At 66.6% G+C, this 57017-nt stretch carries 52 protein-coding genes and 1 tRNA gene (2 of these 53 cut by a window edge); 28 read left to right on the top strand and 25 right to left on the bottom strand.

Going from position 1 to position 57017, the window contains the following annotated elements:
• Positions 1-999, top strand: the 3' portion of a protein-coding gene (locus ABQE93_RS22175; protein ID WP_448410556.1) for an alpha/beta hydrolase. It extends 294 nt beyond the left edge of the window; only the last 999 of its 1293 coding nucleotides appear in the window; the start codon falls outside the window, past its left edge; it ends in the stop codon at positions 997-999.
• Here ABQE93_RS22175 and ABQE93_RS22180 read toward each other — a convergent pair.
• Genes ABQE93_RS22180 through crcB (ABQE93_RS22190) form a run of 3 tightly spaced genes read right to left on the bottom strand, consistent with a single transcriptional unit; the run spans position 979 to position 2797 of the window.
• The gene (locus tag ABQE93_RS22180) at positions 979-2037 is read right to left on the bottom strand and encodes a putative PII-like signaling protein (RefSeq protein ID WP_448410554.1); all 1059 of its coding nucleotides are present in this window, start codon (positions 2035-2037) and stop codon (positions 979-981) included. The genes ABQE93_RS22175 and ABQE93_RS22180 overlap by 21 nt on opposite strands.
• Entirely contained in the window at positions 2034-2402 is a 369-nt protein-coding gene (gene crcB, locus ABQE93_RS22185; RefSeq protein ID WP_448410552.1) for a fluoride efflux transporter CrcB, read from the bottom strand. The genes ABQE93_RS22180 and crcB (ABQE93_RS22185) overlap by 4 nt, the downstream gene beginning before the upstream one ends.
• A complete protein-coding gene (gene crcB / locus ABQE93_RS22190) occupies positions 2399-2797 on the bottom strand; it encodes a fluoride efflux transporter CrcB (protein ID WP_448410551.1) in 399 nt (132 codons plus the stop codon). Before crcB (ABQE93_RS22190) ends, crcB (ABQE93_RS22185) begins: the two co-directional genes overlap by 4 nt.
• Before the next feature lie 60 nt (positions 2798-2857).
• On the opposite strand from crcB (ABQE93_RS22190), the gene pgm reads away from it, so the two are divergent.
• From pgm to ABQE93_RS22205, 3 genes are all read left to right on the top strand, one after another.
• The gene (gene pgm / locus ABQE93_RS22195) at positions 2858-4492 is read left to right on the top strand and encodes a phosphoglucomutase (alpha-D-glucose-1,6-bisphosphate-dependent) (RefSeq protein ID WP_448410549.1); all 1635 of its coding nucleotides are present in this window, start codon (positions 2858-2860) and stop codon (positions 4490-4492) included.
• A 9-nt stretch (positions 4493-4501) separates the two neighbouring features.
• Entirely contained in the window at positions 4502-5755 is a 1254-nt protein-coding gene (locus ABQE93_RS22200) for an MFS transporter (protein WP_448410547.1), read from the top strand.
• 54 nt (positions 5756-5809) lie between these two features.
• Positions 5810-5882 (top strand) — tRNA-Ala (locus ABQE93_RS22205).
• Positions 5883-6010: 128 nt separating this feature from the next.
• Here the strand turns inward: ABQE93_RS22205 and ABQE93_RS22210 are convergent.
• Positions 6011-7537 (bottom strand): HNH endonuclease signature motif containing protein, encoded by a 1527-nt coding sequence (locus tag ABQE93_RS22210; RefSeq protein ID WP_448410546.1) that lies wholly within the window; start codon positions 7535-7537, stop codon positions 6011-6013.
• Positions 7538-7790: 253 nt separating this feature from the next.
• On the opposite strand from ABQE93_RS22210, the gene ABQE93_RS22215 reads away from it, so the two are divergent.
• On the top strand, positions 7791-9413 hold the full coding sequence (locus ABQE93_RS22215; protein WP_448410544.1) for a PE-PPE domain-containing protein: 1623 nt from the start codon (positions 7791-7793) through the stop codon (positions 9411-9413).
• On the opposite strand, the gene ABQE93_RS22220 is transcribed toward ABQE93_RS22215, so the two are convergent.
• From ABQE93_RS22220 to rnhA, 3 genes are all read right to left on the bottom strand, one after another.
• Positions 9410-12628, bottom strand: a complete 3219-nt coding sequence (locus ABQE93_RS22220) for an ATP-binding protein (RefSeq protein ID WP_448410542.1) — start codon at positions 12626-12628, stop codon at positions 9410-9412. The two genes, ABQE93_RS22215 and ABQE93_RS22220, sit on opposite strands and share 4 nt — an antisense overlap.
• Before the next feature lie 120 nt (positions 12629-12748).
• Positions 12749-13747 carry a glycoside hydrolase family 6 protein gene (locus tag ABQE93_RS22225; RefSeq protein ID WP_448410540.1) on the bottom strand — a complete coding sequence of 333 codons (999 nt, stop codon included), beginning with the start codon at positions 13745-13747 and terminating at the stop codon, positions 12749-12751.
• 40 nt (positions 13748-13787) lie between these two features.
• The gene (gene rnhA, locus ABQE93_RS22230; RefSeq protein ID WP_448410538.1) at positions 13788-14261 is read right to left on the bottom strand and encodes a ribonuclease HI; all 474 of its coding nucleotides are present in this window, start codon (positions 14259-14261) and stop codon (positions 13788-13790) included.
• 69 nt (positions 14262-14330) lie between these two features.
• Here rnhA and ABQE93_RS22235 point away from each other — a divergent pair, with 69 nt between their 5' ends.
• Positions 14331-14600, top strand: a complete 270-nt coding sequence (locus ABQE93_RS22235; protein WP_448410537.1) for a YdeI/OmpD-associated family protein — start codon at positions 14331-14333, stop codon at positions 14598-14600.
• Here ABQE93_RS22235 and ABQE93_RS22240 read toward each other — a convergent pair.
• The gene (locus ABQE93_RS22240) at positions 14597-15811 is read right to left on the bottom strand and encodes an NAD(P)/FAD-dependent oxidoreductase (RefSeq protein WP_448410535.1); all 1215 of its coding nucleotides are present in this window, start codon (positions 15809-15811) and stop codon (positions 14597-14599) included. The two genes, ABQE93_RS22235 and ABQE93_RS22240, sit on opposite strands and share 4 nt — an antisense overlap.
• Before the next feature lie 398 nt (positions 15812-16209).
• Here ABQE93_RS22240 and ABQE93_RS22245 point away from each other — a divergent pair, with 398 nt between their 5' ends.
• Entirely contained in the window at positions 16210-17382 is a 1173-nt protein-coding gene (locus tag ABQE93_RS22245; RefSeq protein ID WP_448410534.1) for a hypothetical protein, read from the top strand.
• Positions 17383-17400: 18 nt separating this feature from the next.
• Here the strand turns inward: ABQE93_RS22245 and ABQE93_RS22250 are convergent, their stop codons facing one another.
• Positions 17401-18321 (bottom strand): NAD(P)H-dependent flavin oxidoreductase, encoded by a 921-nt coding sequence (locus ABQE93_RS22250; RefSeq protein WP_448410532.1) that lies wholly within the window; start codon positions 18319-18321, stop codon positions 17401-17403.
• A gap of 107 nt (positions 18322-18428) precedes the next feature.
• On the opposite strand from ABQE93_RS22250, the gene ABQE93_RS22255 reads away from it, so the two are divergent.
• The 3 genes from ABQE93_RS22255 to ABQE93_RS22265 are packed head-to-tail and all read left to right on the top strand — an operon-like array spanning position 18429 to position 21186.
• Complete coding sequence (locus ABQE93_RS22255; RefSeq protein ID WP_448410530.1) at positions 18429-19457, top strand: Rieske 2Fe-2S domain-containing protein; 1029 nt, start codon at positions 18429-18431, stop codon at positions 19455-19457.
• A gap of 5 nt (positions 19458-19462) precedes the next feature.
• Positions 19463-20545, top strand: coding sequence for an NAD(P)H-dependent amine dehydrogenase family protein (locus tag ABQE93_RS22260; protein WP_448410528.1), 1083 nt, complete (start codon positions 19463-19465; stop codon positions 20543-20545).
• A gap of 2 nt (positions 20546-20547) precedes the next feature.
• On the top strand, positions 20548-21186 hold the full coding sequence (locus ABQE93_RS22265; protein ID WP_448410526.1) for a TetR/AcrR family transcriptional regulator: 639 nt from the start codon (positions 20548-20550) through the stop codon (positions 21184-21186).
• A gap of 49 nt (positions 21187-21235) precedes the next feature.
• Here ABQE93_RS22265 and ABQE93_RS22270 read toward each other — a convergent pair whose 3' ends face one another.
• Together ABQE93_RS22270 and ABQE93_RS22275 are read right to left on the bottom strand one after the other, a co-directional pair.
• Positions 21236-22357 carry an acyl-CoA dehydrogenase family protein gene (locus tag ABQE93_RS22270; RefSeq protein WP_448410524.1) on the bottom strand — a complete coding sequence of 374 codons (1122 nt, stop codon included), beginning with the start codon at positions 22355-22357 and terminating at the stop codon, positions 21236-21238.
• A 31-nt stretch (positions 22358-22388) separates the two neighbouring features.
• On the bottom strand, positions 22389-23621 hold the full coding sequence (locus ABQE93_RS22275) for an acyl-CoA dehydrogenase family protein (protein ID WP_448410522.1): 1233 nt from the start codon (positions 23619-23621) through the stop codon (positions 22389-22391).
• Between the two features lie 162 nt (positions 23622-23783).
• Here ABQE93_RS22275 and ABQE93_RS22280 point away from each other — a divergent pair, with 162 nt between their 5' ends.
• Positions 23784-24146, top strand: coding sequence for a PAS domain-containing protein (locus ABQE93_RS22280; RefSeq protein WP_448410667.1), 363 nt, complete (start codon positions 23784-23786; stop codon positions 24144-24146).
• A gap of 7 nt (positions 24147-24153) precedes the next feature.
• On the opposite strand, the gene ABQE93_RS22285 is transcribed toward ABQE93_RS22280, so the two are convergent.
• Both ABQE93_RS22285 and ABQE93_RS22290 read right to left on the bottom strand, forming a co-directional pair.
• Positions 24154-24804 carry a ScbR family autoregulator-binding transcription factor gene (locus tag ABQE93_RS22285; protein ID WP_448410521.1) on the bottom strand — a complete coding sequence of 217 codons (651 nt, stop codon included), beginning with the start codon at positions 24802-24804 and terminating at the stop codon, positions 24154-24156.
• A 62-nt stretch (positions 24805-24866) separates the two neighbouring features.
• Positions 24867-25535 (bottom strand): TetR family transcriptional regulator, encoded by a 669-nt coding sequence (locus ABQE93_RS22290; protein WP_448410519.1) that lies wholly within the window; start codon positions 25533-25535, stop codon positions 24867-24869.
• Between the two features lie 521 nt (positions 25536-26056).
• Between ABQE93_RS22290 and ABQE93_RS22295 the strand changes: the two genes are divergently transcribed.
• Complete coding sequence (locus tag ABQE93_RS22295; protein ID WP_448410518.1) at positions 26057-26989, top strand: FAD-dependent oxidoreductase; 933 nt, start codon at positions 26057-26059, stop codon at positions 26987-26989.
• On the opposite strand, the gene ABQE93_RS22300 is transcribed toward ABQE93_RS22295, so the two are convergent.
• The 3 genes from ABQE93_RS22300 to ABQE93_RS22310 are packed head-to-tail and all read right to left on the bottom strand — an operon-like array spanning position 26936 to position 31655.
• A complete protein-coding gene (locus ABQE93_RS22300) occupies positions 26936-28735 on the bottom strand; it encodes a putative bifunctional diguanylate cyclase/phosphodiesterase (protein WP_448410666.1) in 1800 nt (599 codons plus the stop codon). The genes ABQE93_RS22295 and ABQE93_RS22300 overlap by 54 nt on opposite strands.
• 47 nt (positions 28736-28782) lie before the next feature.
• The gene (locus ABQE93_RS22305) at positions 28783-30909 is read right to left on the bottom strand and encodes an Rv1355c family protein (protein ID WP_448410516.1); all 2127 of its coding nucleotides are present in this window, start codon (positions 30907-30909) and stop codon (positions 28783-28785) included.
• Positions 30906-31655: a hypothetical protein gene (locus ABQE93_RS22310; protein WP_448410514.1), complete on the bottom strand. Its 750-nt coding sequence runs from the start codon at positions 31653-31655 to the stop codon at positions 30906-30908. Before ABQE93_RS22310 ends, ABQE93_RS22305 begins: the two co-directional genes overlap by 4 nt.
• A gap of 537 nt (positions 31656-32192) precedes the next feature.
• Here ABQE93_RS22310 and purU point away from each other — a divergent pair.
• Positions 32193-33089 carry a formyltetrahydrofolate deformylase gene (gene purU, locus ABQE93_RS22315; RefSeq protein WP_448410513.1) on the top strand — a complete coding sequence of 299 codons (897 nt, stop codon included), beginning with the start codon at positions 32193-32195 and terminating at the stop codon, positions 33087-33089.
• A gap of 18 nt (positions 33090-33107) precedes the next feature.
• On the top strand, positions 33108-33560 hold the full coding sequence (locus ABQE93_RS22320; protein WP_448410511.1) for a MaoC family dehydratase: 453 nt from the start codon (positions 33108-33110) through the stop codon (positions 33558-33560).
• Positions 33561-33568: 8 nt separating this feature from the next.
• Here the strand turns inward: ABQE93_RS22320 and ABQE93_RS22325 are convergent, their stop codons facing one another.
• Both ABQE93_RS22325 and ABQE93_RS22330 read right to left on the bottom strand, forming a co-directional pair.
• The gene (locus tag ABQE93_RS22325; RefSeq protein ID WP_448410509.1) at positions 33569-34390 is read right to left on the bottom strand and encodes a mycofactocin-coupled SDR family oxidoreductase; all 822 of its coding nucleotides are present in this window, start codon (positions 34388-34390) and stop codon (positions 33569-33571) included.
• Complete coding sequence (locus ABQE93_RS22330; protein WP_448410665.1) at positions 34387-35553, bottom strand: acyl-CoA dehydrogenase family protein; 1167 nt, start codon at positions 35551-35553, stop codon at positions 34387-34389. Before ABQE93_RS22330 ends, ABQE93_RS22325 begins: the two co-directional genes overlap by 4 nt.
• Positions 35554-35757: 204 nt before the next feature.
• Between ABQE93_RS22330 and fabG the strand changes: the two genes are divergently transcribed.
• The 4 genes from fabG to ABQE93_RS22350 all read left to right on the top strand — a co-directional run bounded on the left by fabG (position 35758) and on the right by ABQE93_RS22350 (position 39727).
• The gene (fabG, locus tag ABQE93_RS22335) at positions 35758-36498 is read left to right on the top strand and encodes a 3-oxoacyl-ACP reductase FabG (protein WP_448410507.1); all 741 of its coding nucleotides are present in this window, start codon (positions 35758-35760) and stop codon (positions 36496-36498) included.
• Positions 36499-36588: 90 nt separating this feature from the next.
• Positions 36589-37803: an acetyl-CoA C-acetyltransferase gene (locus ABQE93_RS22340; protein WP_448410505.1), complete on the top strand. Its 1215-nt coding sequence runs from the start codon at positions 36589-36591 to the stop codon at positions 37801-37803.
• Between the two features lie 60 nt (positions 37804-37863).
• The gene (locus tag ABQE93_RS22345) at positions 37864-39057 is read left to right on the top strand and encodes an acyl-CoA dehydrogenase family protein (protein WP_448410503.1); all 1194 of its coding nucleotides are present in this window, start codon (positions 37864-37866) and stop codon (positions 39055-39057) included.
• A 1-nt stretch (position 39058) separates the two neighbouring features.
• Complete coding sequence (locus tag ABQE93_RS22350) at positions 39059-39727, top strand: GntR family transcriptional regulator (protein WP_448410501.1); 669 nt, start codon at positions 39059-39061, stop codon at positions 39725-39727.
• Positions 39728-39796: 69 nt separating this feature from the next.
• Here ABQE93_RS22350 and ABQE93_RS22355 read toward each other — a convergent pair whose 3' ends face one another.
• From ABQE93_RS22355 to ABQE93_RS22380, 6 genes are read right to left on the bottom strand one after another with little or no spacing between them, the layout of a single operon-like run.
• Positions 39797-41284 (bottom strand): class I adenylate-forming enzyme family protein, encoded by a 1488-nt coding sequence (locus ABQE93_RS22355; RefSeq protein WP_448410499.1) that lies wholly within the window; start codon positions 41282-41284, stop codon positions 39797-39799.
• Entirely contained in the window at positions 41277-42794 is a 1518-nt protein-coding gene (locus tag ABQE93_RS22360; RefSeq protein ID WP_448410497.1) for a class I adenylate-forming enzyme family protein, read from the bottom strand. Before ABQE93_RS22360 ends, ABQE93_RS22355 begins: the two co-directional genes overlap by 8 nt.
• Positions 42787-44253 carry a class I adenylate-forming enzyme family protein gene (locus ABQE93_RS22365; protein ID WP_448410495.1) on the bottom strand — a complete coding sequence of 489 codons (1467 nt, stop codon included), beginning with the start codon at positions 44251-44253 and terminating at the stop codon, positions 42787-42789. Before ABQE93_RS22365 ends, ABQE93_RS22360 begins: the two co-directional genes overlap by 8 nt.
• The gene (locus ABQE93_RS22370) at positions 44250-45044 is read right to left on the bottom strand and encodes an enoyl-CoA hydratase/isomerase family protein (RefSeq protein WP_448410493.1); all 795 of its coding nucleotides are present in this window, start codon (positions 45042-45044) and stop codon (positions 44250-44252) included. Before ABQE93_RS22370 ends, ABQE93_RS22365 begins: the two co-directional genes overlap by 4 nt.
• A complete protein-coding gene (locus ABQE93_RS22375; protein ID WP_448410491.1) occupies positions 45035-45844 on the bottom strand; it encodes an enoyl-CoA hydratase/isomerase family protein in 810 nt (269 codons plus the stop codon). The genes ABQE93_RS22370 and ABQE93_RS22375 overlap by 10 nt, the downstream gene beginning before the upstream one ends.
• A gap of 18 nt (positions 45845-45862) precedes the next feature.
• On the bottom strand, positions 45863-46666 hold the full coding sequence (locus ABQE93_RS22380; RefSeq protein WP_448438076.1) for an enoyl-CoA hydratase/isomerase family protein: 804 nt from the start codon (positions 46664-46666) through the stop codon (positions 45863-45865).
• Positions 46667-46763: 97 nt separating this feature from the next.
• On the opposite strand from ABQE93_RS22380, the gene ABQE93_RS22385 reads away from it, so the two are divergent.
• The 4 genes from ABQE93_RS22385 (at position 46764) to ABQE93_RS22400 (ending at position 50344) form a co-directional block, all read left to right on the top strand.
• Positions 46764-47420, top strand: a complete 657-nt coding sequence (locus ABQE93_RS22385) for a hotdog family protein (RefSeq protein ID WP_448410489.1) — start codon at positions 46764-46766, stop codon at positions 47418-47420.
• Positions 47417-48196: a FadR/GntR family transcriptional regulator gene (locus ABQE93_RS22390; RefSeq protein WP_448410488.1), complete on the top strand. Its 780-nt coding sequence runs from the start codon at positions 47417-47419 to the stop codon at positions 48194-48196. The genes ABQE93_RS22385 and ABQE93_RS22390 overlap by 4 nt, the downstream gene beginning before the upstream one ends.
• A gap of 10 nt (positions 48197-48206) precedes the next feature.
• Complete coding sequence (locus tag ABQE93_RS22395; RefSeq protein WP_448410487.1) at positions 48207-49088, top strand: enoyl-CoA hydratase/isomerase family protein; 882 nt, start codon at positions 48207-48209, stop codon at positions 49086-49088.
• An 80-nt stretch (positions 49089-49168) separates the two neighbouring features.
• A complete protein-coding gene (locus ABQE93_RS22400; protein WP_448410485.1) occupies positions 49169-50344 on the top strand; it encodes a thiolase family protein in 1176 nt (391 codons plus the stop codon).
• A gap of 89 nt (positions 50345-50433) precedes the next feature.
• On the opposite strand, the gene ABQE93_RS22405 is transcribed toward ABQE93_RS22400, so the two are convergent.
• Positions 50434-51159: a TetR/AcrR family transcriptional regulator gene (locus tag ABQE93_RS22405; RefSeq protein ID WP_448410482.1), complete on the bottom strand. Its 726-nt coding sequence runs from the start codon at positions 51157-51159 to the stop codon at positions 50434-50436.
• Between the two features lie 238 nt (positions 51160-51397).
• Between ABQE93_RS22405 and ABQE93_RS22410 the strand changes: the two genes are divergently transcribed.
• The 6 genes from ABQE93_RS22410 to ABQE93_RS22435 all read left to right on the top strand — a co-directional run.
• A complete protein-coding gene (locus tag ABQE93_RS22410; protein ID WP_448410481.1) occupies positions 51398-52159 on the top strand; it encodes a crotonase/enoyl-CoA hydratase family protein in 762 nt (253 codons plus the stop codon).
• A 7-nt stretch (positions 52160-52166) separates the two neighbouring features.
• On the top strand, positions 52167-52964 hold the full coding sequence (locus ABQE93_RS22415) for an SDR family NAD(P)-dependent oxidoreductase (RefSeq protein ID WP_448410479.1): 798 nt from the start codon (positions 52167-52169) through the stop codon (positions 52962-52964).
• A gap of 10 nt (positions 52965-52974) precedes the next feature.
• A complete protein-coding gene (locus ABQE93_RS22420) occupies positions 52975-53982 on the top strand; it encodes a dihydrodipicolinate synthase family protein (protein WP_448410478.1) in 1008 nt (335 codons plus the stop codon).
• A gap of 84 nt (positions 53983-54066) precedes the next feature.
• Complete coding sequence (locus ABQE93_RS22425) at positions 54067-54915, top strand: enoyl-CoA hydratase (protein WP_448410476.1); 849 nt, start codon at positions 54067-54069, stop codon at positions 54913-54915.
• Entirely contained in the window at positions 54912-56120 is a 1209-nt protein-coding gene (locus ABQE93_RS22430) for an amidohydrolase family protein (RefSeq protein ID WP_448410475.1), read from the top strand. The genes ABQE93_RS22425 and ABQE93_RS22430 overlap by 4 nt, the downstream gene beginning before the upstream one ends.
• A gap of 4 nt (positions 56121-56124) precedes the next feature.
• Positions 56125-57017, top strand: partial view of an acyl-CoA synthetase gene (locus tag ABQE93_RS22435; protein ID WP_448410474.1) — the 5' portion only. Its footprint extends 715 nt past the window's final position; 893 of the gene's 1608 nt are visible here — the first part of the coding sequence; the start codon lies at positions 56125-56127; the stop codon falls past the right edge of the window.

The raw sequence follows: 57017 nt of genomic DNA on the forward strand, positions 1-57017 counted from the left end.
GCCCCGGAGGATGTGCGGTATTGGGATCTGCCCACCGGATCACACCTCGCGTACCGGTACCTTCAAGCAACTGGTCCGGCGCGACCCGCGGCCCCGGTGATCTTCGTCGGCGGTGGGCCGGGCGAAGCCGTCGTGAACAACCCGGCGAAGGGCGATCCCTACCGCGAACTGACCCGCCTCGGCTACGACGTCTACCTCTATGACCAGGTCGGCGCCGGCCTGTCGGCGCGGCTCACCGACCCGGCCGACTACACCGTCGGCCGCCATGTCGCGGATCTCGAGGCGGTCCGCGAGCACCTCGACGCGGACCAGTTGATTCTGATCGGTGCATCCTGGGGCGGCAGCTTGGTGGCCAGCTATCTCGCTGCCCACCCGACTCGTGTTGCGCGGGCCGTCCTGACGTCTCCCGCTCCGATGGACTACGCGCGGTGGCCCGACGCCGGTGACATCACAGCTCACTTGCCCGACGGGCCGCGGCAACGGGCGCAAAGCCTGATGCCGGGCCATCCTCGCTTTGTGACCTGGTACGGGTTGGGCGTCGCCAATCCGCTCGCGGCGCACAACTTGGTGTCCGACGACGAGGCCGACGCCTTCTTCGACACCTTTTTGAACATCGTTCGCCCCGCAACCGTTTGCGAGCCGGCCCACCTTCCCGATTCCTACGAAACCGGAAACGGCTTGTACGCCAACGTGTTCACTACCCGCGATGCCGCCTCAGGCGCCCAATCGGACGTGTTTGACCGACTTCGGGTCAACCCCACCCCGGTGCTGATCGTCACCGGTGAATGCAACTACATCCCTTGGGCGCCGACCGCCGAGTATGCGACAACGCTGCCCAACGCGACCCTGTTGTGCCTGCCGAACGCGGGACACGCGGTCGAACTCGATCGACCGGACCTGTACCGGCGCGTGGCCCAGGACTTCCTGCTCGACCAGCCAACAGCCATGCCGGAGACCCCGCCGACCCGGCCGTGTACGTCAGAGGTTGTGCCGGGCTAACCGCGTGCCGCCCAGCCGATCACCGCCGTCGATGGACACCACGGCCGGCACCACCTCGCAGGTGACCAGGCCGTGTTCGGCGGTCAGCTCGTCGACGATGTCGAAGCAGGCCGAGATCCGCTCGGGTGTGTCAACGATCACGGTGCTCACCGGAACCTGTCGGGAAAGCTGAAACGCCTTGTCGCCGTGCGGTTCATGGTCGCCGTGAAAGCCCCACACACCGCGCAGCGCGGTCGCGCCGCTCACCGCGGCGGAGTCGCGCAGGCGCCGCACGAGCGCCCGGTGGATCGGCACACCGTCGTGCAGCGTTGCCTCAGAAGTGCGGACGGTCAGCTTCTGTGACAGCGCTAGGTCGTCGTCGTCGACGGGCGGCAGCTGCGGTGGCCGGTCCACGAGCAGACCATCGCGTTTACACAGGTGCGCTCGTTCGAGTGTCATCAACGGATCGTCCAGTACAGCACGCAATTCGGACGCCGCATCATCGACCTGCTCTGCGCGCCCGATCGCGGTGATCATCACCGGGACGCGGCGGTTGCGGCCGAAGAACCGCGCCTGCCGTCGTTGTCCCCGCCGGGTACCGTCGACACCGAGAAACGCGGTGGCGCAGGCGAATCCGCGGTGATACAGGAGATCGCAGACGGCACGGTAGGCGGGCTGGTTGGCCATCCGGTCATAGCGGCCCACGTACACGGTCAGCATCGCGGCCTCGGCCGTCGCGTCGAACCCGTCGACGGGACGCACGCGCTCCAGGGCAATCAGCCCATCGGTGGTCAACGCGGCCGCCTGCTCGGCGAGACCGAGCATCTTCGGTGCGGCGCCGACCGCGGTGACGACGATCGGCGGATCCTCGGACCAGGTGAGGGTCCGATCGGTGCGCAACCGATGGCGCGGACCGAAGCCGGCGATACCGCGCAACACGACGCTGGCCGCGACGGCGGCGTCGGCGTAGCGCTCGACGAGCGCCTCGGCCAGAAAGCGGTTGCCCGCCCGGTGGCGTTCGCCGAAGTAGCAGGTAAGTTTGAGGTAATCGTCGGTCACAGGCGCGTTCCCAGCCACAGGCCGCATGCTGCCGCGGCAAGTCCGAGCACCAGGCTGACGCCGATGTTGGCGACCGCCATGCCGAGCTGGCGTTCTTCGCCGAGCCGGTGGGTCTCCAGCATCCACGTCGAGAACGTCGTATAGGAGCCGACGAAGGCGGTGCCCGCCAACAACGCCAGGTGCGGGGCGAGAGCCAGGCCCGCCAGAAATCCGAGGAGCAGCGCGCCGCTGATGTTGACCACCAGCGTGCCGTAAGGGAAGGCGCTGTTGATTCGTTTCGACACCGTGCGGTCGACGATGAAACGCAGCACCGCGCCGAGACCTCCGATCAGCGGCACCGCGGTCCAGACCGCGACCGTCGTCATGCGTGCACCCGAACGTGTCGCACCATCGCAGTGGCGACGTAGAGCGCCGCCAAACCGGCGACCACGCTGGTGGCTGTGTAGCCCACGGCCAGCGCGTAGTGGCGGTGCTCGATCATCTTGAGCGTTTCGACCTGCATGGTCGAGAACGTCGTCAAGCCACCGCACAGGCCGGTGCCCAGCAGCGGGCGCCGGTAGCTCGAGACCGGTAACCGTTCCAACAGTCGGGTAGTGAAGTACCCCAACAGAAATGCGCCGACGATGTTGGCGACGAACGTCGGCCACGGCCACCGCCCCGGGTCCGGCGCGGCCAGTGCCTCGAGCGCTGCGCGGGCAAGCGTGCCGAGCGCACCGCCCACAAACACCGCGGCAAGTTCGCGGCCGTCGTAACCGAGCACAACGCAGAGTATGGCGGTACCACCGAGCGTTCCGCGCCGGTGTGGAGCACAATCGAGTCCATGGCGGCCAATCCGCGTGCCGGTCAGCCGGCACAGCCCGAAGACCTCATCGACGTCGCTGCGGTGGTCACCGCGTACCACACGACCAGGCCGGACCCGGCAGATCCGGATCAACAGGTGGTGTTCGGCACGTCGGGACACCGTGGGTCGAGCCTGGACGCGTCGTTCAACGAGGCGCACATCCTGGCCACCACGCAGGCGATCGTGGAGTACCGCGCCGCGCAGGGCACCACCGGTCCACTGTTCCTCGGCCGTGACACCCATGCGCTCTCCGAGCCGGCGTGGGAATCGGCGCTGGAAGTGTTGGCCGCCAACGACGTTGTGACGATGATCGATTCGGCCGACCGCTACACGCCGACGCCGGCGATCAGCCACGCGATCCTCACCTACAACCGCGGCCGCGCCGACGGTCTGGCCGACGGCATCGTCGTCACCCCGTCACACAACCCGCCGCGTGACGGCGGCTTCAAGTACAACCCGCCCAGCGGCGGCCCCGCCGACACCGACGCCACCGGCGCGATCGCCAAACGCGCCAACGAACTGCTGGCCGGTGAGCTCAAGGATGTCCGTCGGGTGTCGCTGGCGCGGGCGATGAGCGATGTGAGACGCCACGACTACCTCAACGCCTACGTCGAGGACTTGTCCACCGTCGTGAACACGCACGCCATCAGCGCGGAAGGTATCCGCATCGGCGCCGACCCGCTCGGCGGCGCCAGCGTCGACTACTGGGGCGCGATCGCCGAGCGGTACAACCTCGACCTCACCGTGGTGCATCCCTACGTGGACCCGACGTGGGCGTTCATGACGCTGGACACCGACGGCAAGATCCGGATGGACTGCAGCTCACCGCACGCGATGGCGCCCCTGGTCGCCAACCGCGACGTGTATCAGATCGCGACCGGCAACGATCCGGACGCCGACCGGCACGGCATCGTCACCCCTGACGCAGGTCTGCTCAACCCGAACCACTACTTGGCGGTGGCGATCGAATACCTCTCCACGCACCGGCCGGACTGGCCGGCCGCAACGGCGGTCGGCAAGACCATCGTCAGCTCGTCGATCATCGACCGGGTGGTCGCCGGGCTGGGACGCAAACTGGTCGAGGTGCCGGTCGGCTTCAAGTGGTTTGTCGACGGGTTACTAAGTGGCACAATCGGTTTCGGTGGTGAGGAAAGTGCCGGCGCGTCGTTCCTGCGGCGCGAAGGTTCGGTGTGGACCACCGACAAGGACGGCATCATCCTGGCGCTGTTGGCCTCCGAGATCCTCGCGGTCACCGGCGCCACGCCCTCGCAGCGCTACCACGCGCTCGCCGAGGAGTACGGCTCGCCGACCTATGCCCGCATCCAGGCGCCCGCCGACCGCGAGCAGAAGGCGCGGCTGGGCAAGCTGTCGCCCGAGCAGGTGACGGCCACCGAGCTGGCGGGTGAACCGATCACCGCCAAGCTGACCGAGGCGCCGGGCAACGGGGCGCCGCTCGGGGGCTTGAAGGTGACGACCGAGAACGCGTGGTTCGCCGCGCGCCCGTCGGGCACCGAGGACGTCTACAAGATCTACGCCGAATCGTTTCGCGGGCCCGAGCACCTGGCACAGGTGCAGGACGCCGCCAAGGAAGTGGTCAACAAAGTCGTCCAATAGGGTCGCCGTGTGAGTTCGTCTGCGGCGGGTGCACGCACCAAGGAGCGATTGCCCCCCGAAGTTTGGGTGCTGATCGCCTCGAACGCCGTGATCGCGCTGGGCTACGGGGTGGTGTCGCCGGTGCTGCCGGAGTATGCCCGCCATTTCGGTGTGGGCATCGGCGCGGCGACGTTCGTCATCACCGCCTTCGCGATGATGCGGCTGCTGTTCGCGCCCGCCGCCGGGCAGCTGGTGCAGCGGCTGGGGGAGCGGCGCATCTACGTCAGCGGGTTGCTGATCGTCGCGGTGTCGACGGGGGCGTGCGCGTTCGCCCAGACGTACTGGCAGCTGCTGTTGTTCCGGTCGGTCGGCGGGGTCGGCTCGACGATGTTCTTCATCTCCGCGCTGGGGTTGATGATTCGGATCAGCCCGCCGGATGCGCGTGGGCGGGTGGCGGGCATGTTCTCTTCGGCGTTCCTGGTCGGCTCGGTGGGCGGCCCGGTGTTGGGCAGCCTGACCGCCGGCTTCGGGTTGTCGGCGCCGTTTCTGATCTACGGCGGTGCGCTTTCGGTCGCGGCGGCGGTGGTGTTCATCAGCTTGCGGCACTCGTCGCTGGCCGCCCCCGCGCCGGACACCCAGATCAAGGTCACCTTCGGGGAGGCGTTCCGCCACGGGGCGTATCGCGCCGCGCTGCTGTCGAACCTGGCCACCGGGTGGTCGGCGTTCGGGTTGCGCATCGCGCTGGTGCCGCTGTTCGTCGTGGAGGTGCTCGGCCGCGGCGTCGGCACTGCGGGGCTGGCGCTGGCGACGTTCGCGATCGGCAACGTGGTCGCCGTCATACCGAGCGGGCATCTGTCGGACCGGGTCGGGCGCCGGATTTTGCTCATCATCGGGCTGACCGCGGCCGGGGTGGCCACGATCGCGGTCGGGTTTAGCGACAACCTGACGGTGTTCCTCGTCACGGCGTTCCTGGCGGGCGCGGCGACGGGGATGTTCAGCTCGCCGCAGCAGGCAGCGGTGGCCGACGTCATCGGCAACAAGGCGCGCGGCGGCACCGCGTTGGCGGGGTTTCAGATGATGGCCGACATGGGCTCCATCGTCGGTTCGCTGCTGGTCGGCCAGATCGCCCAGCACCTGTCGTTCGCGTGGTCGTTCGTGATCAGCGGGGCGATTCTGCTGGCCGCCGCGGTCGGATGGTTTTTCGCGCCCGAAACCCGGAAGCCGTCGGCCGAACACACCCCGGCCCGCCCACTGGGGCCCGACGCCGCCGGGGAGCTGCCGTGACCAGCCATTTTGAACGGTAACCTGGCAGTGGTGTAACTTCGATGGGCACGACACGGGGCTATGGCGCAGTTGGTAGCGCACCACACTGGCAGTGTGGGGGTCAGGGGTTCGAATCCCCTTAGCTCCACTCGTTCGGAAGCCCGCTTCGACCATAGGTCGAGGCGGGCTTTGTCTTCCTCAGCGCCCATCAGTGCGGGCATGCGGATGTCAACGCCGTCGAATCATTCGAGGCGCTGCGATCTCTCGCGCCGGCGGTCAGGCCGCCTGGTCTCCTGGGGGTGCCGGCCCGCCGGGCTCGCTGGGTCCGGGATCCGGTCCCGCGGCACCCGATTCGTCTTCGGCGACCTGGACATCGTCGGTGGGTTCGGTATCCGGCTGCGGGCCCGCGACCGGGGTGTCGGTGAGCTCGTCGTGGGGTCGGAGGAGGCGTTCGGGTCGGTGGTAGTAGTTGATTCGGCCTTGGCCGGTGTCGAGGTCGGGCGGTGGGAGCCATTCGACTTCGCAACGATCGTTCATACGGGTGGTCCAGCCGCCGTCGCCGTCGACGCTTCGGTTGTGCGGTGCACATGCCAGCCCGAGTTCGTCGACATTGGTGTTGCCGCCGTCGGCCCAATCCGCCACCACGTGATGGACTTGCGAGCCGTAGGCGCCGACCGTGCAGCACGGTTTGGTGCATCCGCCGTCGCGAGCAATCAACATGATCCGCTGCGCCGGCGAGGCGATGCGCTTGGCGCGGAACAGATCCAACGCTGATCCGGTCGCTTTGTCGAACACCGCCAGGTGGTGGTTGGCGTGAGCGCCCAGCCGGATCACATCGGCGATCGGCATCACGGTGCCGCCGCCGGTGGTGCCGACCCCGGCGCGAGACTCCAAGTCCTGCAACGTGGTTCGGATGATGACCGACACCGGCAACCCGTTGAGCTGGCCCAGTTCGCCACTCATCAACGCAATGCGCCCGACAGCGACCAGCGCATCGTGCTGACGCTGGGCCAGGCTGCGGTGGTCGTTGTCGATCTGTTCTTGCGTCGGTGTGCCCGACGTGCACGGATCGGGATCGTCGGGGTTACACATGCCAGGCGCGGCGTATTTGGCGAAGATCGCCTCCCACACCGCCCATGCCTCCGGGGTCAGCGTTGCGCGCAGCTCCACCATCCCGTCGGCGCCTTGTGGGGACTTCCTGACCCCACGTTTGCGGGACCGTTCGACGTCGGTGGGCTCCGGTCCGTCCTGATCCAGCAGAAACAGCGTCAGGTCAGCGCTGTCGGTGAGTTCTTTGGGCCCGACTTTGACCGCCGTCCGCACCAGATCGACCTCGAACTGATCGCGGGTGGCCGCATCCACCCATCCCGGCAACTTGTCCACCGATTTGCGGATGACCTCGACATGTTCGGCGTTGATCAGACCGTGCGCTTGAGCGGCGGCGGTGGCGGGCAATGCCGGCGGCAGCGACGGGCCCGTCATTGACTGGCGTGGCGCCAAGAGTTCGGCTTCCTTCAACCGCCGGTTCGCCTCGCCGGTCGAGATCCGATAACGAACCCGCAGGACTTCTTTCCATGAGTGGGCACCCATCTCACCCGCCGTCGTCTCGCGCTGCAGACGGGCTAGCAAGCAATGGCGCATCGCCGGCAGCTGACACGACAAGCTTTCGAGCTCGTCGAGAGCGGCCAGCAGGTCAGGGCGGGTCAACAGGTCCAGTTCGCACGCCGCCACCTCTTCATAGGCGGCACGCAACCCGGCTATCGCCGCCTGCAACCCGTCCCCGGACATGATTCGAACATACATTCGACGTCCGACAAATCCACTGACTCAAACTTCCTGTCAGGCTGGTCCATTACCGCGGTCACCGCTTGGCTCGACCACGATGATCCGGGGGCAGCATCAGCCGCGGCTCCGGGATTAAGTACTCGTCGCGCAAAGATCCACCAGATTGCAGTGGGGTGCTACTGATCGCCTCCGCACCGCAGGCAGCGACGATTTCCCTCGCGTGACTTGAATATCCCGGCGGTTGCCTCGCCATGACTCAAGGGGAGGGCAAATGATGGGTCTCGTCGGCCGAACCGGTCGCAGCACTGGGTTGGCGAACTCCCTCGGATTTCGCAGTGTTCGGCGCACCCCCTGGCGCGTCACGGCGCGGATCGGCGTCGCCGCGTCGGCCGTGGCGGCCACGGTTGCGCTGGCGACGGTTTCGACGGTGTCGCCTGTCGTGCAGCTTTCAGCCGACAAGACGGCGCTGGTCATGGGAGGTGTCACGGTTCCGACACCCGATGAGACCTACATCGACGCCGTCAAAAACCAGTTCATCGTCCCGGCCTATCCCGGCGAGGACATCGACTACGTCGCGGTGACGACGCCGGGGGAGCTATGGCCGGCCACCGGCGTCGCCCGCCTCATCGGGTGGGCGATCGGGGATCCGCGGGTGTGGGGACCCGGCGGCGCGGGCTGGCCGGACGAACCGTGGTGGAAACTGTCGGGTCTGTTCGACCTCACTCCCAACCAATCGGTCCGGGCCGGGGTGGCGAGCCTGGAGGCCGCAATCGCCGCGCACGGCAACGACCAATTGGTGATCTACGGTTACTCGCAAAGCGCGACCATCGCGAACATCGTAAAGCGCAGGCTCACCGCGAAATATCCGGACGAAACTACCGCCCCGGACATCGACTTCGTGTTGGGCGGTGATTCCAACCTGCCCAACGGCGGTCTGCACGCCCGGTTCCCCGGCCTCTACATCCCGATCCTCGACTGGACGTTCGACGGGGCCGAGTTGACCGACACCCCGTTCGAGACCAGCGTCATCACCCGCAAGTACGACGGGTTGGCCGACTTCCCGCTTTATCCGCTCAACATCATTGCCACGTTGAACGCGCTCATGGGGTTCTTGTACCTGCACACCAACCCGTTCGACATCAGCTTGCCCGCAGATCCCACGACTTCATCCGCCTACCAAGGCACTTCGGGCACCACCAGCTACTACTTGTTCGAGACCGAGAACCTGCCGTTGTTCGAACCGTTTCGCGATATGGGGGTACCGGAGGCGTTGATCGACGTGGTGGAGCCGTTTTTCCGGTTCCTCGTCGAGCTGGGCTACGACCGCACCATCCCCCCGTGGGAGCCCACGCCGGCTCGGCTGATTCCGTTGCTCGACTTCGGGAATGTCGCCAAAGGTCTGGCCAACGCGATCGGCGAATGCATCAACAATGCCCTGGGTCTGTTCGGCTTACCGCCGCTGGTGCCTACCTCAGCGCCGGTTACTTCCGAATCGTCGACAGCAGAGGCCGATAACGTCGACGCCTCCCGTCAGACGACCTCGACGCAAGCGGTCGTCGACGACGCTGACCTGGCGACCGACGTCGCGATCTCACCGACGGTGTCCGAAACCGCCACGGCACCAAGCTCGCCCGCTGAATCAGAGACTGCCACCGAACCGCCGACGTCGGCGCAGATTACCACCGACACGGACGAGCCGACGTCGTCACCGGAAGCCGAGACCACCGATGTGACATCGGAGGATTCCAGTACCGAGGAGTCGCTGGACGATTCGGCGCCCGAGGATCCGGCCGCGGAGACCGTCGAAGCGGAGTCGGAAGCGGAGTCGGAGCCGGAGTCCGACCAAGCCGATACATACGAATCGTCCGCGGTGGATCAGGATCCGACGGCCTAGTGGTCCACCGTCGCGGTCATCGCATCAGCCCACGCGATATGTCCTTGGAAGCCATGCGATTCCGCGGCTGCGCGATAGCGGCACACCAAGTCCGAATACGTGACCGTGTCACCGTGCGCGGCGGCAAGCAGCGCGCGCAGCCTCAACAGCATGACCTCGCCTATCGCCGACCCGGCGTCGGACCAGAGGTCGGCCATCCGGTCGATCTCGTCTTCGGCCTCGGCCAGATCGCCACCGCGCCCTCGTCCTAGCAGCAGCGTCTCCACCAAAACGCCTGTGCCCCAGGCACCGTAGAAAACATTCTCGCTTCGACGCAGTGCATCGACGGCTTCGCGCATCGCCTCGGCGGCGGCATCGGTGTCGCCGCACCTTGCGGTTTCGCGCGCCGCCCACACGTCGGTGACCGGGATGAGGAAGTGCGCGCCTTTACGCAACCACAGCGCGCGGGTATGCATCATCAGCGCGAGCCCGCGGTGCCGGTCGGCGGCAGTGTCACGGTTCAACAGCCCGACGGCCAACGTGTACGCGGCCAAGCCCACCGTGCGATCATTGCTGGCCGTTTGCGCGCGTTGCAGCGCATCCTCGCTCGCGCGCACCACGGAGTCATCGGCCCGAAGTACGCCGTACTGCAACGCGAATCCGTAGGTCCAGGCGATGGCACCGGAGAGTGTCTCGGCGTTGCTGCGCCGGGCCATTGCGACGGCGTTGTGCAGGTCCTGATTCCATCCGGGGCAACCCAGCCACCAGCGTGCGGTGCCGCGCCACCCCAGCGCGAGTGCCAACGGTGATGCCACGCCGAATCCGGCGCCCTTGCTCGGGTCGCCAGCCGCCAGGTCGACGATGCGCTGTGACCATCGCAGGATCGCGCTGAAGTCCCCGACGCCGAGCCAATTGACGAACGCTGTGGCCGCCAACCCCATGACCGGGCTCGGATCGCCAATCGAGTCCAGTACGGCCATCTGCTCGGACGACAGCAGCGCCGCCTCACGCGTGCGTCCGGTGTAGCAGAGTTTGGTGGCCGGTCCGCTCATGCCGATGGCCAGCGCCGCCATGTCCCCGGCCGCGTGGCACAACTGCTGCAGCTCGGCGAAACGGCCACGGCTCTGCTCGACGGCGCGGGCTTGAAAGTCAGTGGCGCACAGCATGGTACGCGGAGCGATGCGCATCGACAGCTGCTCGGGGTCGTCGTCAGGTATCCGGTCAGCGATACGACGGGCCCGCTCCCAACTGTTGCGGGCAGCAGCGAGGTCGCGGTTGGTGTACCACGCTCCCGCGCGCATGTGCCAGCCGTGCGCGGCGTGCAGATCACCGGCAGCCTCGCGGTGTTCGGCGATCAATGCCGCGGTTTCGTCTGCCGAGGCAGAGCTGCGGGCCTCTATGACGGCGGCCAGCCGCCGATGCAGTTCGGCGCGGTGGGACTTCAGCTGTGATTCGTACGCCACTGCGCGGATCAGGGGATGGCGGAAGGCATACTCGGCCGGCCGGTCCGCCTGCAACTGGTCGATCAGTTCGACGCCGATCAACTCGTCGACCGCCGCGTCGATGCCCAGTTCCCTCAGCAGCCCGGTGTCGAAGCGGGCGCCGATAACCGACCCGGCGGTCAACGTTTGTTTGGCTTGACGGCTGAGCCGGTCGATGCGCGCCTCGATGGCCGCCTGCACCGTCGCCGGTACAGCGACATCCTCGGTGTGCGCATCGCTCTGATAGGCGCCGCGCTCGCCGTGCAGCACCCCGCGCTGAGCCAACTCCCGGACCATCTCCTCGGCGAAAAACGGATTTCCCGCGGCTCGCTCAGCGATAGCCGTGGACAGCCGCGCGACCGACGAATGCGAGCCCAGCAGCTCACCGAGCAGCGCCGCGGTGTCTGAATCATTCAGTGGGCCAAGGTCTATCCGCTGCGCTCCAGGCACCTGCGCCAGCGCGCCACGGTACTCGGGGCGATAGGTGATCAGCACGGTCGACGAAGTGCGCGGGATGACCGCGAGGAAGTCGGTGATCAGCGATTCGCTGACGGTGTCGATCCAGTGCGCGTCTTCGATGATGAACAGCGCCGGTTCGGCGCGGGCCATCGACGCAGCGTTGATGAGCGCGGTCAACCGGCGTCGGCGCGTGTCCGCGTCGATTGCGGTCGGCACGCTGTCGGGTTCGGCAATACCCAGCAGGTCGTCGAGCAGCAGGAGATCCTGCGGGTCTGCATCGGGAAGTTGCGCCCGCACCCGCACACGGGCGGCCTCGTCGTCGAGTTCGCTCACGCCGATGCCGGCCCGCAGCAGCGCTGTCACCGCGTGGAAGGCGATGTCGCTGGTATGCGATTCGCAGAAGGTCCAGCACACCTCGGCACCGTGACCGGCCGCGGCCGCTGCGGCCTCGCGGGCCAGACGGCTCTTGCCGATACCCGGCGGACCCACGACATTCACCACGCCACCGTGGCCGTCGACCCCGCGCTGCACCGCGGAGTCGACGGTCGCCGTTTCCGGGCGCCGACCGACTAGGGCCGACTCGGTGCGGACGGTCGGGCACCGTCGCGCCCTGATCGCGAGCAACCGGCGCGCCGGCACGGCGTCGTCGAACCCCTTGACCCGCACCCACTGCGGTTCTGACAGCACGACGCGGTCCTCGACCAGTCGGGCCGTCGACTCCGAGAGCATCACCCCGCCAGCGGGTGCCACCGATTCCATCCGCTGGGCAAAGCCGACGTGGTGTCCGGTGGCCGCGTAGCCCAGGGCGCCCGAACCGATGTCACCGGCGATCACCTGACCCGAGTTCAACCCCACCCGCACCCGCAGCGCCACGCCGTCGTGGCGTGCTACCTCGGAGGCCAATTGCTTCACCTCGTCCTGAATGGCCAAGGCGGCCGCGCATGCTCGAAAGGCATGGTCTTCCAATGCTGTTGGGGCACCGAAGATCGCCATCACGCCATCGCCGTTGTAGTCAACGGTGCCGCCGTAGCGGCGCACCAACGCTGCCGAACGCTCCACCAGCTCGGTGATGACCTCGCGCAACCGTTCCATCTCCAGGGTGGCTGCGATGTCCAGTGAGCGCACCACGTCGGCGAACAACACCGTCACCTGTTTGTACTCAGGCGACTGGACGCCCTGGGTGAGTCGCGCACCGCAATCGCTGCAGAACTTGACCGTCGATACGGAACGCGCGCCGCAGGAACCGCAGATCAGATCCGCGGTCGGTCCACTGCCACCACCGCGGCGGGCGTCCACGCCGCTTATCGTTTCACCGGTGGCCGGTGATGTCCGGCATATCGCACCATCACCGATCGGGACTACGGCGCTTCTCGTAAGACAGCCCGGCAAAGCGACGGGATCCGTTGTAAGCGGCCTCTACCACCCGGCGTTGCGGGCCAAGTCGATGGCGTAATCGTTCACGAAACGTCCCGCGGGCGGGTTGCCGCTCCTGCACGCCCCGTCGGATTCACCGGGACGTTTTACCCACAGGTAGGCGTCGACCTGTGGGCTCGCGGTCTGGGTGGTCGGCCGCGCACCGAGCGCCCGCCCCTGCGGATTGCACCAGTACAGCTCCTCGTCGGTCGGGCCGTTGCCGTTGCGCGACGTGTCGATGACGTAGTGGGCGCCGTTGGTGAGCCCGGAGATCGCGTTGCCGTAGCCGATCGACTCCTCGGTGGTGAAGAAGTTCGCGGTGTTGAGGCTGAAGCCACGCGCCTTGGTCACACCCACCTCGTTGAGCCGGGCGGCCATGTCTTCCACGCCCACCCAGCGGGGGTGCCCGGCGTCCACGTACACCGCGGTGCCCGGATTACGAGTCAGCGTGTCGACCGCGTAGCGCATCAGGTCGAAGCGTTCCTGACGCTGCTCTGCCGACAGACAGTCAGCCATGGCCAGCGCATCCGGCTCGAGGATGACCGCCGCCGGGCCCGACCCGATGGCGGCCGCGACGCCGTCGATCCAGCCCCGGTAGGCGCCGGCTGACCCGAACCCGCCGGCGGCGAAGCTGCCGCAGTCGCGATTCGGGATTCCGTACAGCGCCAGGATCGGCATGGCGCCGGCGGCCTGCGCGTCGGCGATGTACTTCGCGTCGACTGCGGGCGTGGACAGATGATCCATCCAGTACGCCGTCGGCGTGTCGGCGATCGCATTGAGCAAGGGGTTCGGCGGATCGACCCCGTCCGCTGCGACGCGCGCCTTCGACTGCGGGTTGACATAGAACGGCATTCCGGCCAACGGGTTCGCCTCGGCGGCGAGGCGAACCTGCGGGATGGGGCCGACCGTCACGGGGTCGGCGACCAGCCCCGTGCCGGCAACCGCGGCGACGGCCAGGAAGGGAACGGTCCAGCGCGCGACTGCGCGTACGGCTGAGGACATCACCCCGAGAAAATAGAGCCTCGGCGCGACAAAGCGCCAATCACCGGGCGCTCAGGGGTTCGGCGAGGGCTTCCTGCAGACCGCGGGTCGCCAGCGCGTCGGCCAGTTCGTTGTCGGCGACACCCGCGTGGCCCTTCACCCAGAACCACTCGACGCGGTGCCGCGCGCACGCCGCTTGCAGTCGCTGCCACAGGTCGACGTTCTTCACGGGCTGCTTGGCCGCCGTCAGCCACCCGTTGCGCTCCCACCCCAGCACCCACTTCGTGATGCCGTTGCGCACATAGGTGCTGTCGGTGTGGATGTGCACCGCCACCGGTCGGGTCAGCGCCTCCAACGCCATGATCGGCGCCATCAGCTCCATGCGGTTGTTGCTGGTCAGCCCGGACTCACCGCCGTACATCTCGCGGACGTGTTGGCGGTGCCGCAGCACCGCGCCCCAGCCGCCCGGACCGGGGTTGGGCCGGCACCCACCGTCGGTGTGGATGAGCACTGGGTCCTCGGTGGACTCGACCATGCCGCCGAGAATAGGCACCGCGGCGCGCAATTGGCGTCGCGACACCCGCAGGCGTTTATCGTGACTGCCGTGAGTAGTCAGCGAGTACCCGGCGGGGTGGTCCACAAGTTGCCTGCCGATCTGCGGACGGCGTTGATCGCCAACGACACGGCGCTAACCGCGTGGAAGGACATCACGCCGCTGGCGCGCAACGAGTTCATCTGCTGGGTCGAGGACGCCAAGCAGGCGGCCACTCGCGAACGCCGCATCCGGCGCACCCAGGAGGAATTGGAGGAGGGGATGCGGCGGCCGTGCTGCTGGCCCGGTTGTAAACACCGCGAGCGCAACGGTAAGCCCTAATGCTCGTATGCCGGCGCGGTCTGCACCTGCGGGGCGGCCGCCGCGAGTAACGCGGTCCGGTCACCGGTGAGCGGGGGATAGATGCGCTCGCGGTTGATCGTGTACTTGGTCGCCTTGGCTTCGGCGCCGGTGGCGACCACCTGCCGGGCCCAGCCTTCGGTGTAGACCGCTCCGGCGGCGCCGAGATCGAGAACCGTGACGTACCACGGGATTCGCAGCGCCAGCAGGGGAGCGTCGAGCAGGTCGCCGATCACGTTGTGGCCGGCGTAGCGGCCCATCGGCCGGCTGTGCTGACACGACATCACCGAAACGTGTTCGTCGTCCATCCGGGCCACCGCCACATCGCCGGCGGCGAATACGCCCGCAACGCCGTGCACGCGCAGGTAGTCGTCGACGGGTAGGCGGCCCAGCCTGTCGCAGGGCACCCCGAGTTGTGCGGTCAACGGGTTCGCGCGCATCCCGGCGCACCACACCACCGTGGCTGCGGGGATGACCTCGCCCGACGACAACGTCACACCGAATTCGTCCACAGCGCTGACGCCGACGCCGGTGACGGCTTCGACGCCGTTGTGCGCCAACGCCTTCTCGATGACCGGGCGAGCCGACTCGCCCATGTCGGAACCGACCCGCGGGTTGCGGTCGACGAGGACCACCCGCGGCGTGGTGGCCGGCCCGAGCGCATCGGACAGCATCGACGGCAACTCGCTGGCGATTTCGATGCCGGTCAGACCCGCGCCGACGACCACCGCCGTGGCGGTCGCCGGATTCGACTCGCACCGGGCCAGCTCCTTCAGGTGCGCATGCAACTTCATCGCACCGTCGTAGGTGTCGACGTCGTGGCCGAACTCGGCCAGCCCGGGCAGATCCGGTTTGACCACCTGGCTGCCCACCGCCAGCACGAGGCGGTCGTAGCCGAGCGTCGTCCCGTCGGCGGTGCTCACCGTGCCTGCCGACGCGTCGATCCCGGTCACCTCGGCCGTAATGTGGCCGACGCCGGCGGGCTCGAGCAACTCCGGCAGCGGGATCCGGCAGGCGCTCAGATCGGCCTCGTAGTTGCGGACCCGGATGTCGTGAAACGGTTGGGCGCTGACGAGGGTGACGTCGACGTCGTCGCGGCGCACCTTGAGCTCGTCGAGTCGCCGCGCAGCGCCCAGCGCCGCCCACAAGCCGGCGAATCCAGACCCCAGGACGAGAACTCTTTTCGCGCTCATCGCGTCGAATTCTGCATCAGGTCCGCGTTCACACCTGCTGAATTCGTCCCCTGATATCGAACCGGCGCGCCGGCCGTACGCCGCGATTCATGGTGGATTGGTGCAGTTGTCGGCCTCTGTGTGCGACAATGGCGACCGACTATTCGCGGGCGGGGGCTTGCTGGACGGAGGCGATCATCCCTACGTCAGTTTTGCGCATCTCAGCGGGCGTGTGCACGCTCACATTAGGCCTGTTCATCGGTAGTGCCGGCGCGGTTGCCGCGGCAGATTCCGACTCGGGCACTTCCTCGACGTCCAGCCAAAGTACGTCATCTGCCAGCCAGGGTTCCGCGTCGGCAGGCGGGACGTCCGACGGCACGGATGGCGGCCCGACGACCACCACGACGACCGCGACGACGGTGCAAGCCGACGGTGACGACGACTCCGCCCTCAGCCGTCCGTTCGGACAGGTCAGGCAGCGGATCACCTCGTTCTTCAATGACCTCGGGATTGGGGACGGCGCCGACGACGACTCGGCCGTCGTTCTCCCGGACCTGGAGGGAACCGAAGAGGAGCCCGTCGAGGAGACGGCCGCCCCCGCAGATGAGCTGGCCGTGACCACGCCGGCGACTACCGCACCGGCGACGACCACGCCGGCTGCCGCATCCACCGAACCCGCGTCGACCACACCCGCACCGTCGTCGACGACGTCGGGTTGGGGTGACGCGGTGCGGACGGCGTTGACGCGCACGCCCGCAGCGCCGCCGGGCACACCGGACAGGTTCTCGCCCTACTACAGCGCACAGTTCCTCAAGGCCATCGAGCCGATCACCAACGCGTTCACCACGGTGGTGCAGGTGATGGAGACGGTGCCGCGCACCCTGGCGGCGCTGCCGACCTCGAAGACGCCCATCACCGACGTCATCACCTCGGTGCAGTACATGCTCACCACGGTCGCCGATGCCATCGTGCCGATCGTGTACGTGCCGTCGAACCTGTATTCGCTGATGGTCACCATGCCGCCGGTTGAACCGCCGACCTTCGTCGGCGGCGTTGCTTCGCAGCGTCCGACGCTGGTGCCCGCCGAGGAGCCCGCGCTGTTCGGGCCGCAGATGTCGCAGGCGCCGTATGTGGCGCCCGCCGGTGCGCCGCTGTTCGGCGCGATGACCCCCCGCGCCGCGCTCGGAACGGTCATCAGCAACGGTCTGAACAAGCCGCTGTCGGTTGCCGGGACGGTGCCGTCGGCGCCCGAGACCGGCGGCCCGCCCGCCGCGAAGTCATTCTTGGATCACGTCGTGAGCGCCGTTCTGGTGCCCGCCTCGTTGACGGCGCTGGCCGCGTTGGCGCTGCCGGGCGTCGCGGGTCTGCTGATCATCGTCGCGGCCGGTGTTCGGCTCGGATACCGTCAGGCCAAGGCGGCGTTCGTGGTGCGGTCGAGCGCAATCGCGCGCTTCGCCGGTCCCGGACCGCTTGGCGTCGTCCGCTCCGGCTCGCTGATCACGTTCCGGCAGCGCGCCAGGGGCCCGCGCACCGCACGCGCGGTCTGCCCGCAGGCCGCACGCACCGTGCGCAAGCTGGAGGAAGTCGCTTAGCGCTTCGACGCGTCAGCGTCAGGTGCCCGCGCGGCTATGCGCCGCGGCCAATGCCGCGTCGATCTCCTTCCACGTCCGCTGCACGATCTCCGACACCGGCAGCAGCTCGGCGATGCGCGACGACACCTGCCCGGTGTTGGCGACACTGGCCTCCATGTCGCCGTCGAAGTAGAGCTGTGTGACGTTGCCGAGCAGCTCGGCCTCCGGGTCGTCGGCGGCTATCCGCGCCGCCAGACCGGTGCGCAGCACCCGCATCGTCGGATTGCCCGGAACGGCGAGAAGCACCGTGCCCGCATCGTTGGCGTCCACGATCGCGTCCTTGAAATTGCTGTGCACCGCAGACTCCAGGCTGGCCAGCATCCGGGTGCCCATCTGAACCCCCTCGGCGCCCAGCACCAGCGCGGCCGCGGCGGACCGGGCGTCGCACATGCCGCCCGCCGCGATGATCGGCAACTCGACGTGCTCGGCGACCAACGGCAACAACACCATCGTCGAGGCGCCCAACAGGGACTTGAACCCGCCGCCCTCCACGCCCTCGACCACCAACGCGTCCACGCCGGCGTCGGCGGCTTTGCGTGCACCCTTCAGCGACCCCACCACGTGGACGACGGTCATGCCGGCGTCGTGCAGCCGGGCGGTGAACAACGCCGGATCGCCCGCGGAGGTGAACACGTGTCGCACACCGGCCGCGGCCAACGTGTCGACGATGGAGGGATCGGCCTTCCAGCCCTGGATCATCAGGTTCGCCGCGACCGGCTTGTCGGTGAGCTCACGCACCCGCAACAGGTCGGCGCGACCTTCCGGGGTCAGCGTCTCGATGACGCCCAGCCCGCCGGCATCCGAGACGGCGGCGGCAAGTTCGGCGCGGGCGATGTAGGTCATCGGTGCCTGGACGACGGGATAGTCGACACCGAGCAGGGTCTGAATGCGATTGGCCACGCGATCATTGTGTCCGGCCGGTGCGGCGCCCGCGCCAACTGCTGGCGTTTTTAACATTGAGTGCTCTATCATTTTGCGGGTCCGGCCGTGTCGAAGAGAGGGCGCCGATGGCCAAGCCGCCGTTGTCGATGAAACCGACCGGATGGTTTCAGGTCGCGTGGTCGGCCGAGATCCAGCCCGGCGAGGTGCGGCGGATGAAGTACTTCGACCGCGAGATGATCGGCTGGCGTACCGCGTCCGGTGAAGCCGTCGTGATGGACGCCTACTGCGAGCACCTCGGCGCCCACCTGGGTTACGGAGGCCATGTGGAGGGCGACGTCATCCAGTGCCCCTTCCACGGTTGGCAGTGGAACACCGAGGGGCGCAACGTCTGCATCCCCTACGAGAGCCGGCCGAACCGCGGCAGGCGCATCCGCACCTATCCGGTCGTCGAGCGCAACGAGTCGATCTACCTGTGGCACGACATCGAAGGCCGCGCACCGTTTTTCGATGCTCCCGACGTGTTCGCGAGCTTCGCCGACGGCAGCAGCGCCGACGACTACTACCCGCAGATGACCCTGTTTCGCGAAGGCTTGGAACTCCATCCGCAGTACGTACTCGAAAACGGCGTGGACTTCGCACATTTCAAGTACGTACACAAGACGCCCATCGTGCCGGTGTTCACCCGCCACGATTTCGACCAGCCGGTGTCGTTCGTCGACTTCACCATCACATTCGAGGGTGACGAGAACCAGTCGATCGACGACGTCAAGAGCGGGGTTGAGGCGATCAACGGCGGGTTGGGCATCGCGGTCACCAAGAGCTGGGGCATGGTGGACAACCGGACGATCTCGGCGGTCACCCCCGTCGACGAGCGCACCGCCGACGTGCGGTTCATGGTCTACATCGGCCGCCCCAAGGGGGCCGTGCGGGACCCGGCGCGCGCGGAGACAAAGGCGCGCGAGTTCGGTGAGGAAGTCATCCGGCAGTTCACCCAGGACATCCACATCTGGTCGCACCAACGGTATTCCGATCCGCCCGCGCTCGCCGGCTCCGAATACGAGGGGTTCACCGCGATCCGCAAGTGGGCCACCCAGTTTTATCCCGACGGGCTCGGCGGCTCGGCCGCCGAGCTGCTGACACCTGAGAAAGGCTGAACCGCATGAGCCAACGCCCCATTCGCGTCTTCCAAGTCGCCACCGGCAACCTCGGCACCGAGATGATCAAGCGGATCGGCGCCCATTCCGATCTCGAGCTCGTCGGATTACATTGCTACACCGCGGAAAAGGTCGGCCGCGACGCCGGTTCCATTGTGGGAATCGACCCCGTCGGTGTCACCGCCACCGGCACGGTCGAGGAGATCATCGCGGCCCAACCCGACGTGTTGACCTTCCACGGGGTGTTCCCGGACGAAGACCTGTACGTCAAGGTCCTCGAGGCGGGCATCGACATCGTCACCACCGCCGACTGGATCACCGGCTGGCACCGCGACACCAACCATCCGCACCCGTCGGGTAAGCCGGTGTCGCAGCTGTTGGCGGCCGCGTGTGAGAAGGGTGGTTCGACGTTCTACGGCACCGGGATGAACCCCGGCCTCAACCAGATCCTGGGGGTGGTGTGTTCGGCCGACGTCGCCGAGATCGAGAACGTCACGACGATCGAGTCCGTTGATGTGTCCTGCCATCACTCGAAGGACACCTGGATCGAGGTCGGCTACGGCAGGCCCGTCGACGATCCCGAGATCCCCGGCATGCTCGAGAAGTACACCCGCGTCTTCGCCGACAGTGTGCTGATGATGGCTGACTGCTTCGACCTCGAACTCGACGAGGTCAAGTTCTCCTACGAGTTGGGCGCCTGCACAAAGGATGTCGACCTCGGCTGGTACCAGCTGCCGAAGGGATCGCTGGGCGGCAACTACATCAAGTACCAGGGCATGGTGGACGGCGTGCCGCGGGTCGAGACGCACCTGGAATGGCAGATGACGCCGCACACCGATCCGCACTGGGACATCCAGGGCTGCTATATCACCCACATCAAGGGTGATCCGTGTATCTACAACAAGCACATGATCTTCCCGAAACCCGGTGTGGACCTGTCGGATCCGTCGAACTTCGCCTCGATCGGCATGACGGTGACCGGCATGCCTGCCCTGCACGCGATCCGCTCGGTCATCGACGCGCCGCCCGGAATTCTCACCAGCGCCGACGTTCCCTTGCGCGGGTTCGCCGGGCGGTTCAAGAAGTAGCGGTGAACGCGCCCCGGGCGGGTAACGTCGCCCCGCGCCGTCCCGTCAACGGCAAGCAGCAACGGGCGGACCGCACCCGCGCTATGGTCATCGGCGAGACCGTTCGGTGCGTGCTCGACGAGGGGTTCGGCGCGGCGAGCGCCAAGCACATCACCGAGCGCGCGGGCGTGACGTGGGGCGTCATCCAGTACCACTTCGGCGACCGCGACGGCTTGCTGATGGCCGTCGTCGACGAGGGGTTCGCGCAGTTACAGTCCTGCCTGGCCGAACTGCAACCCCGGCTGGGTGCGCACGTCGGCCGTCAGCGCGCCGGGCTGGTGATCGACGCGGTGGCAGAGGCCTTTTTGAGCCCGACATCGGTTGCCGCCCTTGAGATCCTGATCGCGACCCGCACCAGCCGCACCGATGCGCAGCAGCGCCATCTCGCCGAGCTGTTCTCCACCCTGACCCGCCTCGGCCGCTACGTCACCGAAGGTCTTGACGAGGCGCACGCCGACGCGGTGGGCAACCTGATGTGGACCACGCTGATGGGGGCCATGATGGCCAAGATGACGGTCTCCGAGCCGATCGACGTCGGTCGGGAACTGCGGGCGCTGACCGATGTCGTCACCGCGTACATCGACCAGCAGGTGCGGGTGTAGCGGTATCAGGGGGGCCTGCCCACGCCTCCAGGGAGCGCCGAGAAGGGGCCTAGCGGGTCAGGGTGGCGTAGCGCGACACATGGTGATCGGTCGAGCCGAACTCGTACTGCAGGGCGGTCAGCCGCTTGAAATAGTGGCCGATCGCGAGCTCCTCGGTCATGCCCATCCCGCCGTGCATCTGCACCGCCTCCTGGCCGATCAACCGCGCGGCCCGCCCGATCGTGGCCTTCGCCGCCGACACCGCCCGCGCCCGCACGGCCGGCTCGGCTTCGAGGTTGAGGATCGCCAGATAGGCAGCGGCCACCGACTGCTCGAGCTCCATATGCATGTCGACCATGCGATGCTGCAGCGCTTGGAAGCTGCCGATCGGCTGCCCGAACTGCTGACGCTGCTTGGCATATTCGACGGTGTCCGCCAACACCTTTCGCATACAACCCACGGCTTCGGCGCACACTGCCGCCGCGCCTTCGTCGCGGGCCTGCTCCAACGACGCCGCTGCGGCACCCTCCTCGCCGAGAAGTGCGGTGGCCGGCAGCCGTAGACCGTCGAAGACCAGATCGGACGCACGGCGATCGTCGACGGTCCGGTAATGATGGGCCGTCAGGCCGACGGCGCCGTCGGCGAGGTCGACGACGAACAGCGAGATCCCGTTGGTGGTGCGCGCCGTGACCAAAAGGTGCGACGCCAACGGCGCGCTGGCGGCGACGATCTTCGCGCCCCGCAGCACCCAATCGTCTCCGTCGCGCTCGGCGACCGTTGCCGCCTCGAGCCAGTTGTCACCTGATTCGGCTTCGGTCGCGGCCAGGGCCACGACGGCCGTCCCGGCGACGACGCGCTCCAGCACGGAGGTCGCCACCGCGCCACCGGCGCGGCGCAGCAGCCCGCCGGCCACCACGACGGTGTCGACATACGGCTCCACCACAAGCGACTGTCCCAGCGCCTCGGCGATCACCATCATCTCGACCGGCCCGCCGCCGATGCCACCGACGTCCTCGGGTAAGGCCGCACCCAGGATGCCCAGCTCGTCGGCGAAGCCGGCCCAGATCTCCGGTTGCCAGCCGGGACCCGTCTTGGCCGCCGTCCGGCTTTTCTCCAGGTCGTATCGCGTCGACAGGAACTTGACCAGGCTGTCGCGCAGCAGTTCCTGTTCCTTGCTCAGTTTGAAATCCATACCCAGTCCTTCATCAAAACCAAGCCCTTCATCAAAGTCCGAGGGCCGCTTTGGCCAGGATGTTTCGCTGAATCTCGTTGCTGCCGGCATAGATTGAGCCCGCGCGGTCGTTGAAGTAGCGCAGCGGTGCGACGGCCTGCCACGGCTCACCGCTGAGATAGCCGTCCGGTGGCGGCTCGAACATCGACACCGGCCCACCCGGACAGGTGCCGTGGGGCTGGTAGGCCCGCCCGCGGGGACCGGCGGCCTCCATCGCGAGTTCGGTGATGGCCTGGCTCAATTCGGTGGCCAGCACCTTGAGCATCGAGGCGGCGACGCCGGGGTTCTTACCTTCGGCCACGGTGGCCAGCACCCGGTACTCGAGGATCTCCAGCACCTCGGTGCGGATCCGCGCGTCGGCGAGCTTGCGGGCGAACGCGGGATCATCGATCAACTTGCCACCGTCCTGCCCGGCTTGATCGGCGGCCACGTCGGCGATCTCGTCGGCCATCACCTGCAGGGCGGGGGAGGAGGCGCCGCCGCCACGCTCGAACTCCAGTAGGTATTTGGCCACCGTCCAGCCGTCGTCGATCTTGCCCAGCACGTTCTTCTTGGGCACCCGGACCTCATCGAAGAAGACCTGGTTTTGCACCTCTTCGCCGGAGGTCATCACCAGCGGGCGGATTTCGATGCCCGGTGAGGTCATGTCGATGAGCACAAACGTGATGCCCTGCTGCTTCTTCTGCGTCTTCGACGTCCGCACCAACGCGAACATCCAGTTGGCTTCGCGGGCGTGAGTGGTCCAGATCTTGCTTCCAGTGCAGACGAGGTCATCACCGTCGTCCACGGCAGCCATCGACAAGGCCGCCAGATCCGAGCCCGCTTCCGGTTCGGAGTAGCCCTGGCAGAAGAACACCTCACCGGTCAGGATCCGCGGCAGAAAGTAATCCTTCTGCTCGTCGGTGCCGAACGCGATCAAGGCGTGGGCCACCATCCGGATGCCCATCGGCGACAGCGACGGCGCGCCGGCGAGCGTGGACTCGCGGCTGAAGATGTAGTGCTGGGTCAGGCTCCAGTCGCAGCCACCGTATTCCACCGGCCATGCCGGAGCCGCCCAGCCGCGTTCGTGAAGGATCCGCTGCCACTCCATGCTCGCGTCGTGGTCGGCGTAGACGCTGGTCATCAACTTTCCGGCGCGACGTAGCTCCGGCGTGAGCTTGTCTTTGAGAAATGCCCGAACCTCATCGCGAAACGCGATGTCGGTCTCCGACCATCTGAGGTCCATCGTCGATCCCCTGTCTGCCGAGCGCCTTCACAGGGTAAACCTAGTTAATCAAGTCGGGCGCGTGCGGGTCCGTATCTTCCATCGCGGGTGACGGTTTACTTCACACCCGCAATAATCAGGAACATGGAACGGCGGCGAGGCGGTCAGGACCCCCAATCACCCATGGCACTGTTGCGGGAGCTACCCGCACTGGTCGTGCTCGAACGACTACCGGTGCCGGTGCTGGCCATCGCCGAAGACGGGGAAATCCTGTTCGCCAACGCGGCCTTCGGCGACATGCTGGGTCAAACGCCTGACGACATCATGGCGCTGAAATTCCCCGACGTCTTCCACACCATGCCGACCGACGAGTCGGCCGTGTCGCTGGTGCGCGCCCACGCCAACCTCGTCGTCGAACTGCTGCACCAGGACGGCTCCGTCGTGCGGGCGCGGATGAGCAAGTCGGCGCTGCTGCGCGGCGACGACCCGGTAGCCCTCGCCACGTTCCAGGACCTCACCGAACGGCTGTGGTACGCCGAACTTTAGGACTGCTCTAGGAGGACGCCGTACGCCGCATCGACTCCCTTGCCAAGAACTCACGGAAATAGGGCAGCGATTCCGGGGTGGCGATGCCGGGTAGCAGCAGGTCCCACATCGCGGCGACTCGCGGCAGCATGTCCGTACCGGAAGTCTTGGCGTTGGATAGCAGCTCGACGCCCATCATCGCGGCGACGATAGATTCGCTGACCGCGCGGGTGTCCAGATCCGGTCGCACGTCGCCCTCTTCGATCCCCTCGGTCACGTTCAGCGACACGCTGTGCACCCACCGTTCGTATTGCTGTACCGCGGCCTCGTTGAACTCGCCCAACGCCTGAAGCAGATGCAGCCCGATGCGTGCCACCAGGTCGGAGCCCAGCAGGTCGGCGACGAAGAACGAGCCGTGAATGATGCGCTCGAGGGCCGGCGCCGACAGTTCCGAAATGTTGCTGAACGCGCGCAGCAGGATGGCGTTGCCCTCTTCGATGATTGCGGTGGCCAGCGATTGCTTGGAGTCGAAGTGGTAATAGAGCGCACCCTTGGTCAACTCGGAGTTTTCGATGATGTCGCCCAACGCGGTGGAGTCATAACCGATCTCGTTGAACAGCTGCACCGCGGATCCGATGATCCGCTGCCGCGTCGCCTCAGAGCGGGCTTGGCGCACCATTATCCAAGCACCTCCCGGATCCGCGGCTCACCGGTTGGCTACGCCTGGATGCGAATAATAGATCACCGGCGAAGGGGCTTGGCCTTCCTGATCGCGATACCGGTCCGTCTCTTGATGAACTCCATGACATAAGTTCTGCGGTCGTCGACGACGAAGCCCGGCACCATCACAGACCATGCCGCCTCGAGCTCGCGCAGGAAACGTTCGGCGTCGGCCAGGTCGCTGCACTGGCGTAGGCCAAGGTACATCGACACCAACACCCGCGCGACGCCCATCGCATCGGCGTCTTTTCGCACGTCACCCTGTTCCACGGCTTTCTTGATGATCCGGGCGATCGCATCGATCCACTCGTTGAGGACTCGGAACTTCAGGTCGTCGGCCTGTCCAATTGATTCGAGCAGGTTCAACCCGGCCCGGGCCACGTCGTCACTGACGTCTTCGACGGCGATCTGGAAGTAGATGTCGATCAGCGTCTCCAGCCCCGAAAGCCGTTGTGCCAACAGTCCGGTGATCGACGTCCTGGCTTCCGCGGAGCGATGTTCGACGATCGCCGACGCCAACGCGTGCTTGGAGCGGAAGTGAAAGTACATCGCGCCCTTGGTCACCGACGCATCGGCGAGGATGTCGTCGAGGCTGACCCTGCTGTAGGGCTGCTCGGCGAAGAGTCGGGCGGCCGCGCGGATGATCTGCAGCCGCGTGCTGTCCGCGCGCCGGTCGACTTGTTCGGTCACTGTAGGTAGCGCCGTCCGATCTTAAATAATCTTTGCCGTAAATTTCTCAACCGCGTAATTCTTTCATCCGCGTCACTTCAGTAACAGGGGGCACCCGCACGAATCAGCAGCTTAAGGGGACACTGCCGAAGGCACGCTACGACGGGACGTTCCGAGCCTGTCCAGGGCCGCACGTTGCTAAAAACTCAAAGTCATGTTCTTGCGCCCATAACAGCCAAAAAGTATGTAAAGTGCTTCTCGTGATGACTTACGGTCCGCTGCGAGCTGCGCAAATGCGTGCAGGCCGCCGCTGGGCTCGATTGCGGTCGCCACTGCCGGCTCGACGTCTGTCGAGCGATGACGGGCGGGATTCGTATGCCGTAGCCGAGGTTGGCTTGGGCAAACCTGTGCAGCTTTTCCCGTCGGCCGTGGCGGGTTCGGTTATCCCGCAATCACCTCGTGTTTTTATCGCTGACCGGTCGGGGCCGTTGCTGGCGTACCGCGCGACACCAGCACAGATAGCAATATTGGGGTAGTTAACGGTGATTTGGGATGAAGAAGTCGACCTGGTGTGCACCGGCTCAGGAACCGCCGGGCTGGCGAGCGCCATCTCAGTGGCCGACGTCGGTGGGGACGTGTTCGTCGCCGGTTCCGCGGTGGCCTTCGAAACCGGCGAGACTGCAATAGCCTCCGCGGCCCACCGGATATCGCCGTGGTTGGGCCTCGGCATCGCCGACGCCGAAACGAACGACTACTTCACGGCGCTGTCGTCGGATTTGATCCCGCTGCCAGCGGCTGCCAGCGACGCCGGCGTGCCGATCCGGGTTGTTTCTGAGCCCGCGCCCGCGCAGTCCGGCCGCACGGTCGCGCCGTTCGTCGGCGCCCGGCTCGGCGACTGGGCCGCACGCTGTTTGGCCTCGCCGTACGGATACTTGCACTCGAGGGTGTCGGATTGGCATTCGAGCACGGTGCAGAGCAGCGACGGCGACATGATCGCGGTCGCGGAGATCGGGACAATGACACTCGCTTCTGGCGATGTCGGCGGATCGGTGCATGACTGGCTGCTGGCGCAGGCACACGACCGGCGCATCGCGGTGCATGCCGACAGCGTCCTGCAGCGCATCGTGTTCGAGGAAGGCGCCGTGGTGGGTGCGGTGTTCATCACGCCCGAGGGCCCGTTCGCCGTTCGTGCCCGCCACGGGGTCACGATCGCCGCAGGCGACGTATGCCCTGGCTCGGCCGGTTCGGGCTCGCTACCGGTTGGCGACGCCGCGCTGAGGGTGTGTCTGGTGAGCAAGCATGCGAGCCGGTTCGGCCGCGTCGAGTTGCTGACCTCCGAACCTTTCGGTCAGCCGGTCCCACCTACCTGCCAACCGGCCAACCGCCGGTTGCGCCGCAACCTGCACGCCACCCATGACCGCTCACCCCAGTGGCGTTGCGGAAAAGTGCACGGGCATCCGCCCGTCGGCCAGTAACGACGCCATCTCTTCGCTCGGCAACGGGCGCGACAGCAAGAAGCCCTGGGCGCGGTGACATCCGTGCTGCAGCAACGTCAATGCCGCGGTTTCGGTTTCGACACCTTCAGCGACCAGCTCCAGTCCGAACGCGTCGGCGAGCGCGATGATGGCGCGCACGATCGCGAGGTCACCTGGGTCGACTCCCAGCTCGCGCACGAAGCTCTTGTCGATCTTGAGCGTGTCGACCGGCAGAGATTTGAGGTGCGTCAACACGCTGTAGCCGGTGCCGAAATCATCGATGGCGAGGCGCACACCGACCTGTTTCAACGCGGCCAGGGTGATGCGGGTGGTCTCGATGTCCTGCACCACAACGCTTTCGGTGATCTCCAGGCACACCGATGCGCCGTCGAGGCCGAACTCGTCGAGAATCTCGGCGACCGATTGGGCGAAGCCGTCGGTGACCAACTGCACCGGCGATACGTTGATCCGCAGTAGCACGTCGTGCGCGACGCCGCTGGCGCGCCACCTCGCGAACTCGGCGCAGGCGGCGTGCATGACCCAACGCCCCAGTTCCCCGGCGAGGTTGATCGATTCGGCGACGCCGATGAACGTGTCGGGTGCGAGCAGACCCCGGGTCGGATGCTGCCAACGGACCAGTGCTTCGGTGGCGAGGATCTCGCCTGTGCGCATGTCCACCTCGGGCAGGTAGTGCAGGACGAGCGCGCCGTCTTCGATCTGGCTTTGCAGGTGTAATTCGATGTCGTTGCGAAGTTCGGTGTCCAGCGACATCTCGTCGGTGAATACCGCCACTTGGTTGCCGCCCGCATTCTTGGCGTTGAGCACCGCCTGGTCGGCGCGTCCGAGCAGGTCCGATGTGGTGTCGCGGCCGGGAACGCCGACAGCCACGCCGATACTGACGGTGCGGGTGAGCATCTCACCGTCGACGGGCACATGTTCGTGCAGCGTGGATTTCAGCTGGTGGGCCAACGTTCCCGCGGTGGCGGCATCCATCGGTTCGGCGGGCACCACGACGAACTCGTCACCGCCGAGTCGCGCGATGAGGTTCGGGCCCTCGGCGCAGTCCTTGAGCCGTTCTGCCAGCGTTCTGATGAACCAATCGCCTGCGGTGTGGCCGAGATAGTCGTTGATCGCCTTCAACCGGTCCAGGTCGAAGAACAACACCGCGACGGGGCCGGGCCGCCCGGGCCGCAGGCGCGCCTCCAGGTGCGTCAACAGCGCACGGCGGTTGTACAGCCCCGTCAGGTCGTCGTGCTCGGCCAGATAGCGCAGTTGATCTTCGGCGTCGATACGTGCCTGGACCTGGGCGAACAGCGATGCGATCGCTTTCAGCGCGTTGAGCTCTGCCGGTGTCCAGTCGCGGTCGCCGAACTTGACGAATCCGAGCACCCCGCTGGTGACGTCTCCTGAAAGCAACGGAACACACGCCATCGAGGTGGCAGGCACCTGCCTGCCTTCCTTGATCGTGTGCTGGTACTCGTCGGTGGAGGGTTCAGGCCGAAAAACGATCGGTTCCTTCTGGTGTTCGGCGAGCGCGAAGACCGGATCGGCATCGTCGAAGTACACCACCGCCAACGGGTCCGGGTCCGGAATGCCCGGCCGTACCGGCCACTCGGCGACCAACACCGAAGCCCGGATCTGGTGATCGTTGCGGCGCAGGAAACTGACGTCGACACCGAAGTAGTCGACAAGGTCAGCCAGGACCCGCTGGCTGACCTCGACCTCGGTGGCGGCGTTCACCGCCATCAACTCGGTAGCGACCGAGGTGACGAGGACTTCCAAACTTCGGGGCACTAAACCTCCGTATCAGGGGCAATCACACGGCGCCGGCGGCTTCGCACCGACGGTCGCGGTGCATGGGCGAACCGGAGTATCAACGCCTGTGACTCTGCAGGATCGGTGCCGGCGACCATACGAAAATTATATTGCAGGTCAGTAAGCTCCTTGGTGTACGCAGGTGACAGCCCCTGCAGGGCCCGCGCCTCGACGGCGTAGAGGAACGCCGGTGAAACCGGTTGTACGCCAAGCCCGTGCTGTTGTGCGGTGACCCACACCGACTCCACGGCCGATCCGGCGCGCGCATAGTCGACCAGGTCAGCACCCGAGACGGAGACCACCCCCAGGGCACCGCATCCGATGACTCGGTCGTAGGTGTCCTCACCCAGCGCGACACCACCGTCCCACGCGGCCAGATGGGCCATCACCTCCGGTCTGCGCAGGATATCGAGCATGACCAGCTCGCTCTCCGCCAATCCGAGGGTGTGGACGTCGATCCCGGTGTCCGGTGAGGGGTCGCCGGGCCAGCGAAGCTCGGCGATCATCTCGGCGTGCAACCGTGGTGTCAGGTACCGGATGCGGTCGGCGGCTGCCAGTATTCGCGCGGCGGCTGCGAGCTGTTCTGCTGTGTTGAGGATCGTGAGCCGGGCCCCCTCGCGTCGGGCGGCCGCGGCCAGAAGCTCCAGGGTGTCGGGGGAGATCGGCGTCGGCTCGGCCGGACGACGGTTGGTCTCGCGCTGCAGCATGGCTTCGTAGAGCGCGGCGAGTGCCGGATCGTCACCCGGTGAGAAGTGCAGCGTCGCAACCAGGGGAGAGCGTTCAGCGTCAGGTTCGAATGTCACCTCGGCGACCATTGCGTGCGCCGCCGCCGCGACACGGGCGTTGAACGCGGCGGCCCCGACCGCGACGGCGCTTGCCCGACAAGCGACATCCATCGTCGTCGCATACTCCGGTGCCAAGGCGATCTTCACCGTGTCGCCGTCGGCCCAGATGCGCCAGGGCTGTGCGTTTCCGCCGGAGGGTGCGCGGTTGGCCGCGGCCAGCACGGCGCGGACCGCTTCATCGGCCGTCGTCGGCGATTCGATGTGGTCGTCGACCCCGCGTTCGGTCGGCGGGACCACAGGTTCTTCGATGCGGTCGAGGGCTGCGGCGACGTCGACTCGCACCCTGCCGGACGCAAGGGGCTCACCCAGCCCGATCCGACGGACCGCCTCGGCGACCGCCGCGGTGTTGAGCGCCACCTCCGACGCGACCTGCGGCCATGTCGACAGCGTTTGGCCTACCTCGATCAGCGATGCCGCCATGCGCGGTGACACCTGGGTCGCGTCGACCAACCGTAGCGAGTACGGAACCTTCTCGCGGGCGTCCAGGCGCCTGAGTTGGGCGGCGTCCATGTCACCGACCAGCCCGTGAAATGTCGGGCGGGTGGGTTCCACATCGAACCTCTCGACGTCGAGCAGGCATCGGTCGGAGGTGGCCATCAACACCGGCAGTTTCCTGGCTCGCGCGGCTTCGCGGACAAGCACCTTGGCGTCCAGCGAGTCACACTCCTCGAGCACGATGTCGACGTTGTCCATGAACTCGTCGACGGAATCCGTTGTGATGCCGGAGGTCTGCACCACCACCCGCAGATAGGGGTCGAGTTCGGCGATCCTTCTGGCGCACACCACCGCCTTGTTCAGCCCTAAATCGAACACGGTGGCTGGCACGCGGTTGAGGTTGGACAGTTCGAGGTCGTCGAAGTCGGCGAGCCGAAGCTCCCCGCAGAACCCCTGCGCGGCAATGGTATACGCGATGACATGGCCGACGCTGAGGCCGACGACGCCGATGCGCAGCCGGCTGAGCCGGTCGAGTTCGGCCACAGTGACCAGGTTTCTGTTCCGGTCCAACCGCAACCGCCGAAAGCCGTGCGGGCCCAGCACGCTGACTACCTTTGCGCGCCATGGATAGTACGCCCACCGGATCGGTTCACCGGTCACGTCCGGGCCTGGCGGTGGCCGCAAGCTGTCCAGGGCCGTCAGCTGAGCGGGTGCCGCGTCGATGAACTCGACCCGTGGGTCGGCCCGCAATTGCGAGAGGAGCGGCTCGTCAGCGTTGAGGACTATTGCGTTGCATTGTTCTGCACCATCGGTGCTTGCGGTCATTGCGCCATTCTGGCAGCCACCGGGCCGACCGCCTCATGAAGCCACGGCGCCATCTGCCGCTGCTCGGCGATGAACAGCGAAAGCTGCTGAGGGTCAGCATGGTTAGCAAATGTGCGCCGGTCCCACCATGCAAGCCTGGTCTGGTAACGGCGATCGGGGTAGGGCGTGGGCGGAATCTTGGTCGCCAACTGGCCGCCCGAGGACAACCAACGTTTGAGCACATAGGAGGCGGCCGTGGCCACGATGAACTGGATGTCGAGCAAGTTCATCGCGTGCAAGGGGGTGCGCGAGATTGCGCTGGTCAGCTGGCGGCTGCGCTCGGGGTCATCGGTAACCCATGCGGTCTTCATCTCGACGACACCGAATGGCAGGCGGTCGGCGACCATTTTGCGCACAGCGGCATACCCGGGTTGGCCGCTCCACTCCTGCAGGGCATGGCATTCGTCGGCCGACTGGTAGGGGCCCTTTGCGCGCAGGCCGCCGACGACGCGGCCGGCGTCGTTCACGCAGGCTGCGAACAGAATCGTGTCGCGCCCGGAGGGGAGGGCATCCATGTCCAGAGCGACCTCGACCCCGTGGTTGGTATAGCTTTTGCAGGCTCCCTGGACGAAGTCTTCCCAAAGTTCGCGCTCGACGCGCGGGTCGGCGAACACGACCGTGCACTCGGTCTGCGGGTCATAACAGCTGGGGCTGTCCTGCAGGCTGGTGACAATGGGGTCGATGGTGTCGGCGGGCGAGATCGTCATGGTCGTCCATTTCGTTTGATGGCCAACCAACCAGTGGTTGGCGCTGATTTATCGGATAGTTATGTCCGCATGCAATGTTGAGTATCTCGCTGGAAGTCGCTCGAATACCAGCTAGCGGAGAAATATTGTCCCGTGTCCGGGGAATACCCAGGAGTAGCTTAGTCGACGCCCGGGCCGATAAGCACCATGCGGCTATCTTTGCAGTGATTGTTTCAGCAGGTAGCCGATGGGAGCGTGGGACGCTGGCGAACTCACCGGGGCGTTAGAGAACCTTTGGCGTTCTTATCCCCGAAATTTTGCCCACCGCACCCGCAGCGAGCCGATTCTCGTCGTTTCGAAGGCGGAAAGTCGGCTGAAACCAGGGAATTGGCGCCGACGCTGCATGCGGCTTTTCGCCGGCCGCCCCGATTCGACCCGCGCGTCCGGGTCGTCCAGGTACGCCGCTTCGGGCCGACGTCGACGAACTCGAGGGGACCGGCACGACCGGCAGCCCGGCTTTTTCTGCGCTCGCCGTGGGCAGATGACACGCTATGGCAGATGGAGGAGAAGTATCCGGAGCGCGGTCGTGGCGCTCTTCCGGTCAAGGACATCGGCAGGCTGCTGTTGCGCTGCGCCGACAGGCCGGGGCTGGTCGCGGCGGTGAGCGCATTCCTCACCGATGCGGGCGCCAATATCCTCTCGCTCGATCAGCACGCGACCGCACAGTCCGGCGGCACATTCATGCAACGCACGATCTTTCATCTCCCCGGTCTCGCGGCCGCGCGCGACGCCCTCGAGCGGGACTTCGCCACCCGGGTGGCCGCCGGGTTCGATATGGATTTCCGGCTCACCGAGGCGGCGAAGCCCAAACGGGTGGCGATCATGGCCTCCAAGGAAGATCACTGCCTGCTTGATCTGCTCTGGCGCAACCGTCGTGGTGAACTCGACATGGCGGTGGTCATGGTGATCTCAAACCATGCCGACCTCGCCGATCAAGTCAGGCCTTTCTCGGTGCCCTTTATGCATGTGCCTGCAACCAAAGATATTCGCGACGAGGCCGAACAACGCCAACTGCAACTGTTGCGAGGCAACGTCGACCTCGTTGTGCTCGCCCGCTATATGCAAATCCTCACACCGCGATTCATTGATGCGGTGGGATGTCCGGTCATCAATATCCACCATTCATTCCTGCCCGCACTCATCGGCGCCGCGCCCTATCGGCGCGCGAAAGAACGTGGGGTCAAACTGGTCGGCGCGACCGCGCACTATGTGACCGAGGATCTCGATGACGGGCCGATCATCGAGCAGGATGTGGTGCGCGTCGGGCATCGTCACAGCGTGACCGACCTGGTGCGCCTTGGCGCCGATGTGGAACGTCTTGTTTTGTCCCGCGCGGTGCTATGGCACTGTGAGGACCGCATCATCCAGTACGGCAACCAGACGGTGATCTTCTAGTGGGACGAAGGAGAAGCAGTGAGAACGTTCAAGGACCTCGATGAGCTCGTCGCGGCCGAAGGCACCCAACTGGGCCCGACGGACTGGCTGGAAATCAGCCAGGAGCGGGTCAACTTGTTCGCTGACGCCACCGACGATCACCAATGGATTCACGTCGACCCCAAGCGCGCTGCAGACGGCCCGTTCGGCGGCACGATCGCGCATGGGCTGCTGACCCTGTCGCTGCTGCCGCGCTTCATGCACCGGCTCTACACCGTCGGAAACATCACGATGGCGATCAACTACGGCTACAACAAGGTTCGCTTCATCACACCGGTCAAGGTAGGTGCGAAGGTGCGCGCCCGCGCAGAGCTTACCAAGGTCGACCAACTCGACGGCGCCGTGCAGTCGACCATGACGACGACCGTAGAGATCGAGGGCGCGGATAAGCCGGCGGCTGTGGCCGAATCGATCGTGCGCTACATCCGCTGACGGTCAGCTCAGTACTGTGTTGACCCCTGGTCGACCGGGATAGCCGCCGCGGTCAGATATTTCGAGTCGTCGGTGGCCAACCAGCACACCACGTCGGCGACATCCTCAGGCTCGAGAATCCAGGTCGGCAGAAACGGCGTCATCATGTTCTGCAGGGCGGGGTTGGTCTCCAACGTCCGCCCGATCGCCGCGATCATGTCGCCGGAACCCATCGCGGTGTTGACCGGACCGGGATGCACGCTGTTGACGCGGATCGAATGCTTGCCGAGTTCGGCCGCGAACGCGCGGGCCATCCCCGTGACCGCGTGCTTGCTGGCGGTGTAGTGAATCATGAACGGCTGCAGCTTGATTCCCGCGGCCGAACTGATCAGGATGACCGAGCCGCCACGGCCGCCGTCGATGATGCCCTGCGCGCCGGCCATCACGGTGTTCCAGGTGCCGGTGACGTTGATGTCCATCACGTCGCGGAAGTCGTCGACGGTGATCTCGTTCCACACCTGGGGCGGAGAGATGCCGGCGTTGGCGACGATGATGTCGAGGCGCCCCAAGGCGGCGACACCGTCGGCGACCGCGCGGTTCAAGCCCTCGGTGTCGCGGATGTCGACCTGCGAGGCCAGGATCCGTCGCCCGGTTGCCTCGACGAGGCGGGTGGTTTCGGCGAGGTCTTCGGGTGTCGCATGGTCGTAGGGCACGCAGGACGGCAGCTTCCCGGCGATGTCGACCGCGATGATGTCGGCACCCTCGTTGGCCATCCGGACGGCGTGGGCGCGGCCCTGTCCGCGGGCCGCCCCGGTGATGAACGCCACCTTGCCGGTGAGCCGTCCGTTCATGCGCGCTCCTTCTGTGCCGCCTTGACGAGGTTGGATCCGATGATGAGCCGCTGGATTTCGCTGGTGCCCTCGTACAGTCGCAGCAACCGGACGTCGCGGTAGATGCGCTCGACGGCGACTTCGCGCATGTAGCCGCTGCCGCCGTGGATCTGCACGGCGAGATCGGCGACCTGGCCTGCCATTTCGGTGCAGAACAGCTTCGCCGCCGACGGGGCGACACGGCGGTCTTCGTCATCGACCCACTTGCGCGCCGCGTCGCGGACCAGCGCGCGTCCGGCCATCACCCCGGTCTGCTGGTCGGCGATCATGGCTTGCACCAGTTGGAAGCTGCCGATCGGTGTGCCGCCCTGGGTGGCGGTGGCGGCGTAGGCCACCGATTCGTCGAGGGCGCGCTGTGCGGTGCCGACCGCCAGGGCGGCGATGTGCACGCGGCCACGCGCCAGCGAGATCATTGCCGCGCGGTATCCGATGTCCTCGCTGCCGCCCACCAGTGCCTCGGCGGGCACGCGTACGTCGTCGAAGCTGACGTCGGCCGTCCACGCGCCTTCCTGGCCCATCTTGGCGTCTTTCGCGCCGACCTGGACGCCGGGGGAGTCGGCGGGCACCAGGAAGACCGCGATGCCGGGGCCGTCGTCGTCGGCGGGGCGGGTGCGGGCGAAGACGACGAACAGGTTGGCCGTGGGTGCGTTGGTGATGAACCGTTTCTGGCCGGTGATGATCCAGTCGTCGTCTTGCTGAACGGCTTTGGTGCGCAGCCCCGACGGGTTGGACCCGGCGCCGGGCTCGGTGAGGGCGAACGATGCGACGACGTCGCCGCTGGCGATGGGCTCCAGCCAGCGGGACTTCTGCGCGTCGGTGCCGAAGCCGACCAGCACCTGGCCGGCGATGCCGTTGTTGGTACCGAACATCGAGCGCAGCGCCAGCGACGTATAGCCCAGTTCCATCGCCAGCTCGACGTCCTGGGCGAGGTTGAGCCCCAGCCCGCCCCACTCCTGGGGGATGGCGTAGCCGAACAGGCCCATCCCCTTGGCCTGCTCGCGCAGGTCGTCGGGGACGCGGTCCTCGGTGAGGATCTCCTGTTCGCGCGGCACGACCGCGGTGCGGACGAAATGACGTGTCTGTGCGAGGATCTCGCGGAAATCGTCGTCGCTGACATCGGTCATCGGCACGTGCTTCCCTTCGAATTTGCGCGGTCGGGGCTCTCCGCCGCCAGCAGACGCAAAGGCGTACGAATCCGCCGCGATGGCACCGCTTTGCGTCTGCTCGCCGGGCGTCGCAGCCCCTCGGCTCGGCTGATCATATATGAAATATGATGTGTGATTGATCCGGCCCTGCTGCGGGCTCTGACCAACGAGAGGGTGAGCTAGGTGTCGTTGTTGACCGGACAGACGGCCGTCGTCACAGGCGGTGCGCAGGGCCTGGGGTATGCCATTGCGGAGCGGTTCATCGCCGAGGGCGCGCGGGTGGTGCTCGGCGACCTGGATCTCGGCGCGACGCAGACCGCGGCCAAACAACTCGGCGGAGACGATGTCGCGTTGGCGGTGCGTTGCGACGTCACCGATACCGCCGAGGTCGGCGCACTCGTCGGCGCGGCCGTCGAGCGGTTCGGGAGCCTGGACATCATGGTCAACAACGCCGGCATCACCCGCGACGCGACCATGCGCAAGATGACCGAAGAGCAGTTCGACCAGGTGATCGCCGTGCATCTGAAGGGCACCTGGAACGGAACCAAGGCGGCGGCGGCGATCATGCGGGAGAACAAGCGCGGCGCGATCGTGAACATGTCGTCGATCTCCGGCAAGGTCGGTCTGGTGGGCCAGACGAACTACTCGGCGGCCAAGGCCGGGATCGTCGGGTTGACGAAGGCCGCCGCCAAGGAACTCGCTTATCTCGGTGTGCGGGTCAACGCGATTCAACCGGGTCTGATCCGCTCGGCGATGACGGAAGCCATGCCGCAACGTATTTGGGATGAGAAGCTCGCGGAGGTGCCGATGGGGCGCGCGGGTGAGCCCGCCGAGGTCGCCAAGGTGGCGTTGTTCTTGGCCAGCGACCTGTCGTCGTACATGACCGGAACGGTGCTCGAGGTCACGGGCGGACGCTACGTATGACACTCACGAGCCGAGATCGACGAAATGGTCGAACCTACCCGCACTTTCCCGCCCGGTTGTCCCGTTGGGCGGCGCGCGAAGAGGTGAGCCATGCGTGATGTGGTGATCTGCGAACCGGTACGCACGCCCATCGGGCGCTACGGCGGCATGTTCAAGTCGCTGACCGCCGTCGACCTCGGCGTCACCGCGCTCAAGGGGCTCCTCGATCGCACCGGGATCGCCCCCGACGCCATCCAAGACGTCATCCTCGGGCATTGCTACCCCAACAGTGAGGCGCCCGCGATCGGTCGGGTGGTGGCGCTGGACGCCGGGCTTCCGGTCACCGTGCCCGGCATGCAGGTCGACCGGCGCTGCGGCTCCGGCCTGCAGGCCGTCATCCAGGCCGCCCTGCAGATTGCCGGCGGCGACAACGACGTCGTGGTCGCCGGCGGTGCCGAAAGCATGAGCAACGTCGCGTTCTACTCGACCGATATGCGTTGGGGCGGAGCACGATCCGGTGTGCGCATGCACGACGGGCTGGCCCGCGGCCGCACCACCGCGGGCGGACAGCACTACCCGGTGCCCGGCGGCATGCTCGAGACCGCCGAGAACCTGCGCCGCGAGTACGACATCTCGCGCCAGGAGCAAGACGAACTCGCGGTGGCCTCGCACCAACGTGCGGTGGCCGCGCAGCAGAGCGGCATCCTCGCCGAGGAGATCGTGCCCGTCACCGTGCGCACCCGATCGGGTGACGAGGTCATCGACACCGACGAGCATCCCCGCGCCGACACCTCGCTGGAGTCGTTGAGCAAGCTCAAACCTGTTCTCGGCAAGAACGATCCGGACGCCACGGTGACGGCGGGCAACTCCAGCGGCCAGAACGACGCCGCCTCGATGTGCATCGTCACCACCCCGGAGAAGGCCGACGAGCTCGGGCTGAACCCGCTGGTGCGGCTGGTGTCGTGGGGGGCCGCCGGCGTGGCGCCGAACGTCATGGGCATCGGTCCGGTGCCCGCCACCGACGTCGCACTGCGCAGGGCCGGGCTGACGCTGTCCGACATCGACCTCATCGAGCTCAACGAGGCGTTCGCCGCCCAGGCCCTGGCCGTGATGGCGGAGTGGAAGTTCACCGCCGCCGACCACGACCGCACCAACGTGCACGGTTCCGGGATCTCGCTGGGCCATCCGGTCGGCGCGACCGGAGGACGGATGCTGGCCACCCTGGCGCGCGAAATGAACCGGCGCGACGCGCGTTACGGCCTGGAAACCATGTGCATCGGCGGTGGGCAGGGGCTGGCCGCCGTCTTCGAAAGGATCACCGCATGACCCAGCGAGAAGCGAAGCGGGATCGCGCATGACCCAGCGAGCAGCGAAGCGGGATCGCGCATGACCAAGCTCGCCCAGACGCTCGGGCTGACCGAGGTGCAGACCGAAATCCTGGCCACCGTACGCCAGTTCGTCGAAAAAGAGGTCATCCCGAACGCACCCGAGTTGGAGAGCACCGACACCTACCCGCAGGCCATCGTCGACCAGTTGAAGCAGATGGGTCTGTTCGGGTTGATGATCCCCGAGGAGTACGGCGGTCTGGGGGAATCGCTGCTGACCTATGCACTGTGCGTCGAAGAGCTCGCCCGCGGCTGGATGAGCGTCTCCGGCGTGCTCAACACGCATTTCATCGTCGCCTACATGCTGCGCCAGCACGGCACCGACGCGCAGAAGCAGCGCTTTCTGCCCCGGATGGCCACCGGCGAGACGCGGGGCGCGTTCTCGATGTCAGAGCCCGAACTGGGTTCTGACGTCGCGGCGATCCGCACCCGGGCCACCCGCACGGCCGACGGCAACTACACCATCGACGGCCAGAAGATGTGGCTGACCAACGGTGCGAGCTCGACGCTGGTCGCGGTGCTGGTGCGCACCGACGAGGGCGCCGACAAACCACACCGCAACCTCACGGCGTTCCTGGTCGAAAAGCCGGTCGGGTTCGGCGAAGTCGTACCCGGCCTGAGCATTCCCGGCAAGATCGACAAGCTGGGATACAAGGGCATCGACACCACCGAGGTGATCTTCGACGGCTACGTGGCACACGCCGACGACATCCTCGGCGAAGCGCCCGGGCAGGGGTTCGTCCAGATGATGGACGGCATCGAGGTGGGCCGGGTCAACGTCTCGGCGCGCGCGTGCGGGGTGGGGATCCGCGCGTTCGAGCTCGCGGTGCGATACGCCCAGCAGCGCCAGACGTTCGGTAAGCCGATCGCCGAACATCAGGCGGTGGCTTTCCAATTGGCCGAGATGGCAACCAAAGTGGAGGCCGCGCATCTGATGATGGTCAACGCCGCACGGCTCAAGGACTCCGGTGAACGCAACGACGTGGCGGCGGGTATGGCCAAGTACCTGGCCAGTGAGTTCTGTTCGGAGGTCACCGAACAGAGCTTCCGCATCCACGGGGGCTACGGCTACTCCAAGGAATACGAGATCGAGCGCCTGATGCGCGACGCCCCGTTTTTGCTCATCGGTGAGGGCACCAGCGAGATCCAGAAGAACATCATCAGCAAGCGGCTGCTCGCGGACTACCGGATCTGATATGTCGGACCCGGATTTCGCGTTGCGTCCGCAGCTGGCCGAGGACGTCGCGCGGTTCGTGCGCAGGCGGATCTTCGACGGCAGCTATGCGGCGGGCGAGTACGTGCGGCTGGACCAACTCGCGGCGGAGCTGGGGATCAGCGTCACCCCGGTGCGCGAAGCGCTGCTGGAGCTGAAAGGCGAAGGCCTGCTCGCACAACAGCCCCGGCGTGGCTTCGTGGTGCTGCCCGTGACGGGGCGTGACCTGACCGACGTGTCGAACGTGCAGGCCTATATCGGCGGTGAGTTGGCGGCGCGGGCGGCGGCCAACATCAGCGAAGAGCAGTTGCGCGATGTGGAGAAGATCCAGACCGAACTCGAGGCGGCCTATGCCGGTGACGACGACGAGACGGTGGTACGCCTCAACCACGAGTTCCACCGGGCGATCAACGTGGCCGCCGATTCACCGAAGCTGGCCCAGTTGATGTCACAGATCACGCGTTACGCGCCGGAGTCGGTGTTCCCGACGATCTCGGGCTGGCCGGAGCAGTCCAACCAGCACCATCGACGGGTGCTGGCCGCCCTGGAGCAGCGCGACGAGAAACTGGCCCGCGCCGCGATGTCGGAACACCTGGCGGCCGGCGCCGAGCCGCTGATCGAACACCTCACCACCCGCGGCGTGGTCACGTAGCTCTTTTCCCGCCCAAAGGGACATTTGGGCGGGAAAGTGCGGCTTGGCTTCAAAGGGGTGGGGGCTGGGCTATTGCGCGGCGAGCAACGCGCGCACTTGGGCGACGTCGACCTTACCGGTGGCCTTGCGCGGAATGTCGTCGTCGGAGTCGACCAGCAACCACACGGACGGAACCTTGAAGGCGCTCAACCGGTCTCGGGCGGCAGCACGCAGCTGATCGACCGAGACGTCGCCGACGACGATCGCGCCGACGGCCCCGGAGACTTCAGTGACGCACGCATTGTCGACACCGTCGATGGTGCGTAGCGCTTGTTCGACCTCGCTGGGGTAGACCGTCGCGCCGCTGACCTTGAACATGTCGTCGCAGCGGCCGTGGAAGAACAAGAACCCGTCGTCGTCGAGATGGGCGAGGTCACCGGTGGGGTAGTAGCCGTCGGCGCCGAACACATCTTCGCGGCTGCGTCGGACGATCCCCCGCATCACGTGCGGCCCGCGGATCTGGATCATCCCGATCGTGCCCGCGGGAACAGGCTCACCGGTATCGGGGTCGACGATCCGTACCTGCATGCCCTCGAACGGTTTTCCGCAACTGCCCCACGCGGACCGCGGCATGTCGGTGTCGGCGCGATAGCCACAATACGGGCCGAACGACTCGGTCATCCCGAGCAGCTTCGCCCGAGCGCCGGGCTCGGCGCGGTGCTCGGCCGGCAACAGCGCCTCGAGGCTGCCGGGGCGCAACGACGACAGATCCGCGCCCACCGATCCGGACTGCCGTGCCAGCGCCTCGGCCTGATCCGGCCACCCCCGAAACAGCGTGACGCGTTCGCGCTCCAACAACCGCAAGGTGGTTTCCGGGCGCGGAATCGGCTCGGTGACCAGTGTCGCACCCGCCGACAACGCCGTCAGGATGCCACTGCCGAAACCCCCGACCCAGAAGAACGGCATCGGCAGATACAACCGGGTGTCGGCGTCGACACAGCGCGCAACCAAACCCGAACGCACCGCCCGCAGCGCGTTGCCGTGCGAGTGGATGACGCCTTTGGGCGGCCCGCTGCTGCCCGAGGTGAACATGATCGCCAGCGTGTCGCTTGGTGTGACGGCCGCCGTCACCTTATCGACTTTCCCGGCGTCGCCGCCCGACGGCAGCTCAGAAACCGTCCACACCCGTTGTAGCGCGGGGAGACCCGCCCGCACCGGCGACAGGTCGTCGAGATAGCGGTGCCCGCGGAACTCCGCGACGGTGATGAGGTACTGCACCGAGGCGACGCGCAGTTGCGCACCGAGCTCCGGCGCGGCCAGCAGCGTGCTCAACGGCACCAGCACCGCACCGATTCGGGTGAGCGCCACCGCGACCCGAACCCATTCGACGCTGTTGGGCATGATCAGCCCGACGCGGGTGCCCTTGCCGACGCCGGCTTCAAAGAATGCCGCGGCCAGTTCCCGCGTGGCGGCGTCGAGTTCGGCGTAGCTCATCTGCCGGTCGGGGTCGATCACCATCGGCTTGGTCGGCTGTGCGTCGGCGTGCCATCGGATCAGGGCGTCGATCGTGTCAGGCATCGAATACCTCTGTCAGACGGGCGATGTCGATCTTACCGCTCGACATCACCGGTATCTGCGAAGCCGGCAGGGCGGCGAACCGCCGCGGGATCTTGTACGCGGACAGTTCGGATTTCAACGCCTCACGCAGCGCCGACTCGTCAAACGCCGCGGCGGAGTCGTCGAGTGCGATGACGGCGGCCACCAATTGCCCACGTTCGGGATCGGGGATGCCGACGACGTGCGCCACCGTTCCGCCGGTGACCTTGGCGATCGCCCGCTCGACTTCGGCCGGCGCCACGTTCGCCCCCGCGGTCTTGATCATCGCGCCGTGGCGACCGATGAAGTACACGAACCCGTCACGGTCCACGCGGACGAGATCGCCGGTGTGAAACCAGCCGTCGTCGTCGAAGCACTCTTCGCGGCTGCGCTTGTAGTACCGCTGCATCAGATACGGGCCGCGGATGCACAGTTCACCGATGTCGCCGGTGGCGACCGCGTCCCCGGTGTCGGGATCGATGATCTTGGTGTCGAAGCCGGGCAGCGGTTTCCCGAAGGACCCACGCCGGTGTTCGGGTTGGTCGGACGCGTCGGCGCTGATGGTGATGACGCTGCCGGATTCGGTCATGCCGAGCATGGAGTGACGCAACTCGGGATCGGCCGGCCGCACCTCCGGGGCCATGATCGGATACAGGTTACCGCGCCGCAGCGACGACAGATCCCGGTGCGGCAGGCTCGGATGACGGCTCAATGGAGCGATACCGGCTACGAAACCGTTGGTGATCGTAGGCTTTTCGGCTTCGATCAGATCAAGTGTCTCGGCGGCATCGGTGGCGTTGGAACAGATCAGCGTCGCGCCCGCCAGCATCGTGGCCAGGATCGCGAACGCGAAGCCGCCGATCCAGAAGAACGGCGAATTGCAGAAGAGCTTGTCCTGCGCGGTCAGCCCCCGAAACTCGTTGAGCACCTTCTGGTGCTCCAGCAGCGACGCGTGGGTGTGCACCACCCCCTTCGGGGCGCTGGTCGAACCCGAGGTGTACACGATCGCCAGAAGATCCGAGGGCTCGACGTCGTCCTCGAACGCCGTCAGCGGCGCCTCGTCGACAGCGTCGGGCGGCGCAAAGTCGAAAACGACATGACGCAACAGCGGCAGGGCATCGACGACGCCGTCAAGTCGCTGCCGGTAGTCGTGGTTGCGGTATGACCCTGCGCTGAGCAGGATCTCGACATCGGCATGGGCCAGCTGTTCCCGCAACTCCGGAGCCGTCGCAAACGTCGAGAACGGAACCACGACCGCACCGATACGTGCGGCGGCCAGCATCGCCACCACGAAAGCCGATCCGTTCGGGTACAGCACGCCGACATGGGTGCCCTTGCCCGCCCCCAACGCGACCAGGCCGCGCGCCAACCGGGCCGATCGCTGATCGGCTTCGGCGTACGTGACCCGGTCGTCATCGCAGACCAGGAACGGGTGGGTGCCGCGGCGCGCGGCCTGACCGCGCAGCACCGTGCCGACCGTGGTCTCAGGCATGCTCGACGGAGTCGGTGAAGAACTGCCGAACCGTGTTCAGGTCGGCTTTGCCTGACGGCGTGCGCGGTATCTGGTCGACGACAGCGATATCGGCGGGCACCTCGTAGCGCGCCAGCCTGGTCCGCAGATGGTCGATCAGCGCAGCGGTCTCGACGTGTTCACGCAATTCGACCATGGCGACCGGGGTTTCGCCGAGCCGCGAGTCGGGGCGACCGACGACCGCGGCGGCGTGCACTGCGGGGTGGCTTTCCAGCGCGGCGCGCACCTCGTCGGGCATCACCTTGAAGCCGCCGCGAATGATCGCCTGATCGGCACGCCCGAGGATCCACAGGAAGCCGTCGTCGTCGATGCGCGCCATGTCGGTGGTGCGCATCCAGTCCGCGGACGGGCCGAGTTGGCCCGGCTTGACCTCCAGCAACCCGGGCTCGTCGGGCCCCAATGGCGTGCCTGCATCATCGACCACCCGCAACTGCGCGCCAAGCGTGGCCCTGCCGACGCTGCCCCGCTTCGCCGTCCAGTACTGCTGGTAGTCCGCCAGTGACCAGCCGGCTACCCCGCCGCCGAACTCCGTTGCGGCATAGGAGGTCAGCACGGGGATGCCGAACTTGGCGGTGAACGCGTCGGCGTCCTCGGCCGACAGCGGCGCGGTACCCGAGGTGACCGCAAGGATGCTGGCCAGATCGTCGCGGGTCAGCTCCGAGTGCAAGACGGTGCGCAGCGCGGCGGGGACCAGCGACACCGCCCGTGGGCGATGCCGGCGTACCGCATCGGCCCACCGATCCAATTCGAATCGATCCAACAGCGCGAATGAGCGGGCCTCGCAGACGCACTGAAGGACCCGGTACACACCGCCGATGTGCACCAGCGGGGCGTTGACGATCGCCACCCCGCGTCGCAGCTCGGTCGGTGCGGCTGCGGTCTCGTAGTTTGTGCCGATCACGCTGCACGCCAACATGTCATAGGTGAGGTCGATGCGTTTGGGTGGTCCGGTGGTGCCGCTGGTCAACATCCGCACGGCGACACCGGCACGGCCGGTGTCCCGGGATTTCGCAGGTGCAGAAGATATCCGGGGTGTATCGGCCAGCCCCGTGATGCCCAGCGTGGTGGTGTAATCCGTCGGCTCCACGAGGTCCTGGAGGTCGGCGGGGGAGCCGACGATCAGAGGCAACCGCAGATCGTCGATGTCGGCCTTGGCACGGTCATCTCCCCTCGACGGGTTGATGACGACGACGGTGCCGCCGCCCAGCAGCACCCCGAGTAGCGCGGCGACGTGAGAGGGGGTATTGCGCAGCAGGATTCCGACTTGGCGGTCATGCAGACCGACCGAGGATATGCGGTGCGCCAGTTCGCCGAGCTGCTTCCAGCTGGACCACTGACCCTCGTACTCGATGGCGGGGGCATCAGGTTGCAGGCCCAGCACCGCCGAGATGCGTCGGCGCAGCGGATGATCGGTGCTCATCGGATCCTCGGCGTGGTCGTGTCGCGCCTGCGCGCGGCGAGTTCGGCCGTTCCGAGCGGGTTGCCCAGCCTGGTGTAGATCAGGTTCTGCTCGAGCGCTGCCCGATACGGTTTGTCCAGCGACTCCCAGATCGCCTTCACGGTGCCCTGGGTGGCCGACGGCGGTTTGGCCGCGATACCCGACGCGATCTCATGGGCGCGCGCCCACAGCGACTCGGGCGAGACCACCTCCGACACCAGCCCGATGCGCAATGCGGTGTCAGCGCTGACGCGTTCGTCGTTGCCCGTCAACGCGATCCGCAGCGTCTCGCCCAGCCCGACCCGGCGCATCAGCCCGATCGGTTCCAGCGCGCACACCAGCCCGGCGCTGACGTGGGAGTCGAAGAACGTCGCGTCCTGCGAGCAGATCACCACGTCGGACTCGTTGACGAAGTAGAACGCGCCCGCCGTGCACATCCCCTGCACCGCGCACACCACGGGTTTGAACATCTTCTGCCATTTCGGGCTGAGCTTCTCGCCGGGGTCCTCGTGGTGCCACACGTTGTCGGGCTGGCCGTAGGACGACTTGATGTCCAGGCCCGCGCTGAACGCTCGGTCACCGGCGGCGCGCAACACCACCGCGTTGACCGAGTCGTCGAGTTTGACGACCTGCCAGGCTTCGGCCATCTCGTCACACATCGTGCGGTTGAACGCGTTGAGCGAATCGGGCCGGTTCAGCGTGATGGTCGCGACGGCGACGGCGGGGTCCACGTCGAGCAGGATCGTCTCGAAGTCGCGAGAGGTCATCGGCATTTCCAGTTCGGGGCGCGCTTTTCCATGAACGCCTTGGGTCCTTCCTGGGCGTCCTCGGTGCGCACCACCCGTTCGCGGAAGGTCTCGGCGAGGATCTCGCCCTCGTGCATCGGCAGATCCAGGGTCTTGTGGATGGCGAGCCTGGTGCCCCGAACAGCAAGCGGTGCATTGGAGTTGACGATGTCGGCGATCTCGTGGGCGCGTTCGAGCAGCCGGTCGTGTTCGACGACCTCGCTGATCATCCCGAGCTCGTAGGCGCGCTGGGCACTCATCCGTTCGTGCTTGCCCATCAGCGCCATCCGCAGCGCGATGTTGCGGGGGAGCACCCGCGCCAGCCGGACCATCTCGCGGGCCGCCACCAGCCCGATGCTGACATGCGGGTCGAAGAACGTCGCCTTGTCCGAGGCGATCGCGATGTCGCCGGTGGTGATCCAGTCCAAACCGGCGCCGCAGCACAACCCGTTGATGGCGGTCACCACCGGTTTGGCCATGCGGCGAAACGGCGGCGTGCCCTCCTGCGGGGCCTCCCACTGGTCGTAGGTCGACAGGTACGGGCGTTCGTAGATCACGCGGCCGTCCTCGGGGATCTCGCCGACGTCGGCGCCCGTGCAGAACGCGCGGCCGGTTCCGGTCACGATGACGGTCCAGATGTTGTCGTCGTTCTCGGCCTCGTCGTACGCGCTGCGCAGTTCGGTGATCATGTGCGGGCTCAGCGCGTTGAGCGCGTTGGGGCGGTTCAACGTGACCGTGGCTTTGTGCCCGTCGACCTCGTATTTGATGTCGCTGAATGTTGACGACATGCTCGACTCCCTATCCGTTCAGCGCCCTTGGAAATCCGGCGGGCGCTTGTCGCGGAACGCCGCCAGGCCTTCTTTGAAATCCGTTGTCCGACAAGACAGCTCTACGTTGTAGAGCTCCTGGTTCATGGTTTGGGTCAGGGTGGCGTGCTGCCCGTAGGCGATCGCATGCTTGGCAAGGCCGATCGCCACCGTGGGCCCGGAGGCCAACCGGGACAGCAGGTCCTCGCTGACCGCGTCCACCTCGGATTCGGCGACCGCACGGTGGATCAGCCCCCACTCGGCGGCCCGGCCGGCGTCGACCTTCTCCCCGAGAAGCAGCATCTGCTTGGCGCGGGTCAACCCGATTAACCGTGGCAGCAGCCAGCTGGAACCGGAGTCCGGGCTGAATCCCCTACCGATGAACGGCTCCCAGAAGAGCGCATCATCGCTGGCCACCGTGAAGTCGGCGGCCAGCGCGAGGTTGCAGCCCAGCCCGACCGCCCAGCCGCGCACGCTGCACACCACCGGAAGCGCGATGGTGTGGATCAGCTCGACGACCCGGTTGCCGGTGAGCGGGATGCGGCGCACCAGATCGCCGGTGCGTGGCCGTTGACCGGCGGAGTTGGTGGCCACCCAGTCCATCCCGCTGCAAAAGTCCGATCCCGCGCCGGCGATGTGGATCGCGCGCAGTGAGTCGTCGGTGGCGGCGTCGGTCAGCGCCGTGACGAACGTGTCGATCATCGGACGGCTCAACGAGTTACGGCGCGACGGGCGGTCCAGGGTGATACGCAGGATCGCGCCGTCGCGCGCCGTGCTCACCACGCCGTCGGCCGCGTCACCCACAGTTGAATCCGCCCATCCTGAACGTATACGGTTAGACATACAGTATTGCTATCTTGTACAAGTTAGCAAGGAAAGGCCGGTCGGCGGAAGGGGACCGATGGCACCGGATAGACCCCGCTACGGCGAGCAGCCGCTGCCGCAGACCGTCGCTGCCGCCGGCGCCATCCGGCGGCTGAGCAACCTGCTGTTGTCGCTGGAACACGATCATCCGACCGTTGACGCCATGATCACCCAGATCGCCGAGTGGGAAACCGAGTTGGGTGCCGCGGTTCCGCCCGACCCCACACCGCGGATGGGGCCCGACGGCGACGCGAACCAGCGGGTCTACCTCGACCACGCCTTCGACATCGGCGCCTACAACCCGTGCTTTCCCGAGTACACCTTCGACCACCTCGACGACGAGAACGCTTCCGGCCGCGTCACTTTCCCGCTCGTGTACGAGGGCCCGCCGGGCTTCGTGCATGGCGGCTACCTGGCCGTCTTCTTCGACTGCGTCACGCAGCATCAAAGCTGTGCCGCGCGGCGCACCGGTAAGACCCGGTCGCTGACGCTGACGTTCCGCAGGCCCACACCGATCCTGACCGAGTTGCGTTTCGACGTGACCCGCACCGAATCCGACGGCCGCGTCACCTCGACGGCACGGCTGCTGAGCGTCGACGAGGTGCTCTGTATCGGGGAGTTCAGCACCGTGGCCACCGCACCGGACCGGCTGTCGGTGGTGCAGTTCGGCAAACGGCAAGCAACACGGCCATGACCAGCGTGCAGCGCATCCGCCAGCCCCGCGTCGCCGAGATCGTGGCCGAGCGGTTGCGCGACGACATCCTGTCGGGCCGGATCAAGGAAGGCGACGTGCTGCCGTCGCAGGACAGCCTGCTGGCCGAGTTCGGTGTCAGCCCACCCGCCCTGCGCGAGGCGATTCACCTGCTCGAGACCGACGGGCTGATCTCGGTGCGCCGCGGAAACGTCGGTGGCGCAGTCGTTCATCTGCCGTCGGCCGAACGCACCGCGCACATGATCAGCATGGTGCTGCAGACGCGTTCGGCCACACCGGCCGACGTCAGCGGCGCGTTGCTGCACCTGGAACCCATCTGTGCGGGGATGTGCGCGGCCCGTGCCGACCGCGACACCGAAGTCGTGCCCTACCTCGAAGAGGCGATCCGCACGCAGACCGAGGAATTCGACAACCCGGCGCGGTACGTGCCCAACGCCAGGCGATTTCACGAAGAGATCGTGTCGCGCTGCGGCAACGAGCCGATGATCCTCGTCATCGGCTCGCTCGAGCTGATCTGGTCGGCGCACGAGTCGTCGGTGTGGAGCGACGAGGCCAGCCCGGCCGACCCGATGAACCGCAAGACCATGCGCGCCGCCCTGCGCGACCACCAGCGGCTGCTGGAGGCCATCGCCGACGGCAACGAGGCGCGCGCGGTGCGGCTGGCGCAGACCCACCTGGGCGCCGCCCGGCGCAACACCTTGGCCGCCGGCACTGACAAGACCATCGACGCCAAGTTGATCTCGAACGCCGAACAGTGAGGAAACCACGATGACGACCACCGGCGACGACCGCGTCCTGTTCGACGTCGAGCACGACAAGCGGATCGCAACCATCACGTTGAACAACCCCACACAGCGCAACTCCTATGACGCACCGATGCGCGAGACCATCGGCCGCTGCCTGGATTTGGTGGCCGAAGACGACGACGTCGTCGTCGTGGTGCTGCGCGGCGCCGACGGCGTGTTCTCCACCGGCGCCGATATGAACAACGCCTACGGTTGGTACGGCAAGGCCGACGGCCCCGCCAAGGAGCCTGCGAAAAGCAGGCCCAGCCAACGGCGACGATTGGCGGTGGACCGCAAGTCTTTTGGCTTCTACCACAACCTGATGGGCTTTCCGAAGGTGACGGTCGCCGAGGTCAGCGGCTACGCGCTCGGTGGCGGCTTCGAGATGGCGCTGATGGCCGACATCGCCGTCATCGCCGCCGACACCAAGATCGGCATGCCCGCCACCCGGTTCCTCGGGCCTGCGCTGGGCAGCCTGCACTTGTTCTTTCACCGGCTGGGTCCGGTGCTGGCCCGGCGCCTGCTGTTGACCGGCGACATCATCGAGGCCGGGACCATCGAGCAACTCGGCGTCTTCACCGATACCTGCGCGCCGGAGAAGGTCTCCGCGAGGGCCCGTTACTGGGCGGAGAAGGTCGCGAAGATGCCCGCCGACGGCGTCGTCATCGCCAAAGAGGCCTTCCGCCTCGTCGAGCAGAGCCAGGCCTACCAGGGGGAGGAAGTGGCCAGCTATCTCTTCCACGCCTACGGCACGAACCTGCAGTTCGCGCCGGGTGAGTTCAACTTCGTCAAGACCCGCGCTCAGCACGGCACCAAGGAGGCCTTCCGGCTACGTGACGAGCACTTCCATGTACCGGAACCCTGAACACCACCCCGACCTACGGGTGGTGATACATAAGCTACTATTTTTGTAAAGTCGTCAACATCCAGCGCGAGGATTTTCACATGCCCACACCCGTCATCGTCGGTGCCGCCAGGACAGCGATCGGTCGTTCGTTCAAGGGGACCCTGGTCAACACCACGCCCGAGACGCTGATCACGACCGTTCTGCCAGAGGTGGTCCGCCGCTCGGGGATCGACCCCAAGAACATCGACGACATCATCTTCGCCGAATCCCATTACGGGGGAGGCGATCTGGCTCGCTATGCGGCCACCGCGACGGGCATGGACCACGTCCCCGGCCAGTCGGTGAACCGGCACTGCGCGGGCAGCCTCACCGCGATCGGCAACGCGGCCGCCCAGATCGGGTCGGGGATGGAGCGCGCGCTGATCGCCGGTGGGGTGCAGTCGCTGTCGATGACGCCGCTGACCAACCAGCGCATCCCGGGACCTGAGCTGAAGTTCGAGGAGCGGTGGATGCCGCCGACGCACGTCGAGACGCCCGACGCGCCGTGCAAAGACATGTCGATCACCGTCGGCTGGAACACCGCACAGTCGGTCGGCATCACCCGTGAGGAGATGGACGCGTGGGCGGCGCGGTCGCATCAGCGTGCGATCGCCGCGATCGACGCCGGCAAGTTCGTCGACGAGATCGTGCCGCTGAAGGTGCAGCAGTTCGACGGATCGGTGATCGAGTTCAGCGTCGACGAGCACCCGCGCCGCGACACCACCGTGGAGAAGTTGGCCGGGCTGAAGGTGCTGCATCCCGAGATCGAAGGCTTCTCGATCACCGCAGGCAACAGCAGCGGAACCAACGACGCCGCCGCAGCGGTGGCACTGGTCGACAGCGCCTACGCCGACGCTGAGAACCTGACCAAGATGGCGACCGTAAGGGCTTGGGCCGCAGCGGGTGTCGCACCGCGCGACTGTGGGCTCGGCGCGGTCAAGGTCATCGGCAAGGTGCTCGATCGGGCCGGGCTGAAGCCCTCCGACGTCGCGCTGTGGGAAATCAACGAGGCGTTCGCCTCGGTGCCGATCGCGGCGTGCCGCGAGTACGGCATCGACGAAGAGTTGGTGAACTTCTCCGGAAGTGGTTGCAGCCTCGGCCATCCCATCGCCGCCTCGGGTGCGCGAATGGTGACCACGCTGGTCTACGAACTGCAGCGCCGCGGCGGCGGCATCGGTGTCGCCGCGATGTGCGCGGGCGGCGGCCAGGGCGGCGCCGTCGTCATCGAGGTCTAGCTTTCCTCGGCGAGCAGACGCAAAAGGCCCTATTTAACCCGCTCGGACGGGCCTTGTGTGTCTGCTGACCGGAAAAGACGCCCCCGTCGTCAGCGCTTCTTCTTGGGCTTGGCGTTGTTCGCGTCGATCAGCCGCTCGGCGTGGTCGAGGATGCACTCGAGGCTGAACTCGAAGTTCTTCTCGTCGGCGGCGCCGATGTGGTGGCCCTTCTCGGTGACCAGCGCCAGCAGCGGTGTGCTGTCCGCATCGATCGACATGGTGTCCTCGATGTCGCTGGGCCCTTCGTTGGCCGCCCGGTTCTTGTCCCGCAACCGCTGCAGCACCACCGAACCGCGCACGTGCACCGACACCGCGGAGTAGGTGTCGAAGGCCTCTTCCGGCGACAGACCCGCTTCGACCAAACTGGCGATCGCCTTCTCGACCTCCTGTACACCCAGCTTCGCCGTGCGGGGGCTCAGCGCGGACCGGATGAGGATCAGATCGCACAGAATCGGGTTGCCCATGAACGTCTTTCGCATCGTGCGCGCGTGGTTGCGCAACGTCTCACGCCAGTCCCTGGCCTCGACATAGGGCGTCGCGAATACGTACTGGCGCAACGCGCGGTCGGTCATCGCGTTGAGCAGATCGTCTTTCTTGCGGAAGTACCAGTAGATGCTCGTGACGCCGACGCCGAGGTGCTTGCCGAGCAGCGGCATGGACAGGTTGTCGATACCGACCTGTTCGGCGAGCTCGAAAGCGCCCTTGATGATGTCCTCTGGATTGATGGACCCGCGCTCACGTCGCTGACGCTTCTCGGCGGTCGCCTGCCTTGCCACGAAGGGCACCTCCATCGGAAATAAGCCGCGCACGCAGCCCCCCAAAAGCGGGGTGGTGGACCTGAATGTACCGGCAGCTCGCTCTGATCTGCGTTTTCGCAGGTGTGTCGCTGCTCGGCCGTTACCGTCAACCTTACCGGGAGCCATCCCGTCGGCGGCTCCCACCGCTATTCCGCTGTTCTACTGTAAGACCTATAGTAAGCTTTTCCAGCTGGGTTGGTGAACCGAAAGGTCAAGGGTGTCGGACGAAATTCTCACGGACCGCCGAGGGCGTGTTCTCGTCATCACGATCAACCGACCGGATGCGCGCAATGCGGTGAACCTCGCGGTCAGCCAGGGTCTGGCCGACGCGGTCGACGAACTCGACGCCGACAAGGACCTCTCGGTCGGTGTGCTGACCGGCGCGGGCGGCAACTTCTGTGCCGGTATGGACCTCAAGGCCTTCGCGGCCGGTGAGCAAGTCGCGATTCCGGGTCGGGGCATCGGGTTCACCGAACGTCCGCCACGTAAACCGCTGATCTCGGCCGTCGAGGGTTACGCGCTGGCCGGCGGCACCGAGGTCGTACTCGCGACGGATCTGGTGGTGGCCTCACGCGAAGCCAAGTTCGGCATCCCCGAAGTCAAGCGCGGCCTGGTGGCCGCCGGCGGCGGGCTGTTGCGGCTGCCGCGACGCATTCCGTACCAGAAGGCGCTCGAACTGGCGCTCACCGGTGACAGCTTCACCGCCGAGCAGGGCGAGGCGTGGGGGTTCGTCAACAAGGTGACCGAACCGGGCGGCGCGCTGGACGGCGCGATCGAACTCGCCGAGCGCATCACCGCCAACGGACCGCTGGCGGTCGCCACCACCAAGGAGATCCTGGTCAAGTCGGCGGAGTGGAGTGAGGAGGAGATGTGGCAGAAGCAACTCGAGCACATCATCCCGATCTTCACGTCCAACGACGCCAAGGAAGGCGCGCTGGCGTTCGCCGAGAAGCGCCAGCCGAACTGGACCGGCACCTGACCGCGACATGGATCTCGGTCTGAAGGACGCAGCCGCCGTCGTGGTCGGCGGCGGACGCGGCATGGGGTTCGCGGCGGCACGTTGTCTGGCGCAGGACGGGGCGCGCGTCGCGGTCGTCGGCCGCACCCAGGCCGTGCTCGACGAGGCCGCTGAAACCTTGAGCCGGTGCGGAAGCCCCGACGCGGTCGGGCTGGTCGTCGACATCACCGACGACGACGCCGTTCAGCGGCTGTTCGACGACGTCGGCCGACGGTGGGGCGGCGAGCTCAACGTGCTGATCAACGCGGTCGGTCCCGACGCGGTCGGCACATTCGAGGAGCTGACCGACGACCAGTGGCGCGCCGCGTTCGACGGCGGCGTGATGGGCATGGTGCACTGCGTACGCTCCGCGCTTCCACTGCTGCGTAGCGCGGAATGGGCTCGGATAGTGAACTTTTCGGCGCACTCCACCCAGCGCCAAAGCGTGATCCTGCCCGCCTACACCGCCGCCAAGGCGGCGCTGACAAGCGTCTCCAAGAACCTCTCGCTGCTGCTGGCGCGCGACGAGATCATGGTCAACGTGGTATCGCCGGGCAGCATCGCCTCCGAGGCGCTGGTGGGTTGGGCGGCTTCCGTCGGCGTCGATGGCAACGATCCGTACGCGTTGATGGCCGCCATCGACGGGCACTTCGGGCATCCGGCCCACTTACCCCGAGCGGGTTTACCCGACGAGATCGGCCCCGTCGTGGCGTTTCTCGCGTCAAGACGCAACTCCTACATGACCGGCGCCAACGTCAACGTCGACGGCGGCAGCGACTTCACATAAGAGGTGAGCTATGGCGACTGCCAGCCAGGCGCGCGATTGGGCGCGAGAAGCCTTGCGCGGCATCGGTAATTCGCTCTACACCCCGTTCTGCGGCACCGACGGTGACGACATCGACTGGGACGCCTACCGCACGTTGGTGCGGTACTGCGTCGGTGACCTGGGACATCCGATGCTGTGGTGCACCAGCGGGATCGCCGAGTTCTGGTCGCTGACCATCGCCGAGCGAAAACGCCTGCTGGAAGTGGCCATCGAGGAGGGCCGCACCGTCAACCCGGATGTCGTGGTGCAGGCCTGCACGGCGGCGACGTCGGCCAAGGACTGCCTGGAGTTGACGCTGCACGCACAACACGCGGGCGCCGACATCGTCTACATCCAGACCCCGATGATGGAAACTCACGGCGGCGAAGGGGTGCTGAGGTTCTTTCGCTACATCGCCGAGCGCACCGACATCGCGCTGGGCATGTTCAACTCGCCGTCGTCGGGCTACGTTCTGACACCGGTGGAAAGTGCCCGCATCTATGCCGAGATTCCCGCGGTCTGCGCAACCAAGGAAGGCGCGTTTCGGCCGGCGGCCAGCCGGAAGCTGGCAGAGTTGGCGCCCGGCCTGGCGGTGTGGGAATGCGACAAGATGGTCTACCGCGCCGGCTGGCTGCGCGACGGCATCGTCTGCCCGGCCCAACTCGGAACCGCCGCATACCTGTACGAAACCCCGCAGCACCGCCCGTTCTCGGCGTACTGGGACCTGATCGTCAACGGCAAGCTGATCGAGGCGATGGACTATGCGCGCGAGTCCGGGATGGACCGGTTCGAGAGCGAAGTGAGTTCCTGGTTCACCTGTTATCCCGGGCGACCCGACTACTTCACCCACTGGGGCGAAGCGTTCAAGTACGCGGCCTACGTGCTGGGTCTGCCCATCGGTGCGTATCCGCATTCGCGCCCACCCCAGGCGAAGTTGCCCGCCGAGGCCAAGGACCAGATCGATGCAGCGTATCGGCGGTACGGACTGGTCGACACGTAACCGACCCGACCTTGCGGAAGGCACTACCGATAGATGTACAGTATGTGCATACACCGAGCTCGGACGGCTTGAGAAGGAGTGCGGGTGAGCGTTGGAGACCACGTCGCGCAACCCGTCGCGGCCGAGCCGGTGCGCTACGAGGTCCGTGACAGCGGCGTCGCGGTCCTCACGCTGAACCGACCGGAGCGGATGAATGGTTGGGGCGGTGGCCTGGCCTCCACGTTCTATGCCCGCATGGACGACGCCGAGGCGGATCCGGCCGTCCGCGCGATCGTCGTCACCGGCAGCGGCCGGGCGTTCTGCGCGGGCGCCGACATGGGCGATCTGAACACGATCAGCACCACGACCGTCGACGCCGCAGCGGACACCGACGTCAGCCAGCTCGTCGGCGCGCGTCACCCGCACTTCCTGATGACGATGCGCAAACCCGTCGTCGCGGCGATCAATGGCGCCTGCGCGGGCATGGGGCTGACGCTGGCGCTGGCGTGCGACGTGCGGTTCGCCGCCGACGGCGCCAAGTTCACGACGTCGTTTGCGCGACGCGGGCTGATCGCCGAATACGGCATCTCATGGATACTTCCGCGCATCGTCGGACAAGGCGTCGCGCGGGACCTGTTGTTGTCGGGCCGGGTGTTTTTCGCCGACGAAGCCGCACGCCTCGGCGTGGTCAACGACGTCGTGGCCGCCGACGACCTGTTGGCGCACGCCGTCGCGTACGCCGAGGACATCGCCGCCAACTGTGCGCCGAGTTCTCTGGCGGTGATCAAACAACAGGTGTACGCAGACACTATGCGCAGTGTCTTCGAGGCAAGCGATGACGCCGAGAAGCTGATGCACGAGTCGATGCAGCGGCCCGATTTCCTCGAAGGCATCACCAGCTTCTTCGAAAAGCGCGCACCCAACTTTCCGCCACTGAAGGGAGAGGGACGATGACCCTGGACTACAAGGCGATCGACGTCGACAACCACTACTACGAACCGCTGGACGCGTTCACCCGCCACCAGCCCAAGGAGTTCCGCAGCCGCGGCGTCCAGATGGTGCAGGACGGCAAGCGGACCCTGGCGGTGTTCGGTGGCGTGGTCAACCACTTCATCCCCAACCCGTCGTTCGACCCGATCATCGAACCGGGCTGCCTGGACCTGTTGTTCCGCGGCGAAATCCCCGAAGGGGTCGATCCCGCGTCGCTGATGAAAGTCGACCGGCTCGCCGACCACCCCGAATACCAGAACCGCGACGCGCGGGTGGCGATTCTCGACAAGCAGAACCTCGAGACCGTCTTCATGCTGCCGACCTTCGCGTGCGGTGTGGAGGAAGGCCTCAAACACGACGTCGAGGCGACGATGGTGGCAATGCACGCGTTCAACCTGTGGTTGGACGAGGACTGGGGCTTCAACCGTCCCGACGGCCGCATCCTCTCCGCACCCATCATTTCCCTGGCTGATCCCGAAAAGGCCGTCGAGGAGGTCGAATTCGTGCTCAGCCGCGACGCCAAGATCGTCTGCGTGCGGCCCGCGCCGGTGCCGGGGGCGGTACGTCCACGCTCGCTTGGTGACCCCGTGCACGACCCGGTGTGGGCGCGGCTGGCCGAAGCCGGCGTCCCGGTGGTGTTCCACCTGTCGGACTCCGGATACATGGCGATCCCCGCGCTGTGGGGCGGCAGCGGCGTGTTCAAGGGCTTCGGCAAGCGCGATCCGCTCGACATGGTGATCATGGACGATCGCGCCATCCACGACACGCTGGCGTCGATGATCGTGCACCAGGTGTTCACGCGCCACCCCAACCTGAAGGTGGCCAGCATCGAGAACGGCTCCTACTTCGTCTACCGACTGATCAAGCGGCTCAAGAAGTCCGCCAACACCGCGCCCTACCACTACAAAGAAGACCCGGTCGAGCAACTGCGCAACAACGTCTGGATTGCGCCGTACTACGAGGACGACGTGAAACTGCTCGCCGAGACCATCGGTGTGGACAAGGTCCTTTTCGGATCGGACTGGCCGCACGGCGAGGGCCTGGCGGATCCCATGGACTTCACCGCCGACATCCCGCAGTTCCCGGAGTTCAGCGCCGAAGACACCCGAAAGGTCATGCGCGACAACGCACTCGAGTTGCTCGGCGCGAACGTCAGGGCCGGCGTCTAAAGCCATGGCGCAGTGGACCATCGGCGCGGTGCTCGACGCCATCGCCGACACCGTTCCGGACCGGCTGATGACGGTCTGCGGGGCGCGCCGCAGCACGTTCGGGGAGTCCGCACAGCGGACCCGCCGACTCGCGAACTACCTTGCCGGCCAGGGGTTCGGGGCGCACCGGGAACGCGACGAACTGCAGAACTGGGAATGCGGGCAGGACCGTGTTGCGCTGCTGATGCACAACGACCTCTATCCCGACATGGTCATCGGCTGTCTCAAGGCGCGCACGGTGCCCGTGAACGTCAACTACAACTACGCGCCACGCGAGGTCGCCGAGCTTTTCGACTACCTTCGGCCCAGCGTCGTGATCTACCACCAGTCGTTCGGCCCGAAGTTCGCCGACGTGCTGCCGCCGGACTCGGCTCGGTTGCTGATCGTCATCGACGACGGTAGCGACGCGACACCGCTGCCGGGTTCGGTGCGGCTGGAAGATGTGCTGGCCCAAGGAGATACCGACCAGCCAATCACCCCGTCACCCGAGGACGTCATGATGGTCTGCACCGGCGGCACCACCGGCAGACCCAAAGGGGTGATGTGGCGGCAATGCGACACCTATGTCATCTCGATGAACGGCGCCGACCACGAATCCGTCGACGAGATCCACGACAAGGTGCGTCACGGCGGTCAGCCCTGGTTCGCGGTGTCGCCGCTGATGCACGCCGCGGGCATGTGGACCGCGTTCGCGGGACTGCTCAGCGGGCTGCCGGTGATCCTCTACGACCGCACGAGATTCGAGCCGCGCGCCGTGCTGGAGACCGCTGAGCGCGAGAAGGTCGGCTTGATGACGATGGTCGGCGACGCCTACGCCGCCCCGCTGGTGGAGGAACTGCGCCGCGGCTCCTACGACCT

The organism is Mycolicibacterium sp. XJ662 (genome assembly GCF_053484035.1).

Excerpts from the sequence above, each read along its gene's own strand:
- pgm (WP_448410549.1), top strand. The coding sequence starts at position 2,858 with ATGGCGGCCAATCCGCGTGCCGGTCAGCCGGCACAGCCCGAAGACCTC.
- ABQE93_RS22365 (WP_448410495.1), bottom strand. The coding sequence starts at position 44,253 with ATGAGCACCGATCATCCGCTGCGCCGACGCATCTCGGCGGTGCTGGGC.
- ABQE93_RS22300 (WP_448410666.1), bottom strand. The coding sequence starts at position 28,735 with ATGGCGGTGAACGCCGCCACCGAGGTCGAGGTCAGCCAGCGGGTCCTG.
- ABQE93_RS22350 (WP_448410501.1), top strand. The coding sequence starts at position 39,059 with ATGTCGGACCCGGATTTCGCGTTGCGTCCGCAGCTGGCCGAGGACGTC.
- rnhA (WP_448410538.1), bottom strand. The coding sequence starts at position 14,261 with ATGGTCGAGTCCACCGAGGACCCAGTGCTCATCCACACCGACGGTGGG.
- crcB (WP_448410552.1), bottom strand. The coding sequence starts at position 2,402 with ATGACGACGGTCGCGGTCTGGACCGCGGTGCCGCTGATCGGAGGTCTC.
- ABQE93_RS22385 (WP_448410489.1), top strand. The coding sequence starts at position 46,764 with ATGGCACCGGATAGACCCCGCTACGGCGAGCAGCCGCTGCCGCAGACC.
- ABQE93_RS22390 (WP_448410488.1), top strand. The coding sequence starts at position 47,417 with ATGACCAGCGTGCAGCGCATCCGCCAGCCCCGCGTCGCCGAGATCGTG.
- ABQE93_RS22305 (WP_448410516.1), bottom strand. The coding sequence starts at position 30,909 with ATGACCGCAAGCACCGATGGTGCAGAACAATGCAACGCAATAGTCCTC.
- ABQE93_RS22255 (WP_448410530.1), top strand. The coding sequence starts at position 18,429 with ATGGCCAAGCCGCCGTTGTCGATGAAACCGACCGGATGGTTTCAGGTC.
- ABQE93_RS22210 (WP_448410546.1), bottom strand. The coding sequence starts at position 7,537 with ATGTATGTTCGAATCATGTCCGGGGACGGGTTGCAGGCGGCGATAGCC.
- ABQE93_RS22345 (WP_448410503.1), top strand. The coding sequence starts at position 37,864 with ATGACCAAGCTCGCCCAGACGCTCGGGCTGACCGAGGTGCAGACCGAA.
- ABQE93_RS22215 (WP_448410544.1), top strand. The coding sequence starts at position 7,791 with ATGATGGGTCTCGTCGGCCGAACCGGTCGCAGCACTGGGTTGGCGAAC.
- ABQE93_RS22260 (WP_448410528.1), top strand. The coding sequence starts at position 19,463 with ATGAGCCAACGCCCCATTCGCGTCTTCCAAGTCGCCACCGGCAACCTC.
- ABQE93_RS22240 (WP_448410535.1), bottom strand. The coding sequence starts at position 15,811 with ATGAGCGCGAAAAGAGTTCTCGTCCTGGGGTCTGGATTCGCCGGCTTG.
- ABQE93_RS22340 (WP_448410505.1), top strand. The coding sequence starts at position 36,589 with ATGCGTGATGTGGTGATCTGCGAACCGGTACGCACGCCCATCGGGCGC.
- ABQE93_RS22330 (WP_448410665.1), bottom strand. The coding sequence starts at position 35,553 with ATGACCGATGTCAGCGACGACGATTTCCGCGAGATCCTCGCACAGACA.
- ABQE93_RS22285 (WP_448410521.1), bottom strand. The coding sequence starts at position 24,804 with ATGGTGCGCCAAGCCCGCTCTGAGGCGACGCGGCAGCGGATCATCGGA.
- purU (WP_448410513.1), top strand. The coding sequence starts at position 32,193 with ATGGAGGAGAAGTATCCGGAGCGCGGTCGTGGCGCTCTTCCGGTCAAG.
- ABQE93_RS22375 (WP_448410491.1), bottom strand. The coding sequence starts at position 45,844 with ATGTCGTCAACATTCAGCGACATCAAATACGAGGTCGACGGGCACAAA.
- ABQE93_RS22225 (WP_448410540.1), bottom strand. The coding sequence starts at position 13,747 with ATGTCCTCAGCCGTACGCGCAGTCGCGCGCTGGACCGTTCCCTTCCTG.
- ABQE93_RS22400 (WP_448410485.1), top strand. The coding sequence starts at position 49,169 with ATGCCCACACCCGTCATCGTCGGTGCCGCCAGGACAGCGATCGGTCGT.
- ABQE93_RS22275 (WP_448410522.1), bottom strand. The coding sequence starts at position 23,621 with ATGGACCTCAGATGGTCGGAGACCGACATCGCGTTTCGCGATGAGGTT.
- ABQE93_RS22360 (WP_448410497.1), bottom strand. The coding sequence starts at position 42,794 with ATGCCTGAGACCACGGTCGGCACGGTGCTGCGCGGTCAGGCCGCGCGC.
- ABQE93_RS22415 (WP_448410479.1), top strand. The coding sequence starts at position 52,167 with ATGGATCTCGGTCTGAAGGACGCAGCCGCCGTCGTGGTCGGCGGCGGA.
- ABQE93_RS22395 (WP_448410487.1), top strand. The coding sequence starts at position 48,207 with ATGACGACCACCGGCGACGACCGCGTCCTGTTCGACGTCGAGCACGAC.
- ABQE93_RS22355 (WP_448410499.1), bottom strand. The coding sequence starts at position 41,284 with ATGCCTGACACGATCGACGCCCTGATCCGATGGCACGCCGACGCACAG.
- ABQE93_RS22270 (WP_448410524.1), bottom strand. The coding sequence starts at position 22,357 with ATGGATTTCAAACTGAGCAAGGAACAGGAACTGCTGCGCGACAGCCTG.
- ABQE93_RS22420 (WP_448410478.1), top strand. The coding sequence starts at position 52,975 with ATGGCGACTGCCAGCCAGGCGCGCGATTGGGCGCGAGAAGCCTTGCGC.
- ABQE93_RS22370 (WP_448410493.1), bottom strand. The coding sequence starts at position 45,044 with ATGCCGATGACCTCTCGCGACTTCGAGACGATCCTGCTCGACGTGGAC.
- ABQE93_RS22280 (WP_448410667.1), top strand. The coding sequence starts at position 23,784 with ATGGCACTGTTGCGGGAGCTACCCGCACTGGTCGTGCTCGAACGACTA.
- ABQE93_RS22430 (WP_448410475.1), top strand. The coding sequence starts at position 54,912 with ATGACCCTGGACTACAAGGCGATCGACGTCGACAACCACTACTACGAA.
- ABQE93_RS22325 (WP_448410509.1), bottom strand. The coding sequence starts at position 34,390 with ATGAACGGACGGCTCACCGGCAAGGTGGCGTTCATCACCGGGGCGGCC.
- ABQE93_RS22310 (WP_448410514.1), bottom strand. The coding sequence starts at position 31,655 with ATGACGATCTCGCCCGCCGACACCATCGACCCCATTGTCACCAGCCTG.